This window comes from Streptacidiphilus pinicola (assembly GCF_003258295.1).
GTDB classification, from domain to species: domain Bacteria; phylum Actinomycetota; class Actinomycetes; order Streptomycetales; family Streptomycetaceae; genus Streptacidiphilus; species Streptacidiphilus pinicola.
On the sequence record NZ_QKYN01000070.1, the window covers coordinates 1 to 56,284 of the forward strand.

Consider the following 56,284-nt stretch of genomic DNA (forward strand, 5'->3'; position numbering starts at 1 on the left):
CGGCGAGGACGCCTGGTTCCCGCGCGGCCCGCGCCTGGCCTACGACGAGGTCGTCACCACCGTCTGAGCCAGCCGGCACCGAGCGCCACAGCACGGAGCCCCGACCGAGTACCGCCCGGTCGGGGCTCCGTGCTGTGGCCGTGCTGTGGCGCCGGGGTCAGCGGCAGGTCAGTGGTCGGTGAGCTTCGCGGCGAAGTCGCCGAGCTTGGCGAAGGTCTCGGTCCCGAAGACCACGGTGGTGCCCTTGGCGCCCTTCAGCACGATCGCCTGGTAGCGGCTGCCCTGGTAGTTCGTCCAGACGGTGCCGTCGACGGTCGTCGTCGCGGAGGTCTTCTGCCCGTCCAGGGTCGCGTCGTGGATGACGGAGTCCGCCGGGGCGTTGCTCTGCTGGATCGCGACGTACTGCCCGGCCGGGTCGATGAAGCCGAGCGTCCAGACCGCCGCCCCGGGGTTGGAGCCGTCGAAGTTGACCGAGGTCGCGTTCCAGCCCGACGGCAGGCCCTGCGGGGCGAGCAACGGGTAGGGCGCGGCCCGGCGGGCCGAGACGACGGAGTCCTGGTACTGCACCGGACGCACGCCGTTGCCGCCGCTGTGCGGGATGAAGAGGTAGATCACTATCCCCGCCGCCAGCACCGCGGCCAGCGACAACACCATGTCGCGCACGGATTTGGCGGCCATCCCCGGCCGCTTGCGCACTGTCACGTTCTCGGCTGTCACGTTCTCGGTTGCCACCCCACCATGGTGAACCATCGCCGTCGCGCCCTCGGCCGCGGGGTCCCGACGCGCCGCGCGAACGGTCCCGACGTACCCTGCACGTGCCCGGCGCCACAGACATCCGCCCAGGTCGAAGATACGATCGCAGCACCCTCATTCCGGCCGTCGGCGTACAGAGAGGTACGGAATTCGATGACCGAGCAGCACCAGAACCGTCTGCCTTCTTCCCTGGAGGTCGCCCCCGAGGCACCTGATCGCAACCTCGCCCTCGAACTCGTACGTGTGACCGAGGCCGCTGCCATGGCCGCCGGTCGCTGGGTCGGCAAGGGCGACAAGAACGGCGCGGACGGTGCCGCCGTGCGTGCGATGCGCACGCTCGTGCACACCGTGTCGATGAACGGCGTCGTCGTCATCGGCGAGGGGGAGAAGGACGAAGCCCCCATGCTCTTCAACGGCGAGCGGATCGGCGACGGCACCGGTGCGGAGTGCGACGTCGCGGTGGACCCGATCGACGGCACCACGCTCTGTGCGAAGGGCATGCCGAACGCGCTCTCGGTGCTCGCGGTGGCGGACCGCGGCACCATGTTCGACCCGAGCGCGGTCTTCTACATGGACAAGCTGGTCGCCGGCCCCGAGGCGGCGGGCACGGTCGACATCACCGCGCCGGTCGCGCACAACGTGCAGGCCGTGGCCCGCGCGAAGGGCAAGGCACCGGAGGACGTGACCGTGGTCCTGCTGGACCGCCCGCGTCACGAGCAGCTGGCTCAGGAGATCCGCGAGGCCGGCGCGCGGATCAAGTTCATCTCCGACGGCGACGTCGCGGGCGCGGTCATGGCGGTCCGCGAGGGCACCGGCGTCGACCTGCTGCTCGGCATCGGCGGCACGCCCGAGGGCATCATCGCGGCCTGCGCGATCAAGTGCCTGGGCGGCGTGATCCAGGGCAAGCTCTGGCCGAAGGACGCCGCGGAGCGGCAGAAGGCACTGGACGCCGGCCACGACCTGGACCGCGTGCTGCTCACGGACGACCTGGTCAGCGGCGAGAACGTGTTCTTCGTCGCGACCGGCATCACCGACGGCGAGCTGCTGCGCGGTGTGCACTACCGCTCCGAGACGGCCACGACCAGCTCCCTGGTCATGCGCTCCAAGAGCGGGACGATCCGCCAGATCGACTCGGTCCACCGTCTCTCGAAGCTCCGCGCCTACAGCGCGGTCGACTTCGACCGGGCGAAGTAGGAATTCGCTTCGCGAATTCAGGGGCGCGGGGCTGCAACATCATGCGGCTCCGCCGCGTGGGCGCGACAAGCCACCCTGTGTGGTGAGTCGCCGCACGAGCAGAGCCATCGGCATGCCGGTGGTTGCTCGCGCCCACGCGGCAGAGCCGCAAATCGGCAGAGCCCCGCGCCCCTGACGTGCTGCAACCGACCGTTCAGCCCGCGATGCGAAGGTCCTGGTCCTGGCGGCGACGGCGGGCGAGGACGACGCGGCGTTCGGCCGCGGTGAGGCCGCCCCAGACGCCGTAGGGCTCGGGGAGGACCAGGGCGTGCTCGCGGCACTCCAGCAGGACCGGGCAGCGCGCGCAGACCTGCTTGGCCTGCTCCTCGCGGGCCAGGCGCGCGGCCGTCGGCTCCTTGGAGGGGGCGAAGAAGAGACCGGCCTCGTCGCGGCGGCAGGCCGCGCCCGTGTGCCAGGGGTCGTCCTCCGGACTCGGCCCACGCTGAGCCGGGACCGTGCTCCCCGCGACGCGGGGGCGGAAGACATCCTGACGGGACGCGATCGGATGCAGCACGGCGCACTCCTGACGACGGGCCGGGGGGAGTTCTCACGAAATCGCGCACAACGTCGGGGCGCTGGGGGACGCCACGGTGACGTTGCGACAGTGCGATGTGAAACGGGATCTACCCCGGCATAGGTCGATTCATGCACACGGCACACAACCAGATCGACAGACTGTCATATGACAACGCCTTTGGCTCGCACGACGCTTGACACTCGCACGAGCGGGGGCGCCGGCTCAGCCCCGCGGGCGGCCCCGGTCCTCGACGGCCTGCCTGCGCCCACGGCGCCGACTTGCGGCGACGCCGCCGAAGACGGCCTTGCCGCGGACCGTGACGACGGGACCGTTCGGGTCCGTGCCCTCCTCCTCGCGGACCTCGAAGCCGCCGAAGATGCCTGAGCCGCCGCCGTGCAGGGAGACGTGGTCGGGGACCTTCACCTCGACCCCACCGAAGATCGCGTTGACCTCGATGACCAGCTCGGGCGCGTCGAAGACGGCCTCGGTCAGGTCGATCTCGATACCGCCGAAGATCGCCTTGGCCCGCATGAATCGGCCGGCGCGGAAACGGCCCTTGCGGACCGAGCCGCCGAAGATCGCCACGATCTCGTTCGATCCCGACACCGGCGCGGGCTCCTGCGCGGAGGCGGGCGCCGCGACGGACTGCGGCTGCACCCGGTCGTGGGCCGGCAGGTCACGCGTGAGGGGAACCAGCTCGCCGAGCGTCTTGGCCGCGTAGGCGGCGTCGAGGCGCTGCGAGTGCTCCTCGGCGTCCAGCCGGCCCTCCGCGTACGCGTCGCGCAGCGCCGCGGCGACCCGTTCCCGGTCCGCGTCGGAGGCACGAAGATCCCCCTCCGCGGGCTCCGCGAACGGCCGCGGAACGGGCTCGTTCCTCGGGTTCGCCTCCGGGAGGCGCTCGGGCTCCGACGCTGACGACGAGGAGTTGTCCACGGCCCGAGAATAGTCAGCCGCCCCGCCGAGTGACCAGTGACGTGTGATCCCGCGCACCCTCCCGGGACCGCGCCCGGAGGCCGCACGGGTGGTCGATACCCTGGAAGGCGCGCCGACGACGACGCCTGACCGTGAAGGACTGTCCGCACATGCCCGAGTTCGCCTACACCGACCTGCTCCCGCTGGGGAAGGACGACACCCCGTACCGGCTGATCACCTCCGAGGGAGTCAGCACGTACGAGGCGAACGGCCGCACCTTCCTACAGGTCGAGCCGGAGGCCCTGCGGCTGCTGGCCGCCGAGGCCATGCACGACATCTCCCACTACCTGCGCCCGGCGCACCTGGCGCAGCTGCGCCGGATCCTGGACGACCCGGAGGCCAGCCCGAACGACAAGTTCGTCGCGCTGGACCTGCTGAAGAACGCCAACATCGCCGCGGCCGGCGTGCTGCCGATGTGCCAGGACACCGGCACCGCGATCGTCATGGGCAAGCGCGGCCAGAACGTGCTGACCGAGGGCGGCGACGAGGAGGCTCTCTCCCGCGGCGTGTACGACGCGTACACCAAGCTGAACCTGCGGTACTCGCAGATGGCCCCGCTGACCATGTGGGACGAGAAGAACACCGGCTCCAACCTGCCGGCGCAGATCGAGCTCTACGCGACCGACGGCGACGCCTACAAGTTCCTCTTCATGGCCAAGGGCGGCGGCTCGGCCAACAAGTCGTTCCTCTTCCAGGAGACCAAGGCGGTCCTGAACGAGGCCTCGATGATGGCCTTCCTGGAGCAGAAGATCCGCTCGCTGGGCACGGCGGCCTGCCCGCCGTACCACCTGGCCATCGTCGTCGGCGGCACCAGCGCCGAGTACGCGCTGAAGACGGCCAAGTACGCCTCCGCGCACTACCTGGACACCCTCCCCACCGAGGGCTCCCCCACCGGCCACGGCTTCCGCGACGTCGAGCTCGAGCAGAAGGTCTTCGAGCTCACCCAGAAGCTGGGCATCGGCGCGCAGTTCGGCGGCAAGTACTTCTGCCACGACGTGCGCGTGGTCCGCCTGCCGCGCCACGGCGCGTCCTGCCCGGTCGCCATCGCGGTCTCCTGCTCCGCCGACCGCCAGGCGCAGGCCAAGATCACCGCCGAGGGCGTCTTCCTGGAGCAGCTGGAGCGCGACCCGGCCCGCTTCCTGCCGGACACCACTGACGAGCACCTGTCCGACAACGTCGTCACCATCGACCTGAACCGTCCGATGGCCGACATCCGGGCCGAGCTGAGCAAGCACCCGGTCAAGACCCGCCTGTCGCTGACCGGCACGCTGGTCGTGGCGCGCGACATCGCGCACGCCAAGCTCAAGGAGCGCCTGGACGCGGGCGACGGCATGCCGGAGTACATGAAGAACCACCCGGTCTACTACGCGGGCCCGGCCAAGACCCCCGAGGGCTACGCCTCCGGCTCCTTCGGCCCGACCACGGCCGGCCGCATGGACTCCTACGTCGACCAGTTCCAGGCCGCGGGCGGCTCCATGGTCATGCTGGCCAAGGGCAACCGCTCCCAGCAGGTCACCGACGCCTGCGGCAAGCACGGCGGCTTCTACCTCGGCTCAATCGGCGGCCCGGCCGCGCGCCTCGCGCAGGACTGCATCAAGAAGGTCGAGGTCCTGGAGTACGCGGAGCTCGGCATGGAGGCCATCTGGCGCATCGAGGTCGAGGACTTCCCGGCGTTCATCGTCGTGGACGACAAGGGAAACGACTTCTTCACGGATCCCGGCCCGGTGCAGCCGCTGATCACGAACATTCCGGTCGGGCCGAAGGCCTGAGCCGGATCATGTGACGAGCCCGGTCGGGCCGAAGGCCTGAGCCGGATCATGTGACGAGCCCGGTCGGGCCGAAGGCCTGAGCCGCGCATCCTGACGGCGTGTCCAGGGCGGGAACACCCACCCGCCCTGGGACGCTGATCGGGATATGGAGAGCTACCGGATCGAGCACGACTCGATGGGTGAGGTGCGCGTCCCCGCCGAGGCCAAGTGGGGTGCGCAGACGCAGCGCGCGGTGGAGAACTTCCCGATCTCGGGGCAGCGGTTGGAGCGGGCGCACATCGCGGCGCTGGCGCAGATCAAGGCCGCCGCGGCGAAGGTGAACGCGAAGCTCGGGGTACTGGACGCCGAGACCGCGCAGGCGATCCGGAGTGCGGCCAAGGAGGTCGCGGCCGGGCAGTGGGACGACGAGTTCCCCATCGACGTGTTCCAGACCGGCTCGGGCACCTCGTCCAACATGAACATGAACGAGGTCGTCGCGACACTCGCGAGCGAGCGGCTCGGGCGGTCCGTGCACCCGAACGACCACGTCAACGCGAGCCAGTCGTCCAACGACGTCTTCCCCAGCTCGATCCACATCGCGGCCACGGCCGCCGTCACCCACGAGCTGATCCCGGCGCTGAACCATCTCGCGGACGCGCTCGCGCGCAAGGCCGAGGAGTTCGCGACGGTGGTCAAGTCCGGCCGGACGCACCTGATGGACGCCACGCCGGTCACGCTCGGGCAGGAGTTCGGCGGCTACGCCGCCCAGGTCCGTTACGGCGTGGAGCGGCTGCGGGCCACGCTGCCGCGGGTCGCGGAGCTGCCGTTGGGCGGGACGGCCGTCGGGACCGGGATCAACACGCCGAGCGGGTTCTCGGCCGCGGTGATCGCGGAGGTGGCGCGGGCCACGGGGCTGCCGCTGACGGAGGCCAGGGACCACTTCGAGGCGCAGGGCGCGCGGGACGGCCTGGTGGAGCTGAGCGGCCAGCTGCGCACGATCGCGGTCGGGTTCACCAAGATCTCCAACGACCTGCGCTGGATGGGTTCGGGCCCGCGCACCGGTCTCGGCGAGATCAACCTGCCGGATCTGCAGCCGGGTTCGTCGATCATGCCGGGCAAGGTGAACCCGGTGATCCCCGAGGCGACGCTGATGGTCGCCGCGCAGGTGATCGGCAACGACGCCACCGTCACCATGGCCGGGGCGAGCGGTGCGTTCGAGCTGAACGTGATGCTGCCGGTGCTGGCGCGCAACGTGCTGGAGTCGGTGCGGCTGCTGGGCAACGTCGCCCGCCTGCTGGCGGACCGCACCGTGGACGGCGTGACGGCCAACGTGGAGCGGCTGCGCGAGTACGCGGAGTCGTCCCCCTCGGTCGTCACGCCGCTCAACCGCTACCTCGGCTACGAGGAGGCGGCGAAGATCGCCAAGCAGTCCCTGGCGGAGCGCAAGACGATCCGCCAGGTCGTGCTGGAGCGCGGCCATGTCGAGGCGGGGCGGATCACCGAGGAGCAGCTCGACCAGGCTCTGGACGTGCTGCGGATGACCCGCCCCTGAACGGCGCTGACGTCAGCCGACGGCGAAGTCGTCGGCGTTGACGTTGCCCTGTCCGTACCAGCCGTGCACGTAGACGGTGACAGTGCCGCTGGAGCCGGTGGTGAACGGCACCGTCAGCTGGTTCCAACTGGTGCCGCTGGACCAGGTGCTGGCGGTGGCACCACCGCTGACGCCGATGTAGGCGTACGGGCCTGTGACCCAACCGGTCAGCTTGTAGCTGGTGTTGGGCTGCAGGGTGATGGTCTGGTCGCACTCGCCGGTGGTGCTGGAGGACGGGGCGACCTGGAGCGCGTAGCTGCCGGAGTGGACCGGGCTGCTGACCACGCCACTGCCGGACTGGCAGGTCCACGGGCTGAGGCTGCCGCTCTCGAACCCGCCGTTGGCGAGCGCGCCGCCCCCGCCCCCGCCGCTGGAGTTGACGGTCCAGGTGAACGACGTCGACCCGGACGCGCTACCGGACGAGGCGGTGACCGTCACGTTCGACGTGCCCGCCGTCGTCGGCGTCCCGGAGATCAGACCCGACGAGGAGATGCTCAGCCCCGCCGGCAGACCCGTCGCCGAGTACGTCAACGACTTCCCCGCCGAGTCCGAACCCGACACCTGCACCGACGCCGCCGTGCCCACCGTCCCCGTCTGGTTGCCCGGGTTGGTGACCGTCACGGTCTCGGTGCCGCCACCGCCGGAGCTCACGGTCCAGGTGAACGACGTCGACCCCGAGGCGCTACCGGACGAGGCGGTGACCGTCACGTTCGACGTACCCGCCGTCGTCGGCGTCCCGGAGATCAGACCCGACGAGGAGATGCTCAGCCCCGCCGGCAGACCCGTCGCCGAGTACGTCAACGACTTCCCCGCCGAGTCCGAACCCGACACCTGCACCGACGCCGCCGTGCCCACCGTCCCCGTCTGGTTACCGGGGTTGGCGACCGAGACGGTCTCGGTGCCGCCACCGCCGGTGGGGCAGGAGCTCGCCGAGCCGTTGATGTCGTTGACCGCCGAGTTGAAGAGCGTGGTGGCCGGGTCGAGGTCGTAGAGCGAGAACATCATGAACCCGCCCAGGCCGTTGCAGTGCGCGTAGTCGGCGCGGGCCTGGATGGACTGCGGGTCCTCGCCGCCGTAGAAGTTGTTGCCGTCGTAGAAGTAGGCCGAGTCGGTCACCGGGTCCCAGTAGGTGTCCGACGCGTTGTTCACGACGCCGTTCAGTTCCTTGTACATGGCCACGCCCGGCACGTTGCCGGAGTCGGTCTGGCCTGGTGAGCCGCCGGTGGCCGACTGGTAGAGCCCGTGGTTCGAGCCCGCCGGCACGCCCGTCCAGCCCCGGTAGTAGAAGGGGATGCCGACGGTGAGCTTGTTGGCGGGGAACCCGCCGGGGATGCCGTAGGCGCTGTCGCCGACGGTCCAGGCTCTGATCGCGTTGTCGACGCTGTACGTCTCGTTGCCGGGGGCGACCTTGGACTCCGGCGAGTTCGGGTTCGCGTAGAGCGGGTCCTGTTCGTCCGTGGGCCCGGTGGCGTTCCACGCGCCGTACATGTCGTACGTCATCGCGTCGGCGAAGGTGAGGTACTGGCCGATCTGGTTGGTCTGGATCTTGCTGATCTTGTCCTGGCCGGAGGGAACCGCCGCCGAGAGCGCGTAGCTGTGGCCGTCGGCCGCGCCCTGCGCGTTGAGCTCGGTGCGGAACTCCTGCAGCAGCGCGGTGTAGTTGGCGGTGTCGGCGGCCGAGTAGTGGTTGCCGAGGTGGCCGGCCGCGCCCGGGTACTCCCAGTCGATGTCGAAGCCGTCGAAGATGCCGGCGCCGGTCCCGGCGCCGCCGTAGCCGCTCTGGGAGGGCAGGTTGCCCTTGATGAACATGTCGATGCAGGAGGAGACGAACTTCTGCCGGGAGGCGGAGGTCGCGGCCACGTCGGAGAAGTACTTGGAGTAGGTCCAACCGCCGAGCGAGAGCAGGATCTTGAGGTTGGGGTACTTCTTCTTCAGCTCCTGCAACTGATGGAAGTTGCCGGCGATGGGCTGGTTGTAGACGTCCGAGGTGCCGTCGACGCTGATCGAGGAGTCGTAGCTCTTCTGGTAGTCGGCGAAGCTGTCACCGGCGCCGTCACCGGCGTTCGGGTCGTTCTCGCCGGCCGGGTCAGGGTCGGTGGCCTTGGTGGTCTCGAAGCAGGTCAGGTTGGTCGGGTCGATGTTCTCGAAGTCGTAGATGAGGTAGTCGAGCTTGCCCGCGATGCCCTCGGTGTCGAGGTTCTTCGGGTAGAAGGCGTTCTGGTAGATCGACCACTGGTCGAAGTAGGCGACCTTGATCCCCCCGCTGGTCGCCGCGGCGCCGGTGGTGTTCCCCGCGGCCGCCGCGGGGGCGATGCCTCCCAGCAGGGAGGCGGCCAAGCCGAACACGGCTGTCGCCGCCCCCGCGATGGTGAGTCCGAGCCGTCTGGAGCGTGGCATGTGCAACCTCCGTGTGGACGTGTACCCGACACTCCATCACGTTGGTATATACCAATCCAGCCGTCAAGGGTCTGGACCAATTTGACCTGACGTTAAGTCAGGCTTATGGCTCAGAGCAGACTCTGGCCCAGTGCCTCGGCCAGCCGCAGCTGGGTCGCCGCCTCCTCGGCGCGACCGCCCTGGCGCTCCAGGGTGCGGCCCAGCATCAGGCGCGCGTAGCCGTCGACCGGGTCGGCCTCCAGCACCCGCAGCAGCGCCTCCTCGGCGCGACGCAGCTGCGCCGAGTGGTAGTACGAGCGCGCCAGCAGCTGCCGGGCGGCGCCGTGGGTCGGCTCGGCCTCGACGATCGGGGCCAGGATCAGCGCGGCGTCGCTGTAGGCCTTCGAGTCGAAGAAGAGCTGTGCGCGGGCGTACTCCTCGGCAAGCGTGTCAGTCACGGACATCCCCTTTCACTTCTTCGAATCGCGGGCCGGATGGCTTGTCGGGCGCTGTAACGCATGCCCGAGCCCGGTCATTCCCTGCGAAGTGTCGGCTTGCTCACGGTTGCCGCGCCCCGTGACCGCGTTACGCTCGAAGCATGGTCATGCTCGTCTCCCGTCGCCACGTGGACTTCGTCCGCGTCACGAGCATGTCCTGTCGCGCCGAGGCCTGACCCCAGCGTCCCCCTCCCCTCCGCGCCTCCCCGAGGACCCCCATGTCCGTCGCCACCCTTTCCCCGCTCGAAGCCCTCCCCGTCATCGACCTCGCGCACGTCGACCGCGAGGCGCTGCACCGCGCCGCCCGCGACGTCGGCTTCTTCCAGCTGACCGGCCACGGCGTCAGCCAGGCCGAGATGGACGAGCTGCTGCGCGTCTCACGCGCCTTCTTCGCCCTGCCCGAGGCCGACCGGCTCGCCCTCGACAACCGCAACTCCCCGCACTACCGCGGCTACACCCGCGTCGGCACCGAACTGACCCGCGGCACCCGCGACTGGCGCGACCAGCTCGACATCGGCGAGGAGCTGCCCCCGCACGTCCCGGGCCGGGACGAGCCCGCGTACTGGTGGCTGGAAGGCCCGAACCAGTGGCCGTCCGCGCTGCCGGAGCTGCGCACCACCGCGCTGGCATGGATCGCCAGGCTCAGCGCGATCGCCGACCACCTGCTGCACGAGCTGCTGGCCGCGATCGGCGCCCCGCCGGACTTCTACGACGACGCCTTCGCCGGTCACCCGCGCAGCCAGCTGAAGCTGATCCGCTACCCGGGAGCCGCGCCGCAGGGCGACGACCAGGGGGTCGGCATCCACAAGGACTACGGATTCCTGACCCTGCTGCTCACCGACGGCGTGAGCGGGCTGCAGGTCGAGGACCCGTCCGGGGAGGGCTACCTCGACGTGCCGCACATCCCCGGCGCCTTCGTGGTGAACCTCGGCGAGCTGCTGGAGGTGGCCACCAACGGGTATCTGAAGGCCACCAACCACCGCGTGGTCGGCACGCCGGGCGAGCGCTACTCCGCGCCCTTCTTCTACAACCCGCGCCTGGACGCCCGGATCGAGCCGGTGCCGTTCCCGCACGCGGCCGAGGCGACCGGGGTCACCCAGGACCCGGCCAACCCGCTCCACGCCGAGTTCGGCTTCAACGAGCTGAAGGGGTGGGTGCGGGCGCATCCGGAGGTCACCTCGAAGCACCACCCCGAGCTGCTCTGAATCCCGTGGACAGGACGTCAGGCGAGGGCGGCTTCGCCCTCCTCCTCGTCCTCGGTGTGCCAGTGCAGGTCACGGACGCCCGGCTCCAGTGAGAGCCGGGTGACCACCGGCTCCAGTGCCTTGCCCACCTCGCCATCGACGTCCACCGTGGCGCGCAGGCTGGTGGTCTCCTCCCCCTCACGGCTGGCCCGCAGCCCCGTCGGGGTGAAGCCGGCGGCGGCCAGGGCCTGGAGCAGCAGCGCCCGGATGTGCGCCTCGTCGCGGCGGGCGCAGCGCAGGTGGACGGTGGCGCGGGAGACGCTGTCGGGGTCGCTCCCCGCGGCGGGCGCCCGGTCGAGCAGACGCCCGGCGGGCCGCAGCACCAGGTGCACGGCAAGGACCGCGAAGGCGCCGAGCCAGGCCAGTTGCAGCCGCCCGCTCGCCGCCATCACCCCGACCGCCGCCGAACACCACAGCGTCGCGGCCGTGTTGAGCCCGCGCACGCCGCCACGGTCGCGCAGGATCACGCCACCGCCGAGGAAGCCGATGCCGGAGACGACGTACGAGGCGACCCGGGTGGTGCTGCTGTCGCCGGCCGAGACGCTGTAGAGCACGAAGAGCGTCGCGCCCGTCGCCACCAGGGCGTTGGTCCGCAGGCCGGCCATCCGGGCGCGCCACTGCCGTTCGACGCCGATCAGGGCTCCGCAGGCCACACCGGTGGCGAGGCGGATCAGGAAGTCGGCGGTGGTCAGGTCCTGCACGGCGCAGTCCTCCTTCGGCGTTCACGCGGCGAGCTGACACCACCCTCTCGCGCCAATGTGAACAGACCGGTCAGGCGTGCGGCGGCAGGCCGCGCAGGGTGTGGTCCGCGTGGGCGGCGACCTCGTCGAGCAGGCGTCGCAGGTGCGCGCCGCGCAGCCGGTAGAGGCGGGCGCGGCCCTGCGCGCGCTGGTCGACCAGGCCGCTGATCCGCAGCTTGGAGAGGTGCTGGCTCGCCGCGGTCGGCGAGCAGCCGGCCGCCTCGGCCAGCGCGGTCACCCCGAGCTCCCCCTCGCGCAACGCCCAGAGCAGCCGCAGCCGGGTCGGCTCGGCCAGCATGGCCAGCGCGGCGACGGCCGTCCCGACCTGGGCGTCCGAGAGCGGTTCGCCCGGCACGGTGTGCGGGTGGAGATCCTGGTCGATCCGGTCCATGAGCGTCATCCTCCCACCTGCGCAGGCCTTGCAAGTGGCACTCCAGGGCGTTTGGCTTCCCGTCTTCACGCATGCGCAGATGAGACTGTACGGTGGATCCGTGAACACGCTTCCCGCGCTGCTGCTCGCCGCCGCAGGCGTCGGCCTGGGCCACGCCGTCATGCCGGACCACTGGCTGCCGCTGGCCGTCCTGGCCCGCACGCGGAAGTACCGGACGTCCCGCGTGGTCCGCCTCTCCCTGGCGGCCGGGGCGACCCACGTCCTGGTCTCCGTCCTGCTCGGCGGGATCCTGATGCTGGTCGGCATGCAGTTCCGCGGCACCGTCGCCCGGCACACCGACCTGGTGGTCGGCGGCCTGCTGCTGGCGACCGGCCTGGTCTTCCTGGTCCTGGAGCTGCTGGGCAAGGGCCACGGCCACACGCACGACGGCACCGGTCACAGCCACGGGCACGGCCACGGACATGGACACGGGCACGGACACGGGCACCACGAACACCCCGAGCACGAGCATCCGCACGGCCACAGCCACGACCACCCGCACCCGCACAACCACGGCGCCCCCGCCGCCGTGCTGGACCGGCCCCGGGCCGAGGCGGCCGCGGCCGCGCCGGAGAGCCGAGGCCGTCGGCTGGCCGGGTTGCTGATCCCATTCGGGGCCGCCGCGTCGCCCGACCTGACGATCCTGCCGGTCTTCCTCGCCGCGGGCGCGCTCGGGACGAGCGCCGCGCTCGGCTCGCTGCTCGCCTTCACCGTCGCCACGGTCGGCACGATCGTGGGTCTCACCACCGCGACCGCCCTCGGCGCGCGGTTGCTCACCGCGTCCTGGATCGACCGCCGCGCCAACCTGATCACGGCGCTGACGCTGGTCGCGATCGGCGTCCTGGTGGCCGCCGGACTCATCTGACGGGACCCCGGGAGAAGCACCGCCGCCCGGGGACGAGTACGCTCACGCCCTTGTCGGACAGGTCGATTCCAGAAGGGCCCCCCATGCCGGTCGCCACCCCCACGCTCGCCGAGCTCCGTGACGTCTGCCAGCCGCAGGCCAAGCTCGGGCTCCGGAACGGCGAACACTGGGCCGGGCGCCTCTACATGCGGCGGCTGTCGCTGCGCGCGACCCGGTACCTGGTCCGCACCTCCGTCACGCCGAACACGCTGACCTGGGCCATGGTCGTGGCCGGGGTGGGCGCGGGCGCGGCGCTGCTGATCCCCGGGATCGCCGGGCCGCTGCTGGCCGCCCTGCTCTTCCAGGCGTTCCTCTTCTTCGACTGCGTGGACGGTGAGGTCGCTCGCTGGAAGCGGCAGTTCAGCGCGGTCGGCGTCTACGTGGACCGGCTCGGCGCCTACCTGGCCGACGCGGCGCTGCTGGTCGGCGCGGGGTTCCGGGTGGCCGAGAACGCGTCCGTCGCCTGGGTGTCGGTCGGCCTGGCCGCGGCCCTCGGCATTGTGCTGCTGAAGGCGTCCACCGACCTCGTCGACGTGGCCCGCACTCGCAGCGGCCTGGAGGCGGTGACGGAGGAGGCCACCGAGGTGCGCTCGGCCCGGGTCAACTCGGTGCGCCGCCTGGCCGCCGCGTTCAAGATCCACCGGATCACCAACGGCATCGAGGCCTCGCTGCTCTTCCTGGCCGCCGCGGTCGTCGAGCTGTTCACCGGCGGCCACACGCCGACCGAGTGGGCGGTGGCCGCCGTCGCCGCCGTCGCCTGGCTGATGGTGCCGGCCCACCTGGTCTCGATCCTGTCCTCCTCCCGCCTGCGCTGACCGGCCGTCGCCGCCGGTCGCTCTCAGGCGGCCGCAGCGGCCGTGGCCGGCTCCCAGGGGAAGCCGTCCGGGTCCGTGAACGACCCGCCGGTGCCGGCGATCGCGAGGCGGTGCGAGCCGCTGCCGTCGGCGGCCACGCCGGCGTCCTTGGCCAGGGCGCGACGCCGGTACAGCCCCAGCTTGACGGGGGCGGCGTCCGCGGCGAACTCGACGTACATGCGCCCGAAGCTCTTGCCGACCGCCAGGCCGTGCTCGACGTAGAACCGCTTGCTCGCGGCCACGTCGGCGACGCCGAGCAGCAGCACGATCGAGTCGATGTGCCGGGTGGCCGGGCCGGCGTCCTTCTTCGCCGAGGTCGCGATCTTCCAGATGGTCCCGTCCGGCGCCTGGACGGTGGCGCCGTAGCCCCACATCGACTTCGAGACGGGCTTGAGCGCCGTGGCCCCGGCGGCCACGGCGGAGTCGAAGAGGCCGCGGACGTCGGCCGGCTGCCCGACAACGAGCGACAGCGTGAACCCGCGGAAGCCGCTGGTCGGCGCCTCCGAGGCGCGCAGGTTCAGCCGGCCGTCGTCCAGCCCGAAGGCGTCGGCGTAGAAGCGTTCGGCGGCCGACGGGTCGGCCACGTCGAGGGTGATGGATGCGATGGAAGTCATGTCCACCACGCTAGGCAGGGCGAGCACACCACGGCTTCTCGAAACCTGCTCGATCCTCGCACCGCAGGTCGGCGAAGGTCAGCGCGGTCAGCGCTCGCGGCCGCGGGGCTTCAGCCGCAGTGCGGGCAGCTCGGGGGCGGGGATCGGCGGAGCGTCGTAGCCGTGGACCTCGCCGAAGCGGTCGCCCGTCATCCAGTCCTCGCGGGCCTGGGCGATCTCCTCATGGGTGCGGCCGACGAAGTTCCACCACATGACCAGCTTCTCGGCGAAGGGCTCGCCGCCCAGCAGCATCACCTCGGCCGCGCCGTCGTCGGCGCGCAGCGGGAGTTCGCGGCGGCCGCAGCCGAGATAGAGCAGCGAGCCGACCTCGACGCGCACGCCGTCGACGGTCGCGGCGCCGCTCATGGCCAGCACCGCGTACTCGAAGTCCGGGTTCAGCGGCAGGCGGGCGTCGGCACCCGCGGCGAGCGAGAGGTCCGCGCCGACCAGCGGCGTGAAGACACGGCCCGGGGAGGTGGCGCCGTCCAGGCTGCCGAGGATCAGCGTCGCGTCGACGCCCTGGCCCTGGACGCGCGGGAGTTCGGCGTGGTGCTCGAAGGTCGGCTCGGCGAACCGGTGCTCGTCCGGCAGCGCGACCCACAGCTGCGCGCCGTGCAGCCACTTGCCGTGGGAGCGCGGCGACTGCTCGGAGTGGGAGATGGCGCGGCCGGAGGTCATCAGCCCGAGTTCGCGCGGGCGGACCGTCTGCAGGCTGCCGAGGCTGTCGCGGTGCTCGACCAGGCCGTCGTGGAGCCAGCTCACGGTCTGCAGGCCCATGTGCGGGTGCGGGGCGACCTGCATGCCCGGCTCCTGCTCGATGTCGTCGGGACCGTACTGGTCGACGAAGCACCAGGCGCCGACCATCCGGCGGCCCAGGTTGGGGAGCAGGCGACGCACGACGGTGCTCTCGCCCAGCTGCACCTCACGACCGGTCAGGAGTTGGCGCACCGGCTCGGCGGAGACGTCCTCGCGACCACCGCAGACGCTCGGCTGGGGCTTCAGGTCCAGGTTGCTCATGCCCGCCAGGGTAGGACGCCGTCGAGGCGGTCGGCGATCACACGCCCAGAATGCTGACGGGCAGTTCACTGACCGCCTCGCGCAGGGAGTCGGCGAAGCGCCGGTACTCCGCGGTGCGCGGCGAGGAGGGCCGGTGGGCCAGGCCGACGCGGCGGCCGGGCTCCGGGGTCGCGAAGCGCGTGACGGAGAGCGACGCGGCGCGTCCGACCTCGACCGGTGCCGCCGTGGCCGGCAGCAGGGTCACCCCGAGCCCGCCCGCGACGAGCTGCACCAGCGTGGACAGGCCCGCCGCACGTGTGGCGCCCGGCTCCGCGCCCACCTCCCGGCACAGGTCCAGGGCCTGGTCGCGCAGGCAGTGGCCCTCCTCCAGCAGCAGCACGTCCAGGTCCAGCAGCACGTCGCGCGGGACGTCCGCGCGCCCGGCGAGCTCGTGGTCGGGCGGGGTGAGCAGGACGAAGTCCTCGTCGTAGAGGGGGATGTCGACCAGCCCCGAACCCGCCGGCAGCGCCAGCAGCAGCAGGTCCAGCCGCCCGGTCCCGAGCCCGTCCAGCAGTTGGTGCGTGCGCTCCTCGTGGACGTGCAGGTCCAGGTCCGGGTACACGTCGCGGGCCAGCCGCAGCACCGTCGGCAGCAGATAGGGTGCGATGGTCGGGATCACCCCGAGGTGCAGCGGCCCGGTGAACGGCCGCCGGGACGCCTCGACCTCCTCGGTCAGCGCGTGCAGCGCGCCGAGCACGGTGCGGGCGTGCTCCGCGACCCGCTCCCCCACCGGCGTGAGCAGCACCTTGCGCGTCGTCCGCTCGACCAGCCGGACGTCGAGCGACTCCTCCAGGGCGGCGACCGCGCCGGACAGCGCGGGCTGGCTCACCCGGAGCGCCGCGGCCGCCTCGCGGAAGTGCAGGTGCTCCGAGACGGCCAGGAAGGCGCGGAGCTGGGCGACACTGGGCGTGCGGCCGGTGGTGCGGGCCTTACTGATAACTTCCTCCGATCAACGGCTTTGATTCTAGCTATTTCACTGATCAAAGTCCGACATGCGAGATTGCAGGTGCACACCGCACGCACCGGATCCCGGAGGACACCCCTCATGCTCACCATTGGTGACCAGTTCCCCGCCTTCAAGCTCAACAGCGTCGTCGGCCCCTCCGCCGACAAGCTGGAGTTCAAGGAGATCGCCAGTGAGGAGCTGAACGGCTGGAAGGTCGTCTTCTTCTGGCCGATGGACTTCACCTTCGTCTGCCCGACCGAGATCGCCGCGTTCGGCAAGCTCAACGAGGAGTTCACGGACCGCGACGCGCAGATCCTGGGCGTCTCCGGCGACTCCGAGTTCGTGCACCACGCCTGGCGCCGGGACCACAAGGACCTGGCCGACCTGCCCTTCCCGATGCTGGCCGACATCAAGCACGAGCTGATGAGCGCCTGTGGCGTGGAGAACGCGGACGGCACCGCGCAGCGCGCCGTCTTCATCGTCGACCCGAACAACGAGATCCAGTTCGCGATGGTCACCGCCGGCTCCGTGGGCCGTAACCCCAAGGAGGTCCTGCGGGTCCTCGACGCCCTGCAGACCGACGAGCTGTGCCCGTGCAACTGGAACAAGGGCGAGGCGACGCTGGACGCGGACGCCCTGCTCGCGGGCGAGTGACCGCATGGCCCTCGACGAACTGAAGTCGGCGCTGCCGGACTACGCCAAGGACCTCAAGCTCAACCTGGGCTCGGTCATCGGCAACTCGGAGCTACCGGAGCAGCAGCTGTGGGGCACGGTCCTCGCCTGCGCGATCGCCTCGCGCAGCGAGCAGGTCCTCGCCGAGCTCGAGCCGGAAGCCCGCGCCAACCTCAAGCCCGAGGCGTACGCCGCGGCGAAGGCCGCGGCGGCGATCATGGCGATGAACAACGTCTACTACCGGACGCTGCACCTGCTCTCCGACAAGGAGTACGGGACGATGCGCGCCGGCCTGCGGATGAACGTCATCGGCAACCCCGGCGTGGAGAAGGTCGACTTCGAGCTCTGGTGCCTGGCCGTGTCGGCCATCAACGGCTGCGGCCAGTGCCTGGACTCCCACGAGCAGGTGCTCCGCAAGGCCGGTGTGGACCGCGAGGTCATCCAGTCCGCGTTCAAGATCGCCGCCGTCGTCCAGGCCGTCGGCGTCACCCTCGAGACCGAGGGTCGCATCGGCTGAGTTGCACTACCCAGGGGCGCGAGGCTCCATCCGCACAGGGTGGTTGTTCGCGCAGTTCCTCGCGCCCCTTCAGTGGTTACTCGCCTGCCGACGCTGCCGTCAACGCGGCGCGGATGTCCTCGTCGACCGCGTGCCGGGCACGCAGGTAGCCGATGACGGTGTTGGTGACCGCGACCAGCGGGACCGCGACGACCGCGCCGCCGATGCCGCCGATGATGGAGCCGGACGCGACGGCGAGGATGACCGCGAGGGGGTGGACGCGGACGGCGCGGCCGAGGATGAGGGGCTGGAGGAGGTGGCCCTCGATCTGCTGGACGCCCAGCAGGACCGCGAGGACCAGCAGGGCCGTGACCGGCCCGTGCGTGACCAGGCCGATCAGGACCGCGATCGTGCCGGTGATCAGCGCACCGACCAGCGGGATGAACGCGCCGAGGAAGATGATCACCGCGATCGGCATCGCCAGCGGCACGCCCAGCAGCCAGATGCCGATGCCGATCGACAGCGAGTCGATGAAGGCCACGACGACCGTGCCGCGCACATACGCCGTCAGCGTGGACCACGCGCGCGGGCCCGCGCCCGCCGCGGACGTGCGGGAGCGGGCCGGCAGCAGCCGCAGGCACCAGCCCCAGATGCGCTCGCCGTCGTACAGCAGGAAGTACGTGCAGAAGATCGCCAGGAAGACCCCGGTCACGATCTCGACGACCACGCTCACCGTGGAGAAGCCGAACGACGTGATCTGGTCGCTGTTGGTGCCGACGGCCTTGGTCAGCTGGTTGGCGAACTGGTTGATCTGGGTGTCCGTGAGGTGCATCGGGCCCTTCTCCAGCCAGTGCCGGATCTGGCCGATGCCCTGCTGGACGTGGTCGGTCACCTGGTTCAAGTTGGTGCTGACCTGCCAGAAGACGAACCAGGCGACGAGCCCGATGCCGACCAGGCCGCCCAGGAAGGTCAGCGCCGTGGCCAGGCCGCGCGGGACGCCGTGGCGGCGCAGCCAGGAGACGGTGGGCTGCAGCAGCGCGCTGATCAGCAGGGCGGCGACGAAGGCCAGCGCCACGATCCGCAGCGTGCCGACGACCTGCAGCAGCACGTACAGGCCGGCTCCGACCAGCAGCAGCCGCCACATGCCCTCGGCGGCGACCCGCAGGCCCCACGGCACGGACTCGGCCGGGTGAGCGGGACGGGCGGGGTAGGGCGGCAGCTCGGCGCGCGTCGCGCCCGGTGCCGGAGCTCCCGGAGCGGCGGGCGCCGCGACGGAAGCAGTCAGCGCGGGCGCGGGCTGGTCCGCGACGGCCGTCGCCGCCGCGGGAGCCATGACCGCGACCACCGGCCCGACCGGCTCCGCCGGCTGCTCGGGAACGCGCGCGACCGCCTCGGACACGTGTACGACCGGGTCCGGCGTCTCCGCCGCCGCGGCCTCGGCCCGCCGCCGGGCCAGCCACCCGCGACACGCCTCCCATGCGTTCCCCACGCCCGCCATGCCGTCCGCCCTCGCCTCCGCAACAGGTTCGGCTGTGAACGCTACCTGGTGCGTGTGGCCACAGGGCTCTCCCCCACGGGAAAGCGCCCCGGAACCGGAGGGAGCTATCAGATTTTTTTGGGCAAATCAGGAAAAAGAGGTTTAGCCGCCGAGGGCGCCGGGGACTGTCCACCACGAGGCCGTCCCGCACACGCGGCCTCTCCGTGGGAGAAGTAGGAAGCCCCCGATCGGACAGGGATCGGGGGCTTCCGCGCGTTCATGTGCGCCGGTACGGCGCGGTACGGCCTGGCGTCAGGCCTAGTACCAGCTGTGGGCCTGCCAGAACGACCAGGCGCCGCAGGGGCTGCCGTAACGGGAGTTCATGTAGTTCAGGCCCCACCGTATCTGCGTGGCCGGGTTGGTCCGCCAGTCGGAGCCGGCCGAGGCCATCTTGTCGCCCGGCAGGGCCTGCACCAGGCCGTACGCGCCGGAGCCGGCGTTGACGGCCTGGTAGTTCCAGCCGCTCTCGCGGGTGACGATCTGGCTGAAGCAGGAGAACTGGGTGGCGTTCCCGATGATCGACGCGGCCAGGGCCTGCACCGAACCGGGGCTGTAGGAGACCAGCTGCTGACGCTGCTGCTGCGCGGCGGCCTCACGCGAGGCGGCTGCGGCGGCCTGGTCCTTGGCCCGCTGCTCCGCAGCGGCCTTGGCACGGGCGGCGTCGGCGGCCTTGGCGCGAGCGGCCTGGGCGGCCTGCTTCTGCGCGGTGGCCACGGCAGCGGACTGCTGGGCGTCGCTCTGCCGGGTCAGGTTGTCGGCGACGACCTGAGCGGAGCTGCCCGCGGGGACTTCGGCAAGAAGGGTGGAGCCTGCCACGTCGGCCACCTGCGTCGGCTTCTCCTCGCCAGAGGCGACACCGACCACAGCACCAACGGCAGTCACGGCAGTGGCGGAGGCCACTGCCATCCCCCGAACCGAGATCCGGTTCACATGGTTTCCTTCCAGCGTCGCCCGTGTGGTGACCGAACGGACGAACCCCGCCCCTGACACTGACCTCCCCGATGCTCTGGCCACGGGAGGCGCGGGCCCGTTGCTCTCCGGTCTCCCGGATCGCGATCTGCTCGGGCGGTGTGCGGCTCATGCATGCCACACACGGGGCCTGACAGATCCCACACACTGCCGCACCTCAACGCGCAAGCGCAATTCTGGTTTGCGTGGCGAAGCTCACACGGCCCATACGGCCGCCAATTCTCGCCAGTCACTGGCTCATCGCCTGACGAATCGTTACGATGCTGTGCCCTTCCGCGCCATGACGGTGCCATGGCAGAGCGGAAGGGCACAGATCAATGCGTTTTCGCCCGGTTCAGGGGTTGATGTCCTCCAGCATCTCGGTCACCAGTGCGGCAATCGGAGAACGCTCCGAGCGGTTCAGCGTGACGTGGGCGAAGAGCGGGTGGCCCTTCAGCTTCTCCACGACCGCCACCACTCCGTCGTACCGACCCACCCTCAGGTTGTCCCGCTGGGCGATGTCGTGGGTCAGCACGACCCGCGAACCCTGCCCGATCCGGGACAGAACGGTCAGCAGCACGTTGCGCTCCAGCGACTGCGCCTCGTCGACGATCACGAAGGCGTCGTGCAGCGAGCGGCCGCGGATGTGGGTGAGCGGCAGGACCTCCAGCATTCCCCTGGAGAGCACCTCCTCGATGACGTCCGGGGTGGTCACCGCGGAGAGGGTGTCGAAGACGGCCTGGGCCCAGGGGCCCATCTTCTCCGCCTCGCTGCCCGGCAGGTAGCCCAACTCCTGCCCGCCGACCGCGTACAGCGGCCGGAACACCATCACCTTGCGGTGCTGGCGCCGCTCCAGCACGGCCTCCAGGCCGGCGCAGAGCGCGAGCGCGGACTTGCCGGTGCCGGCCCGCCCGCCGAGGGACACGATGCCGACCTCCTGGTCGAGCAACAGGTCCAGCGCGACCCGCTGTTCGGCGCTGCGCCCGCGGAGCCCGAACGCCTCCCGGTCACCGCGGACCAGGCGCACCCGCCCGTCGGCGGTCACCCGCCCGAGCGCGCGACCGCGCTCCGAGGTCAGCACGAGGCCGGTGTGCACCGGGAAGTCCCGGGCGTCGGCGATGTCGACGGGGTCGTCGCCGGCGAACAGGCCGTCCACCTCGTCGGCGCCCACGGCGAGTTCCGACATTCCGGTCCAACCGGACGTGATCGCCAACTCGGCCCGGTACTCCTCGGCCAGCAGGCCGACGGAGGAGGCCTTGACCCGCATCGGCAGGTCCTTGGAGACGACGGTGACGTCGTACCCCTCGGCCTGCAGGTTCCTGGCCACCGCCAGGATCCGGGTGTCCGCGTCGCCCAATCGGTAGCCGGCCGGAAGGACCGAGGGATCGGTGTGGTTCAGCTCGACCCGGATCGTTCCGCCCAGCTCACCCACGGGGATGGGTGTGTCGAGACGGCCGTAGCGGACCCGGTAGTCGTCCAGCAGCCGCAAGGCCTGCCGGGCGAAGTAGCCGAGCTCCGGGTGGTGTCGCTTGGCCTCGAGCTCGGTCACCACGACCACGGGCAGCACGACCTCGTGCTCCTCGAACCTGGTCATGGCACTCGGGTCAGCCAGCAGAACACTGGTGTCGAGGACGTACGTGCGCCGGTCGTGCAAGCTCCGGCGGCTCTTGGAACTGACCACAGGGCCTCCCGGGCGAGTGGCCCCGTGCCACCCGCGCTCGCCGCGGCCCCCGGCCCCGTTGGCCGAGGTCGCGGTCTGACTGCGGTATTCCCCAGACGTCCCATTCCATGCAGCCAAGACCGGCATGACGACCAAGATTCACCTTTCGGTGACCTGAGAAACAACCGCCCCGACCGGGCAACCTTTGGCTCCCGGACGGACTCTGGAGGGTCATGCACACCGCGGACGAGCTCGACTTCCACGACTTCGCGGCCTCCCGTTGGGCCCGACTTTTCCGGATCGCCCTGCTGCTGACCGACGATCAGGGGCTGGCCGAGGACCTCGCACAGAGCACGCTCACGGCCGTTTACGCCTCCTGGAGCCGCGTCAGAAGGGCCGACGATCCGGACGCCTATGCGCGTCGCATCCTGCTCAACAGCCATCTGAGCCGGTTTCGGCGGAAACGCCCCAGAGAGATACCGCTGGCGTCCGACCTCGAGGCCACGGTCGTCGGGGCGCCCGATCCGGCCGGGGCGGTCGACACCCGCCTCGTCCTGAGGGCGGCCCTGGCCTCCCTGCCACCCCGGCAGCGCGCGGTCGTGGTCCTGCGGTACTGGGCCGACCTGACCGAGGAGCAGACCGCGGCGACGCTCGGCTGCGCCGTCGGCACGGTCAAGAGCCAGGCCTCGAAGGCGATCGCCAAGCTCCGCACCCACCCCGCCCTCGCGCCCGCCCCTGAGGAGGTCTACGACCGATGAACGCCTTCGACGACAACCGGCTCCACCACGCGCTCGACGAGGTGGCCAGCCCCGCGCAGGTGCCGCCGCTCCCCTATCAGGCGATCGTGCGGGACGGCGCCCGCCGCCGCCGCCGTCGCCGCGCGCTGGGCGGCCTCACCGCCTGCGCGGCCGTCGCGGCCGCGGCGGTCCTGGCCACCACCGCCTGGTCCCGGCCGGAGGCGGTCTCCCCCACGGCACCGGCCGCGACCGCGAGGCCGGCCCCCCGGCCCTCCCCGTCCGCCGTCGACCTCCCGGTGCGGAGCGCCATGCCGTCGGGCGAGCTGAACGGATCGCACTGGTCCATCCACGTCGTGGACTACCGCGAGCAGGGCGACGGGCTCTACTGCGAGGAGTGGAAGATCGTCGTCGACGGCCACGAGAACCCCGACAACAACGGATCCTGCAGCTCCGACCCGAACGACCGCGGGGGCACGCTGAACGCCGGCGTGACCATCCAGCGCGACCCGCGGGTCGCTTCCTCCGCCCTGCTGGGAGTCATGTTCGAGGGCGACGTGGCCCCGGTCGGCGCCGTGCGGCTGCGCGTCACCTGGGCGGGCGGCTCGGCCTCGGCCCCGGTCTTCCTCCTGCCTCACGACGACCGCCGCTACTTCTTCCTCGCGGTGCCGTACGCCCCCGGCCACCCCGACGCCTACTACAACGCCCGGCTGGCCTTCCTCGACGCGCGGGGCCGTGTCGTCCCGAGCGAGATGCTGCAGGTCGGGGGCCAGCAGTACTCGGTCAAGCCGTTCGTGAAGCAGTAGCGGCCCGCCCTAACCGCCGTAGCGGCGGTTGCGGGCGGCGTAGTCGCGCAGGGCGCGGAGGAAGTCGACCTTGCGGAAGGCGGGCCAGTAGGCCTCGCAGAAGTAGAACTCCGAGTGCGCCGACTGCCACAGCAGGAAGCCGGAGAGGCGCTGCTCGCCGGAGGTGCGGATGACCAGGTCCGGGTCCGGCTGGCCGGAGGTGTAGAGGTGGCGGGAGATGTGCTCGATGTCGATCATCTCCGCGACCTGCTCCAGCGGCTTGCCCGTCGCCCCCTGCTCGCGCAGCAGCTTGCGGACGGCCTCCACGATCTCGTGGCGGCCGCCGTAGCCGACGGCCACGTTGACGACGAGGCCCGGGTTGTCCGCGGTGGCCTGGTCGGCCTCCTTGAGCACGGCGGCGGTGGAGGCGGGCAGCAGGTCGAGCGCGCCGACGGGGTGGACCCGCCAGCGGCCGGTGGCGGCCAGGCCGCGGACGGCCTCCTCGATGATGCCGAGCAGCGGCACCAGCTCCTCGGCGGGCCGGGTGAGGTTGTCGGTGGAGAGCAGCCACAGGGTGACCACCTCGACACCGGTCTCCTCGCACCAGCCGAGGAACTCGGGGATCTTGTCGGCGCCGGTCTGGTGGCCGTCCGCCGTGGACATGCCCACCGCTCGGGCCCAGCGGCGGTTGCCGTCGAGCATCACGCCGACGTGCCGCGGCGCACGGGCGCGGTCGAGGTGCGCCTCGACCCGATGCCCGTACAGACCGTAGACGGCGTTCCGGAGCAGCGGCGTACGCCGGACCAACCTGCCGATGTCCATGCCGACCGCCCCTCCGAGCTCACGAGTGCGGGGGCCACCCTACTCCGCGCCGGTTAATGTTCAGTGTGGAGACAAATCCCTGCTCGACTCCCACCGCGCACCCCCTGGAGAGCACCCCGTGATCCCCGCCCCCTATCAGCCCGCCGAGACGCGGTACGACGGCTCGATGCGTTACCGCCGGACCGGGCACAGCGGCCTGAAGCTGCCCGAGATCTCCCTGGGCCTGTGGCACAACTTCGGCGACGACCGGACCCTGGAGGTGCAGCGCGCGATCCTGCGCCGCGCGTTCGACCTCGGCGTCACCCATTTCGACCTGGCCAACAACTACGGCCCGCCCTACGGCGCCGCCGAGGCGAACTTCGGCCGGCACCTGGCCGCCGACTTCCGCCCGTTCCGTGACGAACTGGTCATCTCGACCAAGGCCGGGTACGACATGTGGCCCGGCCCGTACGGCGAGTGGGGCTCGCGCAAGTACCTGACCGCGAGCCTGGACCAGTCGCTGAAGCGGATGGGCCTCGACTACGTCGACATCTTCTACTCGCACCGGTTCGACCCGGAGACCCCGCTGGAGGAGACCATGGGCGCGCTCGCGTCCGCGGTCCGGCAGGGCAAGGCGCTGTACGCCGGCATCTCCTCCTACAGCGCGGAGAAGACCCGCGAGGCCGCGGCGATCCTGCGTGACCTGGGCGTTCCGCTGCTGATCCACCAGCCGTCCTACTCGATGCTGAACCGCTGGATCGAGGACGACGGACTGCTGGACGTCCTGGAGGCGGAGGGCGCCGGCTGCATCGGCTTCGCGCCGCTGGCGCAGGGCATCCTGACCGACCGCTACCTGAACGGCATCCCGGCCGACTCGCGCGCCGCGCAGGGCAAGTCGCTCGACCCGGACTCGATCAACGACCAGACCCTCGCCAAGCTGCGCGGGCTGAACGAGGTCGCCGCGGGGCGCGGGCAGACCCTCGCCCAGCTGGCGCTGTCGTGGCTGCTGCGCGACCCGCGGATGACCTCGGCGCTGATCGGCGCGTCCTCGGTGGCACAGCTGGAGTCCAACGTGGCGGCCGTGCAGGGCGCTCCGTTGACCGACGAAGAGTTGGCCGAAATCGATCGCTATGCGACCGACGCGCACCTCAATCTCTGGGCCAAGTCCAGCGAGAGCTGAGGCGGCGACAGGTGATGCCGTGGTCTGGACCTCTAGACCACGGCATCACCTTAACCAGGCCTTAAGGCCACGGCGACACCCTTGACAGCGCAAATGGTCTAGTCCAACTTGTGTGGCGGGCTTCATCTTCCGTCTCTCCCCGCTTCCCCCACAGTTGGAGACAGACCCCTATGCCTTCTCCCCGCACGGTCAACGCCGCGCTGGCGACCGTCGCCGCGCTCGGCCTCGGCCTGACCGGCCTGGTCGCGCTCAGCGGCGGCGCGAGCGCCGACACCGCCAATCTCGTGGTCAACCCCGGTTTCGAGACCGGCACCCTGGCCAACTGGAACTGCGACGCCGGCACGGCGACGGTCAGCACCTCCACCGTCCACTCCGGCTCCCACGCGCTCGCGGCCACCCCCACGGCCTCCGACGACGCACAGTGCACGCAGACCATCAGCGTCCAGCCCAACTCCTCCTACACGCTGAGCGCCTGGGTCAACGGCCCGTACGCCTACCTGGGCACCCAGGGCGACGGCACGACCGACGTCAGCACCTGGTCCAACAGCAGCTCCTGGAACCAGCTCTCCACCAGCTTCACCACCGGCGCCAACACCACCAGCGTCACGGTCTACCTGCACGGCTGGTACGGGCAGTCGACCTACTACGCGGACGACGTGGCCCTGAGCGGTGCGGCCGGGCCGAGCCCGAGCCCGACCCAGACGCCGACGCAGACTCCGACCCCGACGCCGACCTCGAGCCCGACCCCCACCTCGACGCCCACCACGCCCACGCCCACGCCCACCCCGACCTCGACGCCGACCGGCAGCGGCGGCAGCGCCAAGCACTGGGTGACCGGCTACTGGCAGGACTTCGACAACGGCGCGACCGACCAGAAGATCAGCGACGTCAGCTCGCAGTACAACATCATCGCGGTCGCCTTCGCCAACGCCGACTCCGCCGGTGACGGCGGCATCACCTTCTCGCTCGACCCGACCCTGCAGAGCAAGCTCGGCGGCTACACCGACGCCCAGTTCAAGGCGGACATCGCCGCGAAGCAGGCGCAGGGCAAGAAGGTGATCCTCTCGGTCGGCGGCCAGAACGGCACCATCTCGATCACCAGCGCCGCCCAGGCCACCGCCTTCGCGAACAGCGCCTACTCGATCATCCAGCAGTACGGCTTCAACGGCGTGGACATCGACCTGGAGAACGGGATCAACCCGACCTACATGTCCTCCGCGCTGCACCAGCTGGCGTCGAAGGTCGGCTCGGGCTTCGTCCTGACGATGGCCCCGCAGACCATCGACGTGCTGAACTCCTCGTCCGACTACCTGGCCACCGCGCTGCAGGTGAAGGACATCCTCACCATCATGAACACCCAGTACTACAACTCGGGTTCCATGAACGGCTGTGACGGCGGCGTCTACAGCGAGGGCAGCGTCGACTTCATCACCACGCTGGCCTGCACCGCGATCCAGGCGGGCCTGAGCCCGAACCAGGTCGGCATCGGCGTCCCGGCCTCCAGCAGCGCGGCCGGCAGCGGCTACGTCGCCCCGTCCGTGGTCGAGAACGCGCTGAACTGCCTGGCCAAGGGCACCGGCTGCGGCACCTTCAAGCCCAGCACCACCTGGCCGACCATCGGCGGCGTGATGACCTGGTCGACCAACTGGGACGCCAGCAACGGCAACCAGTTCGCGAACAACGAGGGCGCCTTCACCAACGCGATGCCGTAACCACCGAAAGCCGAAAGGCCCGGCGCTCCGAGGGGGAGCGCCGGGCCTTTCCGTGCGTCGACCTACGCTGGCAGGATCTGCAACGACTGTTGCAGGGTGCGCAACCGAGAAGGAGCCCTTCATGGACCAGGCCGCGCTCGCCGCGCTGGGCGAGACCGTCGTCGACTGGCGCTTCAAGGGCATGCCGCTGGGCTCCCGCCTGACCGTCGACCAGATGACGTCCGCCAAGCTGAACCTCTTCGAGGACGGCTTCGTCACCCCGCTGCTCACCCTGGACGAGCAGGCCCTCGAACACAACCTGCAGCTGATGGCCGTCTGGGCCGACCGCCACGGCCTCGCGCACGCCCCGCACGGCAAGACGCCGCTGGCACCCCAGCTGTTCCAGCGGCAGCTGGAGCTGGGCGCCTGGGGCATCACCGCGGCCACGCCGAGCCATGTGCGGATGTACCGGCACTTCGGCGTGCGGCGCATCTTCCTCGGCAACGAGCTGGTCGACGCGCCCGCGCTGCGCTGGCTGAGCGAGGAGCTGGCGCGCGACCCGGAGTTCCGTTTCGTCTGCTACGTCGACTCGGTGCGCGGCGTCGAGCTGATGGACGCCGCGCTCACGCACCGCGTCGACGTCGTGGTCGAGCTCGGTGCGACCGGCTCCCGCACCGGCGTGCGGTCCTGGGTCGAGGCGGACGACGTGGCCCGGGCCGTCCGCTCCTCGCGGTGGCTCCGGCTGGTCGGCGTGGCCGGCTACGAGGGCACCCTGGCGGGCGTGGACGAGACGCGCGCCGCGGTGCGCGACTGGCTGCAGGAGCTGGTGAACACCGCGCACCTCTTCGACACCCACGGGTACTTCGCCGACGTGGACGAGATCGTCGTCAGCGCGGGCGGCAGCGAGCACTTCGACCTGGTCGCGGAGGCACTCACCGACCTGACCCTGGACCTCTCCCGCCCGGTGCTGCGACTGCTGCGCGCCGGTGCCTACGTCACCCACGACCACCTGCACTACGCGAAGATCACCCCGCTGACGGACGAGGACGAGCGGTTCCTCCCCGCGCTGAAGCTGTGGGCCCAGGTCGTCTCCCGCCCCGAGCCCGGCCTGGCACTGGTCAACGCGGGCAAGCGCGACGTGCCCTACGACCTCGGCCTGCCGATCCCGCTCCAGGTCCGCGACGCGCGGACCGGCCAGGTGCGCGCGGCCGAAGGGGTCGCCGTCACCAAGCTCTCCGACCAGCACGCCTTCGTGTCCGTCGCGCCGGAGGCGGAGCTGGAGGTCGGCGACTGGGTCGGCCTCGGCCTCTCGCACCCCTGCACGGCCTTCGAGAAGTGGCAGCTGATCCCCGTGGTGAACCGGTACGACCAGGTCGTCGACTACATCCGCACCTTCTTCTGATGCCCGCTCCGAGGACCGTCCTGCGCGGCGCGCTCGTCGTCGACGGCAGCGGCGGCGCACCCTACCGCGCCGACGCCGTCCTCGACGGCGGCCGGATCAGCACGCTGCACCGCGAGGGCGATCCGGGCCCGCGGCCGGGCGGCGGGCGGTTGCTCGACGCCGACGGGCTGGCGCTCGCGCCGGGCTTCGTCGACATGCACGCACACTCCGACCTGGCCCTGCTGACGGACCCGCGGCACGAGGCCAAGGTCGCCCAGGGCGTGACGCTGGAGGTGCTCGGGCAGGACGGGCTCTCCTACGCGCCCGTCGACGACGCCACCCTGGCCGCGTTGCGCCGCCAGCTCGCGGGCTGGAACGGCGACCCGTCCGACGCGGACTTCGACTGGAACTGGCGCAGCGTCGGCGCGTACCTGGCCCGGCTCGACACGCGGGGCCTCGCCGTCAACGCCGCCTACCTCGTTCCGCAGGGGACGCTGCGCGCGCTCGTGCTCGGCTGGGAGGACCGTCCGGCGACACCCGCCGAGCTGGACCGGATGCGCGCCCTGCTCGCGCAGGGCCTGGCCGAGGGCGCGGTCGGGATGTCGTCCGGGCTCACCTACACGCCCGGCATGTACGCCGACACGGCCGAACTCACCGCGCTGTGCCAGGTGGTGGCGGCGCACGGTGGCTACTGGTGTCCGCACCACCGCTCGTACGGCGCGGGCGCGCTGGAGGCCTACGCCGAGGTGGTCGGCATCGCCCGCGCCTCCGGCTGCGCGCTGCATCTCGCCCACGCCACCATGAACTTCGAGGTCAACCGCGGCCGGGCGGGCGAGTTGCTGGCGCTCGTCGACGCGGCCCTCGCCGAGGGCGTGGACCTCACCCTCGACAGCTACCCCTACCTCCCGGGCTCGACCACGCTCGCCGCGCTGCTGCCCGGCTGGGCGACGGCCGGCGGCCCGGCCGAGACGCTGCGCCGACTCGCCGACCCGGCGGCACGCGAACGGATCCGCGCCGACCTGGAGGTGCACGGCTCCGACGGCTGCCACGGCGTCGTCGCCGACTGGGACACCGTGCAGGTCAGCGGTGTCCGCGAGCCCGCCCTGCGCCCGGCCGTCGGCCTGACGGTGCGGCAGCTCGCGCGACGCGACGGCGTGGCGCCGTTCGAGGCGTTCGCCCGGCTGCTCGTCGAGGACGGCCTGGGAACCACGATCCTGCAGCACGTCGGCCACGAGGAGAACGTCCGCGCGATCATGCGTCACCCGGCGCACTGCGGCGGCAGCGACGGCCTGCTCGTCGGCGACCGCCCACACCCTCGTGCCTACGGCACCTTCCCCCGCTACCTGGGTACCTACGTCCGGGAGCTGGGCGTGCTCTCGCTGCCGGAGGCGGTCCGGCACCTCGCCGCGACCCCGGCCCGACGGCTCGGCCTGCGCGACCGCGGCCAGGTGCGCGAGGGGTGGGTCGCGGACCTGGTGCTCCTCGACCCGGAGACGGTCGCCGAGGAGGCCACCTTCGACGAGCCGCGCCGGCTCCCGCGCGGGATCCCCTACGTCTTCGTGAACGGCGTCGCGACCATGGACGACGGCCGGCGGACGGAGGCGCTGCCCGGCCGGGCACTCACCCGACGTTCTGCGTCTGCGAGGCCGGCGTGAGCCGCAGGGTGTGCACCGTGCCCGGCGTCGGACGGTCGACCGTCAGCGCGAGGATGTGGCGGCCCGGGTCCCAGGTGGCGTTGTACTCCGCGTCGAAGTCGATCTGCGGGCCGAAGGGGAAGTCGGACGGCGGCAGGTAGACGTCCGTGCTGCCAGTGACCCCGGGCTCGTCGCGGAACTGCAGCGTGAAGACCAGGGTGCCCTTGTCGTAGTCGAACTCCACCGGCGCGCCCGCGACCACGCGCGGGTACGCCGTCTCCAGCACCCCCGCGATGTCCGCCGCCTTTCCGGGTTTCGCCCACGGCGACCAGGGGCCGGGCACGTCCGTGCAGCAGGCCGAGCCCACCATCAGCCGGTCCAGCAGCGCCTGGACGTGGTCGACGTACAGGTGCGCGCCGGGGGCGGTGAAGTCCATGCCCCAACCGCCCACCAGCAGCGGTGCGTTCAGCCGCTTGGCGGTACGGGCGGCCTGGATGGCCCAGGAGTTGACGAAGCGGTCGGCCCAGAAGGCGCCGCTGCCGGAGTAGCCGCCGTGCGGGTCGACCGGCGCGGGGTGGAGCTGCGGCGCGTAGCCGATGCGGGCCGCGCCGTGGCGCGGATCCGGCAGGTAGGGCAGGGCACTGGGCAGTCCCGCGTCGGCGGAGTCGGCCTCGGGCTCGACGAAGAGCCAGCGGTCCGGGTCGACGGCGCGGACGCGGGCGATGACGCGTTCGTAGAGGGCGGCCAGCGCGCCCGTCTCGAAGGCCGGGCCCTGCAGGGATCCGCCCCAGGGGCGGTCCAGCAGGTCGTAGCCGACGAGCGCGTCGGCCACGGTCGACGGTCCGGAGGCGCGCGGGAGGTGCGCGCCGAGGTAGCTCGCGACGTGCGCCCAGGCCGCGGCGTAGCGGTCCTGCAGGTCGGGGGCGTCGCCGAGGGTGCGCCAGAACTCGTCGGCCGCGTGGATGCGGGCAGCGTCCACGGCTGCCGGGGCGGCGGCGCTGCCGGGCGGCGGACCGTAGGCGTCCTGCGTCATCGCGAGCAGGACGTGGTCGCCCGCGGCCGCGTAGCGCTCGATGCGCAGCACCAGATCGGCGAGGTAGGCGTCGTCGTAGTGGCCCGGGCGCGGTTCGACGCGGCTCCAGTGCAGCAGGATCCGGGTGAAGTCGTCACCGAGCAGCGCGAGTTCGTCCGAGGGGGAGGGTGCGGGCGTCGCGGCGCCGGAGTCGTCGGCGTTCAGGCCGTAGAGGATCAGCGTCCGCCCCTGGGCGTCCGTCAGGAACCGCGGCCCCGTCGCGCCGACTGCCGCGGGCGTGCCCAGCCGCAGCAGCAGTCCCGCCGCGCAGGCGAGGACCGCCAGGCCCGTGACCCATCGACGCAGCCGTCCCCGCACCCGCCACCCCCCTGCCACCAGGCTGATCGTAGATCCACAACCTTGGAGTGCGCAGGGAGTCGCAGCGATTGTGTACCAACTTCCCGGGCGGGCGCCCCGGAAGCGCGCGGACGCTCTACAGTCCGGGCATGACGCCGCCGCTCGACCGACCCCGTTCCGTGCTGCTCACGGGTCTGACCGCCGCGCTGCTGCTGGTGCTGGCGCTCGGCACGGGCACGGTGTGGCTGTGGCTCACGGACTCGTTCCCCTCCGTGCTGCACGACGCCGCGCTGGGCGTGCCGCCGTTCCTGCCGGGGCTGCGGCCGGACCCGCGCGGGGACAGCACCTGGGCGTTCACCCTCGCTGAGGACTTCGCGGCGCTACTGCTGGTCGGCACGGTCGTGCTGCGGCTGCGCTCGCTCGTGGTGCGCCGCCCGTACGCGGGGGCGTGGCAGCGGTTGGGCGCGGGCTGGGCCGCGGTGGTGCTGGGCGGGGCGGTCGCCGGGGTGTTCCGCGGGCTGGCGCTGGCGCGGATGACCGCCGCCGGGCCGCTCGGGTGGACCGTCCACCCGGTGGCCGGGGCGCTGGCCGGGGCGCTGTGGGGCCTTGCCCTGGGCTGGATCGTCGGACTGTCCGTCGCGCTGGTCGGCAACCGGCGCCTCCGGGGGCTGCGCCGTCTCCAGGGCTTCTCACATGGCGAAAATCACCGCGCAGCCGGTATGACGAGGCAGTAGGCTGCATCGGTATGCAGGTGATCCAGTCCAGCAAGCTCGCCAACGTCTGCTACGACATCCGTGGCCCGATCCTCGACGAGGCCATGCGGCTTGAGGACGAGGGCCACCGCATCCTGAAGCTGAACACCGGAAACCCGGCACCGTTCGGCTTCGAGGCGCCGCCGGAGATCCTCCAGGACATCGTGCGCAACCTCTCCGGAGCGCACGGCTACGGCGACTCCAAGGGCCTGCTCTCCGCCCGCCGCGCCGTGGTCATGCACTACGAGGAGCGCGGGCTGCACGGTCTGACCGTCGAGGACGTCTACATCGGCAACGGCGCGTCCGAGCTGATCCAGATGGCCATGCAGGCGCTGCTGGACGACGGGGACGAGGTCCTCGTCCCCTCCCCCGACTACCCGCTGTGGACGGCGGCGATCAGCCTCTCCGGCGGGACGGCGGTCCACTACCGCTGCGACGAGCAGGCGGACTGGTTCCCCGACCTCGCCGACATCGAGTCGAAGATCACCGACCGCACCCGCGGCATCGTGATCATCAACCCGAACAACCCGACCGGTGCGGTCTACCCGGTCGAGCTGCTGGAGAGCCTGGTCGAGATCGCCCGCCGGCACAACCTGATCGTCTACTCGGACGAGATCTACGACAAGATCCTCTACGACGACGCCGAGCACACCTCCACCGCCGTGCTCGCCCCTGACCTGCTCTGCCTGACCTTCAACGGCATGTCCAAGGCCTACCGGGTGGCCGGCTTCCGCAGCGGCTGGATGACCATCTCCGGCCCGAAGGAGGAGGCCCGCAGCTACATCGAGGGCCTCACCACGCTCGCCACCATGCGTCTGTGCGCCAACATGCCCTCGCAGCACGCGATCGCCGCGGCGCTCGGCGGCCGTCAGTCGATCAAGGACCTGATCCTGCCCGGCGGCCGGCTGCGCGAGCAGCGCGACATCGCCTGGAAGATGCTCAACGACATCCCGGGCGTCTCCTGCGTGAAGCCGAAGGGCGCGCTCTACGCCTTCCCACGGCTGGACCCGAAGGTCTACAAGATCAAGGACGACGCCCAGATGGTGCTGGACCTGCTGAAGCAGCAACACATCTACGTCGTCCAGGGCACCGGCTTCAACTGGCCGGACCCGGACCACTTCCGTCTGGTCACGCTGCCGCACGCAGAGGACCTGGCCGAGGCGATCGAGAGGATCGGCGTCTTCCTGTCGACCTACTCCCAGCCCTAGGTTCTGGCAGCCCAGATTCTCAGCCCTAGAGACAAGCTTGTTTTAGACAAGGTCTAAGTTAGGCTGTTCGTATGTACGAGCAGCCGAAGACCCGACCCGTCGTGCGACGACATGGCAGTGTGCCGACGTCGCCGCGGGTCAGCGGACTGCGCGGGCAGCTGGCCGGACATCTCGCGGCGTTGCTCGACGTCACCCGCGAACTCAACGAACGCACCGGCGGTCTCGAGGACGCCGCGGCGTCCCTGACCGCGCGCCTCGCCGAACTCGGCACGCACCTGCCGCCGCGCGCGGCGGTCGCCTACCCGTCGGACCTCGACGCCCTGCACGCCCAGGCCTTCGACCTGGCCGGCCGGGTGCTCGTCGTCGCGGCGTCCCAGCAGGACACCCGGACGGCGATACTCGCGTGCCGCCGTATGGACTTCCACACGGCGGCACGCGAAACGGCTACTGCCTAGAGGCTCAACCCAGGCGCTGGGTCAGCTTCTCGTACTCGTCCCACAGCGCCTTCGGCGTGTGCTCGCCGAACAGCTCCAGGTGCTCGGGGATGAGTGCGGCCTCCTGCTTCCAGATGTCACGGTCGACGGAGAGCAGCAGGTCGAGGTCGGCCTGGTTGATCGTGAGGCCGTCCAGGTCCAGCGCGGCCTCGGTCGGCAGGACTCCGATCGGGGACTCGACGCCCTCGGCCGTACCCTCGAGACGCTCGACGATCCACTTGAGCACGCGGCTGTTCTCGCCGAAGCCCGGCCAGACGAACTTGCCGTCGGCGTTCTTGCGGAACCAGTTGACGTAGTAGATCTTCGGCAGCTTGGCGGCGTCGGCGTTCTCGCCGATCTCCAGCCAGTGGGCGAAGTAGTCACCCATGTTGTAGCCGCAGAAGGGCAGCATCGCGAAGGGGTCGCGGCGCAGCTTGCCGACGGTGCCCTCGGCGGCGGCAGTCTGCTCCGAGGCGACGTTGGCGCCCAGGAAGACGCCGTGCTGCCAGTCGAAGGACTCCGTCACCAGCGGAACCGCGCTGGCGCGGCGGCCGCCGAAGAGGATGGCCGAGATCGGCACACCCGCCGGGTCCTCCCACTCCGGGGCGATGGTGGGGCACTGGCTGGCCGGAACGGTGAACCGGGCGTTGGGGTGCGCCGCCGGGGTCTCCGAAGCGGGGGTCCAGGAGTTGCCCTTCCAGTCCGTGAGGTGCGCGGGCTTGTCCTCGGTCATGCCCTCCCACCACACGTCGCCGTCGTCGGTGAGCGCCACGTTGGTGAAGACCGTGTTGGCGTACATCGAGTCGATGGCGTTGGCGTTCGTGTCGCGGCCCGTCCCGGGCGCGACGCCGAAGAAGCCGGCCTCGGGGTTGATCGCGTAGAGGCGGCCGTCCGCACCGAACCGCATCCAGGCGATGTCGTCGCCGATGGTCTCGACCTTCCAGCCCGGGATGGTCGGCTGGAGCATGGCCAGGTTGGTCTTGCCGCAGGCGCTGGGGAACGCGGCGGCGACGTACTTGGCCTCACCGGACGGCGGGGTGAGCTTCAGCACCAGCATGTGCTCGGCCAGCCAGCCCTCGTCACGGGCCATGGTCGAGGCGATGCGCAGCGCGTAGCACTTCTTGCCGAGCAGGGCGTTGCCGCCGTAGCCGGAGCCGTAGGACCAGATCTCCTTGGTCTCCGGGAAGTGCGAGATGTACTTGGTCTCGTTGCACGGCCACGCCACGTCGGCCTCGCCCTCCGCCAGCGGAGCGCCGAGGGTGTGCACGGCCTTGACGAAGTCGCCGTCCTCACCGAGGTAGTCGAGCACGGCCTGACCCATGCGGGTCATCGTGCGCATCGACACGGCGACGTAGGCGGAGTCGGTGATCTCGACGCCGTAGGCGGCCAGCGGCGAGCCCACGGGACCCATGGAGAACGGCACCACGTACATGGTGCGGCCCTTCATGGAGCCCTTGAAGATGTCGCCGAAGACGGCGCGCATCTCGGCGGGCGCCTTCCAGTGGTTGGTCGGACCGGCGTCCTTCTCCTCCTCGGAGCAGATGAACGTGCGGTCCTCGACGCGCGCGACGTCGCGCGGGTCCGAGGCGGCGTAGTAGGAGTTGGGCCGCTTCTCCTCGTTGAGCTTGCGGAAGGTGCCCTTCTCGACAAGCAGCTCGCACAGACGCTGGTACTCGGCTTCAGAGCCGTCGCACCATTCGATCCGGTCCGGCTGGGTGAGCTCTGCGATCTCGTTTACCCAGGCCAGCAGCTTCGTGTGCTTGGTCGGGGCAGCATTGACCAGGGCAGAGTTCTCGTTCGGCACGATCGCTCCGTTTCCCATCCGGTCGTCCTTGAACGGATGGTGAGGGGTTGAGGGTCTTCGCAGCGTATCCCCGATGTCGGCGAAGTGACACACCGCCCCCTGTGTGAGAACCACAACACCGCAGGTCAGCGTCACTTTGACGAGAACTCGGGCAGACCTACCAGTAGGTAACCTACGGGTCCGTAGGTATGCTTCGGAACATGACTGCAGGGGTGGAAATGACGGAGCGGAATTCACCGCCGAAGCCCGCGATGCGCGGCTGGTTGCACGCCGGAATGTTCCCGGCGACGATCGCCGCCGGAATCGTGCTGATCTGCCTGGCCACGACCACCGCGGCGCGCCTCGCCTGCGCGGTCTACGCGGCCAGCGCGTGGATGCTCTTCGGCATCAGCGCGCTCTACCACCGCTTCAACTGGGGCCCGCGTGGCGAGGCCGTGCTGCGGCGCCTCGACCACAGCAACATCTTCCTGATCATCGCCGGCACCTACACCCCGGTCACCATCCTGCTGCTGCACGGCGCGCGGCAGCAGGTGCTGCTGTGGCTGGTCTGGGCGGGCGCGCTGGCCGGGATCGCCTTCCGCGTCTTCTGGGTCGGCGCGCCACGCTGGCTCTACACCCCGTGCTACCTGGCGCTCGGCTGGGCCGCCGTCTTCTTCCTGCCGGACTTCTTCCACAGCGGCGGCGTCGCGGTGACGGTGCTGATCATCGTCGGCGGCCTGCTCTACAGCGTCGGTGGCGTCATCTACGGCCTCAAGCGGCCGGACCCCTCGCCGCGCTGGTTCGGCTTCCACGAGGTCTTCCACGCGTGCACGCTCGCGGCGTTCATCGTGCAGTTCGTGGGGGTGTCGCTCGTCGCCATGTAAGCGATTGACACCCTCTGCTTTTTGAGAGTTACTGTCATAAGACAGTGACTTCTAGGGGGCTGCCATGAGCACGGACGCAAGCGTCAGCACCACCGCACCGACGGACACCGCCGCACCACCGAACCCTCGGCGCTGGTGGGCCCTGGCCGCCGTCTGCCTGAGCGTGCTCGTGCTCGGCTTCGACGGCACCATCCTCAACGTCGCCCTGCCCGACCTGGCGGTCCAGCTGCACGCCGGCACCGGGCAGCTGCAGTGGATCGTCGACGCCTACCTGGTCGTCTTCGCCGCCGCGATGCTGCCGGCCGGCCTGCTCGGCGACCGCTTCGGGCGGCGCCGGCTGCTCATCGGCGGCCTGGTGCTCTTCGGCATCGCCTCGCTGGTCGGCACGCTCGCGCACTCCGCCGACACGCTCATCGCCGTCCGCGCGGTGATGGGCCTCGGCGGCGCGTTCATCATGCCGCTCGGCATCGCCATCCTGCCGAGCCTGTTCACCCCCGCCGAGCGGCCGCGCGCGGTGGCCGTGATGACGGCGGGCATGGCGGTCGGCATGCCGCTCGGCCCGATGCTGGGCGGGCTGCTGCTCAACCACTTCTGGTGGGGCTCGATCTTCCTGATCAACGTGCCGCTGATCGCCGTCGGGATCACCGCCTGCCTGTGGCTGGTGCCCGAGTCCCGCGACCCCTCGGTGCCCCGGATCGACGTGCTCGGCGCGGTCGTCGGTGTGCTGGGCCTCGGCGCGCTCACCTTCGGCATCATCCAGGGCCCGAGCGACGGCTGGGGTTCCGCGCAGGTGGTCGCCCCGCTCGTGGCGTCCGTACTGCTGCTCGGCTTCCTGGTCCGCCGGGAGCGCACCCAGCCGCACCCGATGGTCGACTTCACGCTGCTGGCCGACCGCGTCTACCGCTGGAGCACCATGGCCTCGGTGCTGGTCTCCTTCGTGCTGATGGGCGGCCTGTTCGTGCTGCCGCAGTACCTGCAGTCCGTCCTCGGCCACGACGCCCTCGGCACCGGCATCCGGCTGATGCCGCTGATGGGCGGTCTGCTCGTCGCGGCGCGGGCCGCGGAGCGGCTGGTCGCCAAGCTGTCGGTCCGTTGGGTCGTCGCCGCGGGCATGCTCGTCGTCGCCGTCTCGATGCTGCTCGGCGCCTCGACCACCACCGGCGACGGCTACGGCCGCACGGCGGTGTGGCTCGCGCTGCTCGGCGTCGGCATGGGCTTCACCATGGTCCCGGCGATGGGCGCGGCGATGGCCGCGCTCCCCGACGACCGCGCCGGCGTCGGCTCCGGCCTGCTGCAGACGCTGCGTCAGTCCGCGAGCGCGATCGGCGTCGCCCTGCTGGGCAGCCTGCTGGCCGGCGCGTACACCGCGCGCCTGGACACCGGCCGGCTGCCGCAGCCACTGGCCCACACGGCGAGCGGCTCGGTCTCGGCAGCGCAGGCGGTCGCGGACAGGCTCCACGACACGGCGCTGGCCGCGTCCGCGCACGCCGCGTTCGTCCACGGCATGGACCTGGTGTTGCTGGCCTGCGGCATCGGCGCGGCGCTCTCGGCGGCGTTGATCGCCTGGCGGATGCCCGGCGCGGGGGGCGGTGCGGGAGAATCCGAGGCATGAGTCCCACCGGTCCCACCCTCCCCCGGCCTTCGGCCGGGGGTACCCCCATGTCCGCCGGCTCCGAGCTGGAGCAGCTGCTCGAAGCTCCGCTGGGCCTGCGCGAGCGCAAGAAGCTGAAGACCCGCCGGGCGATCCGCGCGGCGGCCTTCCGCCTCTTCGCCGAGCAGGGTTACGAGACCACGACGGTCGACCAGATCGCGGCGGAGGCGGAGGTCTCGCCCAGCACGTTCTTCCGCTACTTCCCGGCCAAGGAAGACCTGGTCATCAGCGACGACTACGACCCGCTGCTGGAGGCCGCGTTCCGCGCCCGCCCGAGGGACGAACCCCTGGTCGAGTCGATCCGGCAGGCGATGATCGAGCCCCTGCGCCGGATCCTCGCGGCGGAGCACGACGACGTGCTGCTGCGGATGCGGCTCTACCGGGAGGTCCCGTCGATCCGCGCCCGCGCCCTGGTGGGCCAGCAGGAGAGCGCCACCATGATGTGCGGTCTCCTCGCGGAACGCACCGGCGAACCCGCGGACGGCTTGCGGCTGCGCGCCGTCGTGTCGGCGATCCTGGCGGCGTCCTCGGAGGCGGTCCTCTACTGGTCGGAACGGGACGGCCGCGAGGACATGGCCGATCTGCTGAGCTCGGCGATCTCGGCCCTCGGCGACGCTTTCGGCGGATGAGGTCGTGGCAACGCCCCCGGGGTCACTCGTCCGGCGTCGCGCTCAAGCCCGCGCGGAGCCATGTCGGGTCGGTGAGTGGGGCGTCGCAGGTGAAGCGACGGCAGACGTAGGCGGCCGGGGCGCCGTCGACCAAGGGCTGGTCGGCGGACGCCGCGGTGACGACCAGGCCGGGGGCCGTCGCGGCGAGAGCCGCCCCGCGGAGGGTGATCGTCGCGGGGTCGTCGGGGGCACCCGCGAGAGCGACCTTGCGGGGGCCGTCGAGAAGGGCCTCGGCCGCGGCGAGGCCCCAGCCGACGAAGCGCGGGGCCTGCCCCGCAAGGGGCGTCACCACCGTCAACGCCCGCTCCGCGGCCGCGCGGTGGCGCTCGGAGTCGGTCAGCGCGGCGTAGGAGAGCAGGGCCGCCGCCGCGGCCGTCCAGCCGGACGGGGACGCGTTGTCGGTCGGGTCCTGCGGGCGGCGGATCAGCGGCTCCGCGTCGGCGGCCGTGTCGTAGAGCGCGCCTGACGCCGCGTCGGCGAACTGGTCCAGCACCACCTCCAGCAGCTCGCCCGCCACCTCCAGCCAGCGCGCGTCTCCGGTGACGCCGTGCAGCGTGAGCAGGCCCTCCGCCACGTCGCCGTAGTCCTCCAGGACGCCGGTGTTGGCCCCGGCCACGCCGTCGCGGGAGGTGCGCAGCAGCCGGCCGTTCTCGTCGCGGTGGACACCGATCAGCAGCGCGGCGGAGACCACGGCCGCGTCGAGGAGGTCGGGGCGGTCCAGCAGCGCGCCGGCCTCGGCCAGCGCGGCGACGGCGAGGCCGTTCCACGCGGCGACGACCTTGTCGTCCCGCGCGGGGCGCGGCCGCAGCTCCCGGGCGGCGAAGAGGCGCGCGCGCAGCTCCTCGTCGGAGGCGTCCGGCTCCTCCTCCCCCGGCCACTGCAGCACCGAGGCGCCCTCCTCGAAGGTGCCCTGCGGGGTGACGCCGTAGCGCTCGGCCGCGCGCCGCCCGTCCTCCTCACCGAGCGCGGCGACCAGCTGCTCCGGCGTCCAGACGTAGAAGGCGCCCTCGCGGCTGCGACCCTCGGCGTCGGCGCTGTCCGCGTCCAGCGCGGAGGCGAAACCGCCCTCGGGGGTGCGCAGTTCGCGCAGCAGGAAGTCGCCGGTGCCCTCGGCGACACGGCGCGCGAGCGGGCTGCCGGTGGCGCGCCACAGGTGCAGGTAGGCGCGGAGCAGCAGGGCGTTGTCGTACAGCATCTTCTCGAAGTGCGGCACGACCCACTTCGCGTCCACGGAGTAGCGGGCGAAGCCGCCGCCGAGCTGGTCGTGGATGCCGCCGCGGGCCATCGCCGCGCAGGTGCGCTCGACCAGGTCGAGCGCGGCGCCCGAGCCGGTCGCCGCGTGGTGGCGCAGCAGGAACTCCAGCACCATCGACGGCGGGAACTTGGGCGCGCCGCCGAAGCCGCCGTTCCGCTCGTCGAACTCCCGGCCCAGCCCGGCCAGCGCCTGCCGCATCGCCTCCCGCCCCGGCACCTCCGCCCCGGCGAGCCCGGCGTAGACGCCGGCGCGCCCGGCGAGCTCGTTCACGATCCGGCCGGCCACCTCGGCGACCTCCTCGCGCCGTCCGCGCCACGCCTCGTCGACGCCCTCCAGTACCTGCCGGAACGAGGGCATCCCGTGCCGGGGCTCCGGCGGGAAGTAGGTGCCGAAGTAGAACGGCGCCCCGTCGGACGTCAGGAACACCGTCATCGGCCACCCGCCCTGCCCGGTGGCGGCCTGCACCGCCTCCATGTACACGGCGTCGACGTCCGGCCGCTCCTCGCGGTCCACCTTGACGGGCACGAAGTGCGCGTTCAGGTACTCCGCGAGGCCGGCGTCCTCGAAGCTCTCGTGCGCCATGACGTGACACCAGTGGCAGGCGGCGTACCCAACGCTCAGCAGGACCGGCACGTCGCGTCGTGCCGCCTCCGCGAACGCCTCCGGCCCCCACTCCCACCAGTCCACCGGGTTGTCAGCGTGCTGCAGCAGATAAGGCGACGTCGCGCCGGCGAGACGGTTCACGCCGCCACCCTACTCACGGCAGGCGGGACACCCGGGTAAGCCGCGGGCCACCGTCAGCGCCGACTACACCGCCGCCCTGGCTCCGGGAAGGGCGACGCGGGCGTCACGCAGGGCGCCGTCCGCACCACGGACCTGGATCCGGATGGTGTCCTGGAGGACCGCGTCGGCGCGGCGGACCGCCAGGTCGGTGGTCGCGGCCGTCGCGGCCACCAGGCCCAGGCGGTCCCAGGAGTTCTCGACGCCGCGGACGGCGTCGCCCGGCTTCACCCACATCTGGGCCGTCAGGACACCCGGCTCCGCTCGCGCGTCCTCGACTCCGGTGATGGACTCCACCTGTCCCGGGCCGCTGACCAGGAACCGGACGGCGGCGGCGCGCTGCGCCCGCGGTGGCGGGGAGAGCTCGGGCACCAGGCCGAACGGCCAGCCGAGCGCGTAGGTCTCCAGGTCGATTCCGTAGGCGCCACGCACGAGTTCCTTGATGGCGCCGCCGCCGTAGCGGTTGTGCGACTCGATGACGACCGGCCCCCGCTCACTGAGCCTGAACTCGGTGTGCGCGGGCCCGTTGCGCAGCTCCATGGCGTCGAGGAACCGGCTGGTGGCGTCAGCGATGGTGGCCTCGGCGGCGGCGTCCAGCCGCGAAGGCATGACGTGGGAGAAGGCCGCGAAGCTGTCGGCGGCGAGATGGGTCTCGGTGATGCCGACCACCACATGGCGACCGTCGAAACTGAAGGACTCCGCGCTGAACTGCGGCCCCTCGACGTACTCCTCCATCATGAAACCGTCGAGGGCGAACGGCATGCTCGTGCGGGCCATGGGTTGCCCGTTCAGCGCGCTCACGGTCTCCCACGCCGTGTCCGCCGCCTCGGGGCCGGTGACCCGGAACACCCCGTAACTTCCGGTGCCGTTCCTCGGCTTGACGACGAACGGGAAGCCGTGGCGATCGGCGAACTCGTCGAGGTCGGACCGCTTCGTCAGCGGCGCCGCGCCGGCGGTCGCCGCACCGTTGCCGGCCGCGACCAGGCGCCGGCGCATCGCCAGCTTGTCCCGGAAGCGCCTGGCCGCCTCGAGCCCGGTGCCGCCCAGACCGAACAGGTCGTTGAGGAAACCCGCGCCCTCCAGGCCGGGCTCGGTGAGGGAGAGCACAGCGGTGAAACCCGTCGTGCTCCACAGCTCACGGGCCGCCGTCTCCAACGCGGTCAACTCCGTGTAGTCCACGGCCCGGACGGCGTCGGCCGGTTCGCACGGGGCCTCCGCGAGCCGCTCGGGATGCTGGAGCACGAGGACGCCAAGGCCCAGGTCCTTCGCCTTCCTCACCGAGGCCTCGGTGGCGCCGACGAGAAGCACCGTCGAATCTGCTTGCACGCTCACTCCACTTCAGGGCAGCCAGGAAATGCTGGGTAGGGTGTCGTGCGATTTCCGCAGCGCCTTCGCGGCCACCACGTGCGTGCCGGCGGGCACGTCCGTCATGACGAGGGCTTGCGCCCCGATGACCGCCTTGTCGCCGATGTCGACCGGTCCGAGGACGGTGGCGCCGGCCCCCAGCACGGCACCGCTGCCCACGACCGGGTGACGCCGTTCTCCGGGCAGCCTGCGGTTGTCCCGCCACCAGCCGACCGCTCCGAGCGTGACCTGGTGATAGATGGTCACGTCGTCGCCCACCACCGCCGTTTCGCCGATCACCACGGCCGCACCGTGGTCGATCAGTACGCGGCGGCCCAGGGTGGCCCCGGGATGGATCTCCGTGCCGGTGATCGCCCGGGCGCAGGTCATCAGGGCGCGCGCGGTCAGCCGAGCGCCTCGTTCGTGGAGCAGGTGCGCCACACGGTGGACGAACAGGGCCGGCAGCGCCGGATGCAGCAGGGCTTCCGCGAGCGACTTGATGGACGGGTCACGCTCCATGACGGTGCGGACGTCCTCGGCGCAGAGGCGGACCAGATCCGCCGGCCGGTACCGCTCCGGTGCGTCGGGCTTCGGGTCCGGTTCCGGCCCCCCGGGATCGGACGTGAGCCCGGTGAGGACAGCGCCCGTCGGTACGTGCGCGTCGAGCCGGGACGGAGCTGGTCTGGGTCGGCTTCGCCTGTTCATGGTGGACTCCCGGCTGTGTGGCTGGCGGCGTCGGCGGGGTTACGCCGCGACGGCGGGGACGGCCCACCGCGTGACCTCGTGGAGCGCCGCGTCCTTGCGCCCGCGCAGACTCATGGTGGTGTTGCGTACGAGCGACTGGACCTTGCCCGTGCCCTGGTCCAGCAGGCCCTGGCGGCGGGAGAGGAGCACCACCCGGGTGGTGCGTTCCACGCGCTGACGCTGGTAGGCGTGGAGCGCGGTGCCGAAGTCGCCACGGTCGCCGTTCACGACGTGCGTGCGCAGCTCCGAGGCGAGGACGACGGCGTCCTCCAGCGCCATGTTGGTCGCCTGCCCGAGGGCCGGGGCCATGGGGTGTGCCGCGTCGCCGAGCAGGACCACGCGGCCGTCCACCCACTGCGACACGGGGTCGCGGTCGTGGACGTCCGTGACCGCGATGTCGGCGGGGTCGCTGCCGGTGATCAGCCGCACGATGTCGGCGGGCCAGCCGGCGATCTGCTCCGCCAGGGCTCGCTGCGCCGCCTCCTGGCCGAGCGGACGCCAGACACCGGGGGGAGCGGTGATCTTGGCGGTCCAGTAGAGCGTGCCGTCGGCGGTCACCGGAGCGGCGAAGATCTGGACGCCGTTCCCGTTGGCCACGAAGCCCTGCGGCCAGGGCCAGTCGCCCGGCGTGTGGCCGCGCACCGAGCTGTAGCCGCAGTACCGGGGCGGTCCGTCCGCGACCATCCGCTCGCGCACGGAGGACCAGATCCCGTCCGCGGCCACCAGCAGGTCCGTGGAGTGGGCGCTGCCGTCGGACAGTCGCACGGACACCGCGTCGTCGGCCCCCGCGTAGTCGCTCAGCACGGTGCCCATCCGGAGCTCGACACCGGCGGAGACGACGTCCTCGACCAGCGCCTCCTGGACGGCGGTGCGCAGGATGGAGACCGACGGGGTTCCGTCGGGCCATCCCAGTCGGCCGATCTTCTCGCGGGCGAGGACCCGGCCGGAGGAGCTCAGCAGCAACCGCTCCTCGTCCGGCCCGATCACGTGCCCGGTGTCACGGATGCGCCGGCCCAGCCGACGGCTGATGGCATCCGCCGCGGCGATGCCGTTCGGGTAGAGCATCAGGCCCGAGCCGCCGGGCTCGAAGCTCGGTGCGCGCTCGACGACCGTCACCTGGAGGCCGGAACGTGCGAGTGCCGCCGCTGCGGCCAGCCCGCCGATGCCGCCGCCCACGACCATCGCGGTGAATCGCCTGGCCGTCATGACCGCACCGCCAGGCCCGCCGGATTCTCGGTGCCCCTGTCATACATAAGTACAAGGATGTGGGATCCGGGCTGTTCTTCCATCTCCGATATTGCTCAGCCGAATGGCGCCGACCGAGAAAACGCCACCGCCCGGACAACAGCGGTCTGCGCTGTCGTCCGGGCGGTGGCCGGGAACTGAATACGCGTCAATCCGAGCCGACCGAAAGATAGCGTTCACCGGAATCGGGAAACACCGCGACGATCGTCGCCTCGGACCATCGCGGCTGCCTGGACAGGATGCGGGCGGCGTGTGCCGCCGCCCCCGCCGATATCCCGGCGAGCAGTCCGGTGGCCTGGGTGATCTCCCGGCTCGTGGCGGCCGCGTCGTCGTCCGACACCGCGATGACCTCGTTGACGAGCGAGAGGTCGGTGATCTCCGAGACGTAGCCCGCCCCGATCCCGGGAATGCCGTGCGGTCCCGGCTCGCCTCCCGAGATCACGGCCGACCTGGTGGGCTCGACCGCGACCACGTGGACGTCGCGTCGTTCCTTGAGGAATCGCGCCACCCCGGTCAGCGTCCCGCCGGTGCCGACACCGCAGACCAGCACGTCGATCTCGCCCGCGGTGTCCCGCCACAGCTCGGGACCGGTGGTCTCGTAGTGCGCCAGCACGTTGGCGGGGTTGGTGTCCTGATGGGGCAGCCAGGAGCCGGGGATGGACTTCTGCAGGGACTCCGCGTACGCCCAGGCGGCCAGCAGCCCGTCGCCGTGGGGCACGAACTTGATCTCAGCCCCCAGCTTGCGCAGGATCAACTGCCGCTCCACGGTGGCGTTGTCCGGCATGACGATGACGCAGCGCAGACCGTGCACGAGGCAGAGCGCGGCGAGCGAGATGCCGGTGCTCCCGGACGAGCACTCGATCACCGTCCCGCCCTCCTTCAGCTCCCCCGACTCCTGGGCGGCACGGAACATGTAGAGCACCGCGCGGTCCTTGACGCTGGCGAGCGGGTTCAGCATCTCCAGCTTCGCGAGCGTCCGCACGCCCTCGGGCACGCCCGGCAGCCGGTACTGGAGCAGCGGGGTGCCGCCGACGAGCTCCTCCATGGACTGGTGGATCCGACCTTCGGCGCTCATGAGACTCCCGCCCCTCGGGCTGCCGCCAGGTGCGCGGCCGCGGCCTGTTCCAGGTGGGTGATGTCGCTGGAGATCGTGGCGAAGGTGAAACCGCCCGACAGCGCGCGGGCCGCGCTCTCCCCGTCCATGCAGTGGATGCCGGCGGCGATGCCCGCGTTCCGTGCCGCATCCGCGATGGCGGTGGTCGCCTCCTGCAGGGCGGGCTGCACCGCGGGGTCACCGAAGTACCGTCCCCCGAGCGCCACCGACAGGTCGGCCGGTCCCAGGTAGACGGCGTCCAGGCCCGGGGTCGCGCAGATCTTCTCGAGGTCGTTGATGGCGGCCAGCGTCTCGATCATGACGATGCAGACCACGCCCTCGTCGATCTCGGCCGGGACGTCGCCGAGCCGGAACTGCGCGCGCACGGGGCCGGCCAGGCTGCGGGTGCCGGCGGGCCAGTGCCTGGTCGCCCGCACCGCGATCTCCGCCTGCTCGGGCGACTCGACCATGGGCACGATCACGCCCCGCGCTCCGGTGTCCAGAGCGGCACCGATGGCGACGGGATCCACGGAGGGAACGCGGATCACGCCCGCCGCGCGCGCTCCCGCGTCCACCGCCATCATCGCGGCGCTCCAACCAGGCTGCGACAGCACGCCGTGCTGGCCGTCGACCCCGATGTAGTCGTAGCCGAGCCGGGCGATGCGTTCGACCGCGACCGGGTTGTCGCACGAGATCCAGTAGCCGGCGAGCTGCTCGCGGGCGCGGAGCCGCCGGGCGAAGGAGTCGGGCGTCGCCATGTCTACTGCCCTCCCTCGTCCTCGTCGCCGGCATGGATCGTGTAGCTGCGCTTGCCGTCCAGGCCGACCGGCACGTCGCCGGTGACCGAGACCCGGTGCAGCAGCCGCTGGTGGCCGTCGTAGTCGTCGACGCCGTAGTGCTGCGTGCAGCGGTTGTCGAAGATGAGCACGTCGCCGAGCCGCCAGTTCCACCGGACCTGGTTCTCCGGACGCAGCGTGTACGACTGCAGCACGTCGATGATCGGCCGCGACTCCCGCAGGGTCATGCCCACCAGTCGCTGGGCGAAGCCGCCGAGGAACAGCGCGGGGTCACCGGTCTCCGGGTGGACCCGGACGACCGGGTGCGCGGTCTCGAACCGCTTGGCCAGGAACGCCCGGCGCACCGCGTCACCACGCTCGGTGCCCAGCCGCGGCTGCTCCGCCCGGTTGGTGTGCACCGCCCACAGTCGGTCGGCGATCTCCCGCAGCTCGGCGGGGAGTTCCCGGTATCCGGCCTCGCCGCTCGCCACCAGCGTGTCTCCGCCGTACGGCGGCAGCACCACGCTCCGCAGCGTGGTTCCCAGCGACGGGGTCTCGGTGAAGCTGATGTCGCAGTGCCAGTGGTTGGCCCGCTGGTCCTCCCCGTCCACGACGAGGACCTGCGCGCTCTGCTCCGCGGTCCGCATCAGCGGATGCTGGTGGGTGAGCGGCCCGAAGCGGCCGGCGAAGGCCAACTGCTGTTCGTCGGTGATGTCCTGATCACGGAAGAACAGCACCTTGTGATCAAGGAACGCCTGCTTGATCTCGGAGAACAGCTGGTCCGAGATCGAGGCGCTCAGGTCGATGCCGGTGATCTCGGCGCCTATGCGGCCGCCGATGCGCCGGATGTCGATGCCGCTCATCTACTCAACTCCCATGTCATGGCCGGCCGGAACCGCAGTCTGCTCGTGGTGTCCGCGCGCCAACGCGTCCTCCAGACCGTTCAGCACCGCGTACGCGTCGTGCACGAGCGTCGCGGCGTCCGTCGACGTCAGGTAGAGAACTCCGCCGATCCCCAACTTCCCGCCGCTGGGCTCGTAGGTCGGCATCGGCGTCCCGTCCGGGACCGTCAGGGCCGACACGGTCTCGACGCGCGTGCCGGGACTCACCAGAGACGGCCAGTCGACCACGCGGCTGTCCCAGACCAGGTCCTTCGACCACGGCTCCCCCACCGCGTTCGTGGCGAGCAGGGACAGCGTGCACGCGGCCCCCGTGGCGTCGTCGGGGGTCAGCATGGAGGCCGGCGGGTCGACCGGGAGGCCGAGCAGCGCGTCCGCCAGCATCCCGACCAGATCGCAGCCGTAGACGTGCTCGATCTGCGCGAGGATCGAGGCGCCGCCGAACCGTCCGGCGGACTCGATCAGCGCGAGCCCACCGTCCTCCATCAGCTTGATCTCGGTGTGGGTACCGCAGGTGCGCAGCCCGAGGGCGTCGACCGAGGCGCGCGCCACCGACTCGATCGCACGCTGCAGCGGCGCCGGGAGTACGCACGGCGCGATGTTGCAGAGCTCCATGAAGGGCGGGATCGTCGGGAGCCTCGACGTGACGCAGACCGGGTGGTAGACACCCTCGACGACGATCCCCTCCACGCTCAGGTAGTCGCCGTAGCCGCTTCCGTCCTCCCACCAGGACCGGGTCGTCCCCGGGATGATCTCCTCGGCGAGGAAGTCGCTCTCCGCCGCGTCCGGCGCCTCCAGCATCGAGACGTTCGCCGCGTCCGACGTCCTCATCACCGCCGTCGCCTCGTCCCAGGCCGGACCGATCTGCTCCTCGGCGGAGATGACGAGCTGCGCGGCCGAACCGGCGCCCCACGCCGACTTCAGCAGGAGCGGCGGCTGCAGCTCGCGGAACGCGCGGCGCAGGTCCTCCGCCGAAGCCACCGCCCGGTACGCCGGCTGCGGCACTCCGGCCTCCGCCCAGGCGTCCCGCATCAGTCGCTTGTCGCGCGAGGACGCCGCCCCCGCCCCGGGGCCGGGAAGGCCCAGCTTCTCGGCGGCGAGTGCCACCGGAACCACCGTGTACTCCGACAGGCCGCACAGGGCGTCCGCACCGACCTGGCCGGCCGCCGCCACGATCGCGTCGACCAGTTCGTCCCCCTTCAGGGGCCGCTCAGGGGCGGGGATGACCGAGGCGCAGAGCTCCTCCACCCCGGCCGGTACCGGCCGGAAGGCGAGCACGTGGATCTCCGCCCGGGCGGCCAGCCGCGGCAGCGCGAAGTCGAGGGGCGGACCGGACCGGGTGTGCACCAGCAGGATGCGCTTCTTCACCGGCTATTCCTTCACTCCGCGAAGAATGCTGTGCACGTGGATCATCTCGGGAGGCCGCTCGTCCCCCTCGTGCGTGATCACCTCCACAGAGGTGAAGCCGCACTCCTCCAGCCACTGCTGGTAGGTGGAGGCCTTCTGCGGACCGCCCTCGGCCGTGCTGCAGCCGAGGAAGTAGGCCGGGAAGAAGTCCGCCTGGCTAGAGTCCTTCACGTTCTCGGGGTAGGTCGGCACCAGGGCGTAGATCTGGCCGCCGGGCTCCAGGCAGTCGTACACCGCACGGAGCACCCGGAAGACGTTCTCCTTGCCGAGCTGGTCCAGGAAGTGCTTCACCAGGACGACGTCGAAGCCCTTGGGAAGGCCGTCGTACACGTCACCGCCGATGAAGGAGCAGAACTCCTCCTCGCCGTGCGCGCGGAAGTTCTCCAGCGCGTCGTCCTGCTTCTTCGGGAAGTCGAAGCAGGCGACCCGCAGGTCCTTCCCCGGGTTGTACGTGCGCGTCAGGATCGCGCCGAGCCCGGTGTGCCCGGCGAGGTCGAGCACCCGGCTGCCGTGCGCGATGTCGACGTTCTCGAAGAACCACGGGTCGATCAGGGAGGTCGTCTGGTTCATCATCGAGGACCACGCGGCATGGAGGTCCTCGTGTTCGAGGCACGCCTCGTAGAGGTCGCCGCGGAACCCGAAGACCTTCTCCAGGCCGACCACGGTTCCCGTCCGCACGCTGTCGGCCAGGTGGTAGAGCTGCCGCAGGCAGACCTCTTTGATCATGGTCATCAGGATCATGGCCCGGGCGAACTCGTCGTCGGAGAGCAGGGCGAGACCGCTGGCCCGGTAGCCGCCGAGGCTCTCGTCGTAGCTGACGAAGTCCTCCTTGACCAGAAGGTGCATCAGTTGCTCGACGGCGCTGGGCCGGACGCCGGCCGACTCGGCGATCCGTTCGGCCGAGAGCGCGGCGCCGTCGCTCTTCCGGAGCTGGTCCAGGACCCCGAGCTCGTAGAGCGCGTACACGGTCATGAACCGGGTCGGGCCGATCGCGAGATCCCGGAACTGCTCCAGCACCTGCGCGGGCCTCGCCTGCGGCTTCTCGGGTGTCGTCGTCATTTCCCAATCGCTCCCCACTGCTCGGGATTTCCGGCGTCGGCGAACATGGTCACCACGTGCTCGTCGGGCGGCAGCTGCGCGGCGATCTTGCGCGCGACCAGCCAGTTCGCCGACGCGGACGTGCCGATCCGGGTGCCGGTCAGGCTGAAGAATTCCGCAGCGCCCTCGAGTGCCTCCGGATAGGAGACCTGTTGGTGCGCGGCGACGTCGTTCTCATAAGCCTTCACGAACGGCTGCTTGAGGCCGTAGCCGAGTCCACCGGTGCCGCACAGGCCCTGGGGGGCCGCCGGAGCGCCGCCGTGCCCGTACGGGGACTCCGCGGGCGTGACGCCCACGGCCCGGACGGCGGGGTTGACGGTGCGCAGCATGTTCAGCACGCCGATGAGGGTCCCGCCGGTACCGATGGCGGCGACCCAGGTGTGCGGCTTGCGGCCGTCCAGCTGCTTGACGATCTCCGTGCCCGTGGTCGCCTGGTGCATGATCAGGTTGGCGGCGTTGACGTGCTGGAACAGGAACTGCCAGCCGCCGTCGCCGTCCGCGATCCGCATCGCCTGCCGGATCGTGCCGAGGAAGCCCTCCTCGGCCGGAGCGATGTCCACCGCCGTCCCACGGGACTGCAGGGTGTCCAGCACGCTCTGCGAGGTGAACGAGGCCACGACCAGACGCAGCGGGATTCCCGCCTCCGCACACAGATACGACAGCGCCAGACCCAGGTTCCCACCCGAGTACTCCACCAGCCGGAGATCCTCCGCCGGCCGGTCCCCGTGGCGCCGGATCGCCTCGCAGACCAGCGCGTAGGCGACGCGGTCCTTGACCGAGCCCGCCGGGTTTCCCCATTCGCACTTCGCGAGGATCGTCGCGCCACCGGGCGTCGACGGGACCTCGACGAGCGGCGTGTCACCGAGCTGATCACGGAATTTGGCTATCCCGGGATATCTTTCATGGATGGCGGTCACACTCTGCAGCTCGGTTTCGGCGACCTGACCGAACGGCTTCAGCAGTTGATCGACCACCGGCGTCAGAACGTTCCGGACCTCGTCCATTTGGAATTCCTCTCCGCCGCCTCGTTCACGCCGACAGATTCCGCCGGCGCTGATGACGGGCCCTCACATGCTTCTCAGCGTGCGCCGGGCGGAGCGGCCGAGCCATATCCCATATTGCTGACGCCCGTCCCGCGGGAGGAATTCCACCCCCGTTCGAGCCCGGCACGAGCCGTGCCCGGCCGGGGCGAGACCGCGGCGGCGCAGTATGGCGGTCGTGACAGCAGCCAAGCGCCGGGCAGTGCCCGAGGCCCACGCCGCCACCCGTGAATCCATAGAGCGCGCAATCGAGCACATCTGGGAGCGGTACAGCGAGCCGGTCTCGCTGGACGAACTCTCCAAGAGCGCCCTGCTGAGCCGTTTCCATTTCGCTCGCACATTTCGCGAGATCACCGGCGTCACCCCCGGCCGGTTTCTCTCGGCGGTCCGCATCCACCAGGCAAAGCGCATGCTGGTCGACACCCCGAGGACCATCACGGACATCTCGTCAGCCGTCGGCTATCAGAGCCTCGGCTCATTCACCAACTACTTCACGCAGAGCGTCGGAATGCCGCCGAGCCAGTTCCGTCACCTCGCGGAGGGCACCGCGGTCGGTCTGCACCCGTCGGAGAACTGCTCGGGCCTGCGGGTGTACGTAGGGGTCTTCCCGACCCCGATCCTGCAGAGCCCGCCGATCGCCGCGAAGATCATCGACGCGGCCTACGGCCACCCCTTCGACTGCGTCCTGCCGGACGTCCCGCCCGGCACGTGGTTCGTCCACGCCGTCGCCTCCACGCGCGCCACCGGGCCGGACCGACGCACCGACCAGCCGCTGTTCGTGGACCGGCGCGACGCGGTGACGGTCGGCGCTCCCAGGGACCTGCGCGTGTCGCTGCGCCTGCGCCCCAGGAGGCCGACCGATCCCCCGGTCCTGCTCGCCCTACCGGATCTCCGTCCGCTTCCCACGGCCCGCCCGATCGCGGGCCGGGTCGGCTGAACGGGCCGTCACCCGTGAGTCCGGATCAGGTCGTGGCCGGGTACCAGACGATGCCGTCGCCGCCGTCGTGGCCGATGGTGTCCGGCATGACGTTGCCGGGCAACTGGTAGCGCGGGTGCTCCTTCAGGAAGCCCGGGACGGAGGCGAGGGAGGTCGCGTCGCAGATCCCGTCGGTGTGGATGCAGAAGCGCCGCACGTGCATGCCGGGGAAGCCGACCGGCCCGGTGCCCGGGGAGGGGGCGACGAGCGGCAGCCAGATCCCGCGCGGCAGCAGGTGCCAGAAGCCGGTGCCGGGCTGCATCGGGTCGGACCAGAGCATCCCGTCGACGTGCGAGCGCGGGATGTCGGTGCGGTTGGCCGCGATCGTCTGCAGCACCAGGTCGCCGACCCACGCGCCCTGGGAGTAGCCCGCGACGGTGAACCGGGCCGTGGGGTCGGCGTGGTAGGCCTTCTCCAGCGCGGCCAGGGCGTTCACGTAGCCCTGGTGCACGCTGTCGTTGAAGCTGGGCGCCAGCGGCGCGGGCACCTCGTTGTGGCTGCCGACGAACGGGCCGCCGCTGGCCGGGTAGCAGACCGGCACCGGGATGCCGCCGTGCAGCTCCTTGTTGGCGTAGTAGTACGAGTAGGTGCAGGCGGGCGCGGGGGCCTGCGCGCCGGTCCCGCCGATCTCGACGTAGTAGTGGTGTTGCGTGGAGTGGTGGTGCGCGGGCGCGGCGTCGGCGGTCGCCGGCGCCACGGCGGCCGACACGAGCGCCAGCGCCGCCGCGCCGAGCGCGGCCTTCCAACGTCGAACAGACATGGACTCAACTCCCCGTAGACGACAACGAACTGATCCCATGCTGGCGTGCGCACGCGGCGGAGGGACAGGTCATGGACCGGTCACCGGTGGCCGGTGCCCGAACGCCCAGGTCAGGGCTGCGTGTGCGCCATGGTCCCCGTCCAGACTCCTCGGAGTGCACTCGAAGCAAGCGTTTCGTTGCGCCGAGGCGCGCGACCGTGCCTAGGCTGGACGGCATGGCGTTGCATCAGGGACAGGACAAGCAGAAGCGACTGGAACTCCCGCAGGTGACCGGGGTGGAGGACCTCCTCAACGGGATGGAGCAGGCGGTCCCCAAGAGCCAACTCCCGCCGGGCCCGCTCCCGGCCCCGATCGCCCATCAGCTGATCCGCGACGAGCTCCTGCTCGACGGCAACGCGCGGCTCAACCTCGCCACCTTCGTGACCACCTGGATGGACCCGCAGGTGACCGAGCTGATCGGCGAGTGCCTCGACAAGAACATGATCGACAAGGACGAGTATCCCCAGACGGCCGAATTCGAGCGCCGCTGCGTGAACATCCTCGCGGACCTGTGGCACGCGCCGGATCCCACCCAGGCCGTGGGCTGCTCCACCACCGGTTCCAGCGAGGCCTGCATGCTGGCCGGGATGGCCCTCAAGCGCCGCTGGATGCAGCGCAACCGGGAGAAGTACGACAACGGCACCGCCCGTCCGAACCTGGTGATGGGCGCCAATGTCCAGGTCTGCTGGGAGAAGTTCTGCAATTTCTGGGAGGTCGAGTGCCGTCTCGCCCCCATGGAGGGCGACCGCTTCCACCTCGACGCGGAGTCCGCACTGGCCCTGGTCGACGAGAACACCATCGGTGTCGTCGCCGTGCTCGGCTCGACCTTCGACGGCAGCTTCGAGCCGGTCAAGGAGATCTGCGACGCGCTGGACGCGTTGCAGGCACGTACCGGCCTCGACGTCCCCGTCCACGTCGACGGCGCGTCCGGCGGCATGATCGCCCCCTTCCTCGACCCGGACCTGCTCTGGGACTTCCGTCTGCCGCGGGTCGCCTCGATCAACACCTCCGGCCACAAGTACGGCCTGGTCTACCCCGGTGTCGGCTGGGCGCTGTGGCGCGACGCGGAGGCGCTCCCGGAGGAACTGGTCTTCCGGGTCAACTACCTCGGCGGCAACATGCCGACCTTCGCCCTCAACTTCTCGCGGCCGGGCGCCCAGGTGATCGCCCAGTACTACAACTTCCTCCGTCTGGGGCGAGCCGGCTACACAGCCGTCCAGCAGGCGAGCCGCGACGTCGCCATCCGCCTGGCCGAGGGCATCGCCGCCCTCGGCCCCTTCCGGCTGCTGACCCGGGGCGACGAGCTGCCGGTCTTCGCCTTCACCACGACAGACGACGTGACCTCCTTCGACGTGTTCGACGTCTCCCGCAGGCTCCGCGAACGCGGCTGGCTGGTCCCGGCGTACACCTTCCCGGAGAACCGGACCGACCTTGCGGTCATCCGCATCGTCATCCGCAACGGGTTCACCGTCGACCTGGCCGACATGCTCCTGAACGACCTGGCCCGGCTCATCCCCGAGCTCCAGGCCCAGCCGAGCCCGGGCACCGAGCACGGCGTGACGCCCAGGACCGGCTTCCACCACTGACCTGCACCGGCCGTGGGCGCGAGGTTCCGCCTCGCGCCCACGGCTGTTCAGCTCGGATCCACCGCGCCCCGGCGCGCGTAGCGCCACCAGCAGACGGCCAGGCAGGTGCCGTAGCACCCCACGAACGTCCACAGCGCTGACGTCACCGAGAAGTTCGCGAACATCGCCGGGATGAAGAAGAACCCGTAGGCGGCGATCACCAGCATCACCGAGTACGGCGTCGAGGTGTCCTGCACCGCGAAGCCGAGCCAGAGCAGCGGCGCGACCAGCACGAGGGTGCTGAACGCAATCCACCTGCGCCCGCCGACCAGCGGCATGGCGAAGGTGTAGACGATCCGCAGCGTGCCGCCGGTGATCCCGGGCACGGCGGTGAGCCAGAACAACTGCGAGGCGCTGTACGGGAATCCGACGGCCTGGAGGTTCACCACGGTGACCGACCAGACCTGCCAGACCACGAAGCCGAGCAGCAGCGCCGGCACGGAGATCCACAGGTTCCGGGCGGCGACCTTGCGGCCCCGGGTCAACCAGAACGCCTCGCCCTCGGGCTTCCAGTCGGAGATGGTCCTCCCGGGCCGGTACTGGGCGTCGTCCTGCGACGCTGGTACGGGCTCCGTTTCGGCTGCTGTGCGCTCGCTCAGCTTCTGCATACCTCCAGGCCCACGCCGCACCCCGCCGCGAATCTGCGGTGCAACGTCCCGACCTGGGGCTGACGAAAGTCCTACTCCTCGACGGCGGGCGCCAGGGCCCACTTCTCCTCGACCCGGCCCAGGCGCCAGACGGCGAGGGCCACCACCCAGGTGAGCACGAAGAGCCCGACGATCACGAAGCCGACGTTGTTCAGGTCCAGCCCGGCGATCCAGCCGATCACGCCACCGCTGATGTTCAGCTTCTCGGCCAGCAGGCCGGTCAGCTCGATGCCGCCGATGATCACGGCCACGGCCACCGAGAGACCGGTGATGGTGATGTTGTAGTAGACCTTGCGGACCGGCTGCGAGAAGGCCCACTCGTAGGCGAAGTTCATGAACGAGCCGTCGATCGTGTCCAGCAGCGACATGCCGGCCGCGAACAGGATCGGCAGGGTCAGGATCGCGTACCAGGGCAGCGAGAACGCCGACGCGCCACCCGCGAGCACCAGCAGCGAGACCTCCGTCGCGGTGTCGAAGCCGAGGCCGAACAGCAGGCCCACCGGGTACATGTGCCAGGACTTGGTGACCGCCCTGGTCACCCGGCCCAGGATCCGGTTCATGAAGCCGCGCTTGTTCAGGTGCTCCTCGAGCTCGGTCTCGCTGAAGTCGCCGCCGCGCATCCTCCGGAACACCTTGACGATGCCGACCAGCACGACGGTGTTGATGACGGCGATCAGCATCAGGAAGGTGCCGGAGACGGTGGTTCCGATGGTCCCGGCGATGTTCTGCAGCGCGGAGGAGCCGTTCTCGACCTGGCCGGCCAGGGCCTTCACGCCGAAGGAGAGCAGCAGGCAGAGGCCGAAGACCACGGAGGAGTGGCCGAGGGAGAACCAGAAGCCGACCGAGAGCGGGCGCTTCTTCTCGCCCATCAGCTTGCGGGTGGTGTTGTCGATCGCCGCGATGTGGTCGGCGTCGAAGGCGTGGCGCATGCCGAGGGTGTACGCGGTCAGACCCATGCCGAGGCCGAAGGCCTGGGTGCCGACCTTGTAGTGGTGCGGGGCGACGATCAACGCCAGGACGCCCCAGCCGACGACGTGCAGCGCGACGACGAACGCCGCCATGCCCCCCAGCCGGGCCCACTCGCGCCGGGTCAGAGCGCCCCTGATGCGCGCGATCGTCCCCACCTCAAGCACAGCCATACACCCCTCCGCGGATCGTCTGCCGATCCACCGTAGGGGCTGTTGATATTTAGTTGCAAGTCATTCGCAATAGCGAGTGCTTCGCGCTACTTCTTGCTCTCCGCGGACGCGGCGGCCTCGGGAGCGCCGGCCTCGGGCTCCTCCACGAAGTCGACCTTGCCGAGCGAGCGGTTCATCGACTTGAGGATCCACCAGGTGCCCGCACCGAGCGCGGCGAAGACCAGGAAGCCGAGGATGCCCGGGGTGACCTTGTTCTGGTCCAGGGCGAGCAGAGCGGTGGCGGCGGGGTGCATGGCAGTGTTCACGAGTCCATCGTCTCAGGCGCCGTTGGGGATCTTGGCGGCGATCCCCTGGAAGAGGTCGTCCTCCGGGATCGACGAGTCGACCAGCGAACGGGCCAGCTCGTAGTCCTCCGTCGGCCACACCTCGCGCTGGATGTCCAGCGGCACCCGGAACCACGGGCCGTCCGGGTCGATCTGCGTGGCGTGGGCGATCAGCGCCTTGTCACGGACCTCGAAGAAGTCGCCGCAGGGCACCCGGGTGGTGATCTCGCGCGGCGCGCGGTCCGACTGCTCCCAGCGCGCGATCCACTCCTT

General features: G+C 71.0%; 53 protein-coding genes (1 of these 53 cut by a window edge). 22 read left to right on the forward strand and 31 right to left on the reverse strand.

Annotated features, from left to right (window positions below; all coding sequences use genetic code 11):
- Positions 1-168 precede the first annotated feature (168 nt).
- On the reverse strand, positions 169-732 hold the full coding sequence (locus tag DN069_RS18065; protein ID WP_243639388.1) for a DUF4245 domain-containing protein: 564 nt from the start codon (positions 730-732) through the stop codon (positions 169-171).
- 174 nt (positions 733-906) lie between these two features.
- Between DN069_RS18065 and glpX the strand changes: the two genes are divergently transcribed.
- A complete protein-coding gene (glpX, locus tag DN069_RS18070) occupies positions 907-1,947 on the forward strand; it encodes a class II fructose-bisphosphatase (RefSeq protein WP_111502056.1) in 1,041 nt (346 codons plus the stop codon).
- Between the two features lie 193 nt (positions 1,948-2,140).
- On the opposite strand, the gene DN069_RS18075 is transcribed toward glpX, so the two are convergent.
- A complete protein-coding gene (locus tag DN069_RS18075) occupies positions 2,141-2,500 on the reverse strand; it encodes a WhiB family transcriptional regulator (RefSeq protein ID WP_424556296.1) in 360 nt (119 codons plus the stop codon).
- A gap of 225 nt (positions 2,501-2,725) precedes the next feature.
- Positions 2,726-3,436: a DUF1707 SHOCT-like domain-containing protein gene (locus tag DN069_RS18080; RefSeq protein ID WP_111502057.1), complete on the reverse strand. Its 711-nt coding sequence runs from the start codon at positions 3,434-3,436 to the stop codon at positions 2,726-2,728.
- Positions 3,437-3,585: 149 nt separating this feature from the next.
- Between DN069_RS18080 and DN069_RS18085 the strand changes: the two genes are divergently transcribed.
- Together DN069_RS18085 and DN069_RS18090 are read left to right on the forward strand one after the other, a co-directional pair.
- The gene (locus DN069_RS18085) at positions 3,586-5,244 is read left to right on the forward strand and encodes a fumarate hydratase (protein ID WP_111502058.1); all 1,659 of its coding nucleotides are present in this window, start codon (positions 3,586-3,588) and stop codon (positions 5,242-5,244) included.
- Positions 5,245-5,389: 145 nt separating this feature from the next.
- Positions 5,390-6,775, forward strand: a complete 1,386-nt coding sequence (locus tag DN069_RS18090; protein ID WP_111502059.1) for a class II fumarate hydratase — start codon at positions 5,390-5,392, stop codon at positions 6,773-6,775.
- Between the two features lie 12 nt (positions 6,776-6,787).
- Here the strand turns inward: DN069_RS18090 and DN069_RS18095 are convergent, their stop codons facing one another.
- Both DN069_RS18095 and DN069_RS18100 read right to left on the reverse strand, forming a co-directional pair.
- Positions 6,788-9,211 (reverse strand): glycosyl hydrolase family 18 protein, encoded by a 2,424-nt coding sequence (locus tag DN069_RS18095; RefSeq protein WP_111502060.1) that lies wholly within the window; start codon positions 9,209-9,211, stop codon positions 6,788-6,790.
- 110 nt (positions 9,212-9,321) lie between these two features.
- The gene (locus DN069_RS18100; protein WP_243639389.1) at positions 9,322-9,648 is read right to left on the reverse strand and encodes a tetratricopeptide repeat protein; all 327 of its coding nucleotides are present in this window, start codon (positions 9,646-9,648) and stop codon (positions 9,322-9,324) included.
- A gap of 257 nt (positions 9,649-9,905) precedes the next feature.
- On the opposite strand from DN069_RS18100, the gene DN069_RS18105 reads away from it, so the two are divergent.
- Positions 9,906-10,892 (forward strand): isopenicillin N synthase family dioxygenase, encoded by a 987-nt coding sequence (locus DN069_RS18105; protein ID WP_111502062.1) that lies wholly within the window; start codon positions 9,906-9,908, stop codon positions 10,890-10,892.
- A 17-nt stretch (positions 10,893-10,909) separates the two neighbouring features.
- On the opposite strand, the gene DN069_RS18110 is transcribed toward DN069_RS18105, so the two are convergent.
- Positions 10,910-11,632 carry an MgtC/SapB family protein gene (locus tag DN069_RS18110; protein WP_111502063.1) on the reverse strand — a complete coding sequence of 241 codons (723 nt, stop codon included), beginning with the start codon at positions 11,630-11,632 and terminating at the stop codon, positions 10,910-10,912.
- Positions 11,633-11,702: 70 nt separating this feature from the next.
- Positions 11,703-12,071, reverse strand: a complete 369-nt coding sequence (locus DN069_RS18115; RefSeq protein ID WP_243639390.1) for an ArsR/SmtB family transcription factor — start codon at positions 12,069-12,071, stop codon at positions 11,703-11,705.
- 91 nt (positions 12,072-12,162) lie between these two features.
- Here DN069_RS18115 and DN069_RS18120 point away from each other — a divergent pair, with 91 nt between their 5' ends.
- Positions 12,163-12,966, forward strand: coding sequence for a hypothetical protein (locus DN069_RS18120; protein ID WP_207892186.1), 804 nt, complete (start codon positions 12,163-12,165; stop codon positions 12,964-12,966).
- An 83-nt stretch (positions 12,967-13,049) separates the two neighbouring features.
- Positions 13,050-13,820: a CDP-alcohol phosphatidyltransferase family protein gene (locus DN069_RS18125; protein WP_111502065.1), complete on the forward strand. Its 771-nt coding sequence runs from the start codon at positions 13,050-13,052 to the stop codon at positions 13,818-13,820.
- Between the two features lie 23 nt (positions 13,821-13,843).
- On the opposite strand, the gene DN069_RS18130 is transcribed toward DN069_RS18125, so the two are convergent.
- From DN069_RS18130 to DN069_RS18140, 3 genes are all read right to left on the reverse strand, one after another.
- Positions 13,844-14,473, reverse strand: a complete 630-nt coding sequence (locus tag DN069_RS18130; RefSeq protein WP_111502115.1) for a VOC family protein — start codon at positions 14,471-14,473, stop codon at positions 13,844-13,846.
- An 87-nt stretch (positions 14,474-14,560) separates the two neighbouring features.
- Complete coding sequence (locus tag DN069_RS18135; RefSeq protein WP_111502066.1) at positions 14,561-15,529, reverse strand: pirin family protein; 969 nt, start codon at positions 15,527-15,529, stop codon at positions 14,561-14,563.
- A gap of 37 nt (positions 15,530-15,566) precedes the next feature.
- Positions 15,567-16,505 (reverse strand): LysR substrate-binding domain-containing protein, encoded by a 939-nt coding sequence (locus DN069_RS18140; protein ID WP_111502067.1) that lies wholly within the window; start codon positions 16,503-16,505, stop codon positions 15,567-15,569.
- A 108-nt stretch (positions 16,506-16,613) separates the two neighbouring features.
- Between DN069_RS18140 and DN069_RS18145 the strand changes: the two genes are divergently transcribed.
- Entirely contained in the window at positions 16,614-17,168 is a 555-nt protein-coding gene (locus DN069_RS18145; protein WP_111502068.1) for a peroxiredoxin, read from the forward strand.
- Positions 17,169-17,172: 4 nt separating this feature from the next.
- Positions 17,173-17,703, forward strand: coding sequence for an alkyl hydroperoxide reductase (locus DN069_RS18150; protein WP_111502069.1), 531 nt, complete (start codon positions 17,173-17,175; stop codon positions 17,701-17,703).
- A 76-nt stretch (positions 17,704-17,779) separates the two neighbouring features.
- Here the strand turns inward: DN069_RS18150 and DN069_RS18155 are convergent, their stop codons facing one another.
- The 3 genes from DN069_RS18155 to DN069_RS18165 all read right to left on the reverse strand — a co-directional run bounded on the left by DN069_RS18155 (position 17,780) and on the right by DN069_RS18165 (position 21,848).
- Positions 17,780-19,180 (reverse strand): AI-2E family transporter, encoded by a 1,401-nt coding sequence (locus tag DN069_RS18155; RefSeq protein ID WP_243639391.1) that lies wholly within the window; start codon positions 19,178-19,180, stop codon positions 17,780-17,782.
- Between the two features lie 297 nt (positions 19,181-19,477).
- The gene (locus DN069_RS18160) at positions 19,478-20,149 is read right to left on the reverse strand and encodes an aggregation-promoting factor C-terminal-like domain-containing protein (RefSeq protein ID WP_111502070.1); all 672 of its coding nucleotides are present in this window, start codon (positions 20,147-20,149) and stop codon (positions 19,478-19,480) included.
- A gap of 373 nt (positions 20,150-20,522) precedes the next feature.
- A complete protein-coding gene (locus tag DN069_RS18165) occupies positions 20,523-21,848 on the reverse strand; it encodes an RNA 5'-3' helicase PhoH2 (RefSeq protein ID WP_111502071.1) in 1,326 nt (441 codons plus the stop codon).
- A gap of 212 nt (positions 21,849-22,060) precedes the next feature.
- On the opposite strand from DN069_RS18165, the gene DN069_RS18170 reads away from it, so the two are divergent.
- Both DN069_RS18170 and DN069_RS18175 read left to right on the forward strand, forming a co-directional pair.
- A complete protein-coding gene (locus DN069_RS18170; RefSeq protein ID WP_111502072.1) occupies positions 22,061-22,585 on the forward strand; it encodes a SigE family RNA polymerase sigma factor in 525 nt (174 codons plus the stop codon).
- Positions 22,582-23,367 carry a hypothetical protein gene (locus DN069_RS18175; RefSeq protein ID WP_111502073.1) on the forward strand — a complete coding sequence of 262 codons (786 nt, stop codon included), beginning with the start codon at positions 22,582-22,584 and terminating at the stop codon, positions 23,365-23,367. The genes DN069_RS18170 and DN069_RS18175 overlap by 4 nt, the downstream gene beginning before the upstream one ends.
- A 9-nt stretch (positions 23,368-23,376) precedes the next feature.
- On the opposite strand, the gene DN069_RS18180 is transcribed toward DN069_RS18175, so the two are convergent.
- Positions 23,377-24,168 (reverse strand): isoprenyl transferase, encoded by a 792-nt coding sequence (locus DN069_RS18180; RefSeq protein ID WP_111502074.1) that lies wholly within the window; start codon positions 24,166-24,168, stop codon positions 23,377-23,379.
- Positions 24,169-24,286: 118 nt separating this feature from the next.
- Here DN069_RS18180 and mgrA point away from each other — a divergent pair, with 118 nt between their 5' ends.
- The 4 genes from mgrA to DN069_RS18200 all read left to right on the forward strand — a co-directional run bounded on the left by mgrA (position 24,287) and on the right by DN069_RS18200 (position 30,054).
- Positions 24,287-25,327 carry an L-glyceraldehyde 3-phosphate reductase gene (mgrA, locus tag DN069_RS18185; protein WP_279387908.1) on the forward strand — a complete coding sequence of 347 codons (1,041 nt, stop codon included), beginning with the start codon at positions 24,287-24,289 and terminating at the stop codon, positions 25,325-25,327.
- 170 nt (positions 25,328-25,497) lie between these two features.
- The gene (locus DN069_RS18190) at positions 25,498-27,039 is read left to right on the forward strand and encodes a chitinase (protein WP_111502076.1); all 1,542 of its coding nucleotides are present in this window, start codon (positions 25,498-25,500) and stop codon (positions 27,037-27,039) included.
- 121 nt (positions 27,040-27,160) lie between these two features.
- Positions 27,161-28,420: an amino acid deaminase gene (locus DN069_RS18195; protein WP_111502077.1), complete on the forward strand. Its 1,260-nt coding sequence runs from the start codon at positions 27,161-27,163 to the stop codon at positions 28,418-28,420.
- Complete coding sequence (locus DN069_RS18200) at positions 28,420-30,054, forward strand: N-acyl-D-amino-acid deacylase family protein (protein WP_111502078.1); 1,635 nt, start codon at positions 28,420-28,422, stop codon at positions 30,052-30,054. The genes DN069_RS18195 and DN069_RS18200 overlap by 1 nt, the downstream gene beginning before the upstream one ends.
- Here the strand turns inward: DN069_RS18200 and DN069_RS18205 are convergent.
- A complete protein-coding gene (locus tag DN069_RS18205; protein WP_165845536.1) occupies positions 30,020-31,441 on the reverse strand; it encodes a cellulase family glycosylhydrolase in 1,422 nt (473 codons plus the stop codon). The two genes, DN069_RS18200 and DN069_RS18205, sit on opposite strands and share 35 nt — an antisense overlap.
- A gap of 110 nt (positions 31,442-31,551) precedes the next feature.
- Here DN069_RS18205 and DN069_RS18210 point away from each other — a divergent pair, with 110 nt between their 5' ends.
- The 3 genes from DN069_RS18210 (at position 31,552) to DN069_RS18220 (ending at position 33,817) form a co-directional block, all read left to right on the forward strand.
- The gene (locus DN069_RS18210) at positions 31,552-32,136 is read left to right on the forward strand and encodes a hypothetical protein (RefSeq protein ID WP_111502080.1); all 585 of its coding nucleotides are present in this window, start codon (positions 31,552-31,554) and stop codon (positions 32,134-32,136) included.
- An 11-nt stretch (positions 32,137-32,147) separates the two neighbouring features.
- On the forward strand, positions 32,148-33,362 hold the full coding sequence (locus DN069_RS18215) for a pyridoxal phosphate-dependent aminotransferase (protein ID WP_111502081.1): 1,215 nt from the start codon (positions 32,148-32,150) through the stop codon (positions 33,360-33,362).
- A 71-nt stretch (positions 33,363-33,433) separates the two neighbouring features.
- The gene (locus DN069_RS18220) at positions 33,434-33,817 is read left to right on the forward strand and encodes an SCO4983 family protein (RefSeq protein WP_133259957.1); all 384 of its coding nucleotides are present in this window, start codon (positions 33,434-33,436) and stop codon (positions 33,815-33,817) included.
- Between the two features lie 4 nt (positions 33,818-33,821).
- Here DN069_RS18220 and DN069_RS18225 read toward each other — a convergent pair whose 3' ends face one another.
- Positions 33,822-35,657 (reverse strand): phosphoenolpyruvate carboxykinase (GTP), encoded by a 1,836-nt coding sequence (locus DN069_RS18225; RefSeq protein ID WP_111502083.1) that lies wholly within the window; start codon positions 35,655-35,657, stop codon positions 33,822-33,824.
- Positions 35,658-35,839: 182 nt separating this feature from the next.
- Between DN069_RS18225 and trhA the strand changes: the two genes are divergently transcribed.
- The 3 genes from trhA (at position 35,840) to DN069_RS18240 (ending at position 38,782) form a co-directional block, all read left to right on the forward strand.
- Positions 35,840-36,502, forward strand: coding sequence for a PAQR family membrane homeostasis protein TrhA (gene trhA, locus DN069_RS18230; RefSeq protein ID WP_111502084.1), 663 nt, complete (start codon positions 35,840-35,842; stop codon positions 36,500-36,502).
- Between the two features lie 64 nt (positions 36,503-36,566).
- Positions 36,567-38,114, forward strand: coding sequence for an MFS transporter (locus tag DN069_RS18235; RefSeq protein ID WP_111502085.1), 1,548 nt, complete (start codon positions 36,567-36,569; stop codon positions 38,112-38,114).
- Positions 38,111-38,782 carry an acyl-CoA-like ligand-binding transcription factor gene (locus DN069_RS18240; RefSeq protein ID WP_243639393.1) on the forward strand — a complete coding sequence of 224 codons (672 nt, stop codon included), beginning with the start codon at positions 38,111-38,113 and terminating at the stop codon, positions 38,780-38,782. The genes DN069_RS18235 and DN069_RS18240 overlap by 4 nt, the downstream gene beginning before the upstream one ends.
- Before the next feature lie 22 nt (positions 38,783-38,804).
- On the opposite strand, the gene DN069_RS18245 is transcribed toward DN069_RS18240, so the two are convergent.
- The 10 genes from DN069_RS18245 to DN069_RS18290 all read right to left on the reverse strand — a co-directional run bounded on the left by DN069_RS18245 (position 38,805) and on the right by DN069_RS18290 (position 50,466).
- Positions 38,805-40,820, reverse strand: a complete 2,016-nt coding sequence (locus DN069_RS18245) for a thioredoxin domain-containing protein (protein ID WP_111502087.1) — start codon at positions 40,818-40,820, stop codon at positions 38,805-38,807.
- Positions 40,821-40,883: 63 nt separating this feature from the next.
- Entirely contained in the window at positions 40,884-42,182 is a 1,299-nt protein-coding gene (locus DN069_RS18250; protein WP_133259958.1) for an ATP-grasp domain-containing protein, read from the reverse strand.
- 12 nt (positions 42,183-42,194) lie between these two features.
- The gene (gene epsC, locus DN069_RS18255; RefSeq protein ID WP_424556297.1) at positions 42,195-42,905 is read right to left on the reverse strand and encodes a serine O-acetyltransferase EpsC; all 711 of its coding nucleotides are present in this window, start codon (positions 42,903-42,905) and stop codon (positions 42,195-42,197) included.
- A 39-nt stretch (positions 42,906-42,944) separates the two neighbouring features.
- Positions 42,945-44,150 (reverse strand): FAD-dependent oxidoreductase, encoded by a 1,206-nt coding sequence (locus DN069_RS18260; protein WP_111502089.1) that lies wholly within the window; start codon positions 44,148-44,150, stop codon positions 42,945-42,947.
- Positions 44,151-44,337: 187 nt separating this feature from the next.
- Positions 44,338-45,264, reverse strand: a complete 927-nt coding sequence (locus tag DN069_RS18265) for a PLP-dependent cysteine synthase family protein (protein WP_111502090.1) — start codon at positions 45,262-45,264, stop codon at positions 44,338-44,340.
- Positions 45,261-46,040: an HpcH/HpaI aldolase family protein gene (locus tag DN069_RS18270; RefSeq protein ID WP_111502091.1), complete on the reverse strand. Its 780-nt coding sequence runs from the start codon at positions 46,038-46,040 to the stop codon at positions 45,261-45,263. The genes DN069_RS18265 and DN069_RS18270 overlap by 4 nt, the downstream gene beginning before the upstream one ends.
- Before the next feature lie 2 nt (positions 46,041-46,042).
- Positions 46,043-46,921 (reverse strand): TauD/TfdA dioxygenase family protein, encoded by an 879-nt coding sequence (locus DN069_RS18275; protein ID WP_111502092.1) that lies wholly within the window; start codon positions 46,919-46,921, stop codon positions 46,043-46,045.
- Positions 46,922-48,325, reverse strand: a complete 1,404-nt coding sequence (locus DN069_RS18280; protein ID WP_111502093.1) for an ATP-grasp domain-containing protein — start codon at positions 48,323-48,325, stop codon at positions 46,922-46,924. It lies immediately after the preceding gene.
- A gap of 3 nt (positions 48,326-48,328) precedes the next feature.
- Complete coding sequence (locus DN069_RS18285; protein WP_111502094.1) at positions 48,329-49,423, reverse strand: methyltransferase; 1,095 nt, start codon at positions 49,421-49,423, stop codon at positions 48,329-48,331.
- On the reverse strand, positions 49,420-50,466 hold the full coding sequence (locus tag DN069_RS18290) for a PLP-dependent cysteine synthase family protein (RefSeq protein WP_111502095.1): 1,047 nt from the start codon (positions 50,464-50,466) through the stop codon (positions 49,420-49,422). The genes DN069_RS18285 and DN069_RS18290 overlap by 4 nt, the downstream gene beginning before the upstream one ends.
- Positions 50,467-50,680: 214 nt before the next feature.
- Between DN069_RS18290 and DN069_RS18295 the strand changes: the two genes are divergently transcribed.
- Positions 50,681-51,439, forward strand: a complete 759-nt coding sequence (locus DN069_RS18295) for a helix-turn-helix domain-containing protein (RefSeq protein WP_165845537.1) — start codon at positions 50,681-50,683, stop codon at positions 51,437-51,439.
- A gap of 25 nt (positions 51,440-51,464) precedes the next feature.
- Here DN069_RS18295 and DN069_RS18300 read toward each other — a convergent pair whose 3' ends face one another.
- Positions 51,465-52,238: a PE-PPE domain-containing protein gene (locus tag DN069_RS18300; protein WP_111502097.1), complete on the reverse strand. Its 774-nt coding sequence runs from the start codon at positions 52,236-52,238 to the stop codon at positions 51,465-51,467.
- A 215-nt stretch (positions 52,239-52,453) separates the two neighbouring features.
- Here DN069_RS18300 and gad point away from each other — a divergent pair, with 215 nt between their 5' ends.
- Positions 52,454-53,863 (forward strand): glutamate decarboxylase, encoded by a 1,410-nt coding sequence (gene gad, locus DN069_RS18305; RefSeq protein WP_111502098.1) that lies wholly within the window; start codon positions 52,454-52,456, stop codon positions 53,861-53,863.
- 47 nt (positions 53,864-53,910) lie between these two features.
- Here gad and DN069_RS18310 read toward each other — a convergent pair whose 3' ends face one another.
- The 4 genes from DN069_RS18310 to mca form a co-directional block, all read right to left on the reverse strand.
- The gene (locus DN069_RS18310; protein ID WP_207892187.1) at positions 53,911-54,510 is read right to left on the reverse strand and encodes an MFS transporter; all 600 of its coding nucleotides are present in this window, start codon (positions 54,508-54,510) and stop codon (positions 53,911-53,913) included.
- Positions 54,511-54,581: 71 nt separating this feature from the next.
- Positions 54,582-55,688, reverse strand: a complete 1,107-nt coding sequence (gene nicT, locus DN069_RS18315) for a Nickel transporter NicT (protein WP_207892188.1) — start codon at positions 55,686-55,688, stop codon at positions 54,582-54,584.
- 86 nt (positions 55,689-55,774) lie between these two features.
- Positions 55,775-55,993 (reverse strand): hypothetical protein, encoded by a 219-nt coding sequence (locus tag DN069_RS18320; protein WP_424556298.1) that lies wholly within the window; start codon positions 55,991-55,993, stop codon positions 55,775-55,777.
- Between the two features lie 12 nt (positions 55,994-56,005).
- On the reverse strand, positions 56,006-56,284 hold the 3' end of the coding sequence (gene mca / locus DN069_RS18325; RefSeq protein ID WP_111502100.1) for a mycothiol conjugate amidase Mca. The gene runs 609 nt beyond the window's last position; only the last 279 of its 888 coding nucleotides appear in the window; its start codon lies off the right edge, out of view; the stop codon is at positions 56,006-56,008.

Excerpts from the sequence above, each read along its gene's own strand:
- DN069_RS18130 (WP_111502115.1), bottom strand. The coding sequence starts at position 14,473 with ATGACTTCCATCGCATCCATCACCCTCGACGTGGCCGACCCGTCGGCC.
- DN069_RS18270 (WP_111502091.1), bottom strand. The coding sequence starts at position 46,040 with ATGGCGACGCCCGACTCCTTCGCCCGGCGGCTCCGCGCCCGCGAGCAG.
- DN069_RS18260 (WP_111502089.1), bottom strand. The coding sequence starts at position 44,150 with ATGACGGCCAGGCGATTCACCGCGATGGTCGTGGGCGGCGGCATCGGC.
- DN069_RS18215 (WP_111502081.1), top strand. The coding sequence starts at position 32,148 with ATGCAGGTGATCCAGTCCAGCAAGCTCGCCAACGTCTGCTACGACATC.
- nicT (WP_207892188.1), bottom strand. The coding sequence starts at position 55,688 with ATGGCTGTGCTTGAGGTGGGGACGATCGCGCGCATCAGGGGCGCTCTG.
- DN069_RS18235 (WP_111502085.1), top strand. The coding sequence starts at position 36,567 with ATGAGCACGGACGCAAGCGTCAGCACCACCGCACCGACGGACACCGCC.
- DN069_RS18180 (WP_111502074.1), bottom strand. The coding sequence starts at position 24,168 with ATGGACATCGGCAGGTTGGTCCGGCGTACGCCGCTGCTCCGGAACGCC.
- DN069_RS18195 (WP_111502077.1), top strand. The coding sequence starts at position 27,161 with ATGGACCAGGCCGCGCTCGCCGCGCTGGGCGAGACCGTCGTCGACTGG.
- DN069_RS18125 (WP_111502065.1), top strand. The coding sequence starts at position 13,050 with ATGCCGGTCGCCACCCCCACGCTCGCCGAGCTCCGTGACGTCTGCCAG.
- DN069_RS18300 (WP_111502097.1), bottom strand. The coding sequence starts at position 52,238 with ATGTCTGTTCGACGTTGGAAGGCCGCGCTCGGCGCGGCGGCGCTGGCG.
- DN069_RS18310 (WP_207892187.1), bottom strand. The coding sequence starts at position 54,510 with ATGCAGAAGCTGAGCGAGCGCACAGCAGCCGAAACGGAGCCCGTACCA.
- DN069_RS18155 (WP_243639391.1), bottom strand. The coding sequence starts at position 19,180 with ATGGCGGGCGTGGGGAACGCATGGGAGGCGTGTCGCGGGTGGCTGGCC.
- DN069_RS18170 (WP_111502072.1), top strand. The coding sequence starts at position 22,061 with ATGCACACCGCGGACGAGCTCGACTTCCACGACTTCGCGGCCTCCCGT.
- DN069_RS18200 (WP_111502078.1), top strand. The coding sequence starts at position 28,420 with ATGCCCGCTCCGAGGACCGTCCTGCGCGGCGCGCTCGTCGTCGACGGC.
- DN069_RS18220 (WP_133259957.1), top strand. The coding sequence starts at position 33,434 with ATGTACGAGCAGCCGAAGACCCGACCCGTCGTGCGACGACATGGCAGT.
- DN069_RS18150 (WP_111502069.1), top strand. The coding sequence starts at position 17,173 with ATGGCCCTCGACGAACTGAAGTCGGCGCTGCCGGACTACGCCAAGGAC.
- DN069_RS18190 (WP_111502076.1), top strand. The coding sequence starts at position 25,498 with ATGCCTTCTCCCCGCACGGTCAACGCCGCGCTGGCGACCGTCGCCGCG.
- DN069_RS18225 (WP_111502083.1), bottom strand. The coding sequence starts at position 35,657 with ATGGGAAACGGAGCGATCGTGCCGAACGAGAACTCTGCCCTGGTCAAT.
- DN069_RS18175 (WP_111502073.1), top strand. The coding sequence starts at position 22,582 with ATGAACGCCTTCGACGACAACCGGCTCCACCACGCGCTCGACGAGGTG.
- DN069_RS18290 (WP_111502095.1), bottom strand. The coding sequence starts at position 50,466 with ATGGACGAGGTCCGGAACGTTCTGACGCCGGTGGTCGATCAACTGCTG.
- DN069_RS18090 (WP_111502059.1), top strand. The coding sequence starts at position 5,390 with ATGGAGAGCTACCGGATCGAGCACGACTCGATGGGTGAGGTGCGCGTC.
- DN069_RS18105 (WP_111502062.1), top strand. The coding sequence starts at position 9,906 with ATGTCCGTCGCCACCCTTTCCCCGCTCGAAGCCCTCCCCGTCATCGAC.
- DN069_RS18145 (WP_111502068.1), top strand. The coding sequence starts at position 16,614 with ATGCTCACCATTGGTGACCAGTTCCCCGCCTTCAAGCTCAACAGCGTC.
- glpX (WP_111502056.1), top strand. The coding sequence starts at position 907 with ATGACCGAGCAGCACCAGAACCGTCTGCCTTCTTCCCTGGAGGTCGCC.
- DN069_RS18095 (WP_111502060.1), bottom strand. The coding sequence starts at position 9,211 with ATGCCACGCTCCAGACGGCTCGGACTCACCATCGCGGGGGCGGCGACA.
- DN069_RS18275 (WP_111502092.1), bottom strand. The coding sequence starts at position 46,921 with ATGAGCGGCATCGACATCCGGCGCATCGGCGGCCGCATAGGCGCCGAG.
- DN069_RS18265 (WP_111502090.1), bottom strand. The coding sequence starts at position 45,264 with ATGAGCGCCGAAGGTCGGATCCACCAGTCCATGGAGGAGCTCGTCGGC.
- DN069_RS18135 (WP_111502066.1), bottom strand. The coding sequence starts at position 15,529 with ATGAGCAACCTGGACCTGAAGCCCCAGCCGAGCGTCTGCGGTGGTCGC.
- epsC (WP_424556297.1), bottom strand. The coding sequence starts at position 42,905 with ATGAACAGGCGAAGCCGACCCAGACCAGCTCCGTCCCGGCTCGACGCG.
- DN069_RS18085 (WP_111502058.1), top strand. The coding sequence starts at position 3,586 with ATGCCCGAGTTCGCCTACACCGACCTGCTCCCGCTGGGGAAGGACGAC.
- DN069_RS18285 (WP_111502094.1), bottom strand. The coding sequence starts at position 49,423 with ATGACGACGACACCCGAGAAGCCGCAGGCGAGGCCCGCGCAGGTGCTG.
- DN069_RS18240 (WP_243639393.1), top strand. The coding sequence starts at position 38,111 with ATGAGTCCCACCGGTCCCACCCTCCCCCGGCCTTCGGCCGGGGGTACC.
- DN069_RS18210 (WP_111502080.1), top strand. The coding sequence starts at position 31,552 with ATGACGCCGCCGCTCGACCGACCCCGTTCCGTGCTGCTCACGGGTCTG.
- DN069_RS18115 (WP_243639390.1), bottom strand. The coding sequence starts at position 12,071 with ATGACGCTCATGGACCGGATCGACCAGGATCTCCACCCGCACACCGTG.
- trhA (WP_111502084.1), top strand. The coding sequence starts at position 35,840 with ATGACTGCAGGGGTGGAAATGACGGAGCGGAATTCACCGCCGAAGCCC.
- gad (WP_111502098.1), top strand. The coding sequence starts at position 52,454 with ATGGCGTTGCATCAGGGACAGGACAAGCAGAAGCGACTGGAACTCCCG.